This window comes from Borreliella spielmanii (assembly GCF_014201705.1).
Lineage (GTDB): Bacteria > Spirochaetota > Spirochaetia > Borreliales > Borreliaceae > Borreliella > Borreliella spielmanii.
Genome location: NZ_JACHFA010000002.1, coordinates 222,674 through 280,344, shown reverse-complemented (window position 1 = coordinate 280,344; position 57,671 = coordinate 222,674). Strand labels below are relative to the sequence as shown.

Here is a 57,671-nt window from a genome sequence, read left to right as displayed (position 1 = left end):
AAAGTTGTTCAAGATTATTAAGTCCTTTAGCAGTAAAAGAAATTCTTTTAGCTTTTTCATCAATAGTATAATCACCATCAAGATCGTCTATTTCTAAAGGATAATCACCTGTTTTAGAATCCTTGGAACACTCTTTTAAAAAAGATACAAGAGAATTAACCTCAAGATAAGCATTTGTATTGCCCTCAGTAGGCCCTGAAATAATCAAAGGGGTTCTTGCCTCGTCGATTAATATAGAATCGATCTCATCAATAATACAATAATTAAACTTTCTTAGAGATTTTTCATTCAAGTCATAACGCATATTATCTCTTAAGTAATCAAATCCAAGTTCATTATTTGTAACATAAGTAATATCTTTGGCATATTGAACTTTTCTTAGCTCATAATCCATATTGGATAGAACAACCCCCACACTAACACCCAAAAGATCAAAAACCGGCTTCATCCAGTTGGAATCACGTTCCGCAAGATAGTCATTAACAGTAACAATAATAACACCATCTCCTGTTAAACTATTCAAATAAGCCGCTTGAACTGAGGAGAGAGTTTTTCCCTCTCCTGTTTTCATCTCTATTATTTTGCCTTTGTGAAGAGCAAGCCCAGCAATGATTTGCACATCATAAGGCCTTTCCTTAAGACGCCTTCTAGCAGCTTCTCTAGACAAAGTAAAAGCCCGCTCTAAAATACTCTCTAAAGAATTACCCGATTTTAATTCATCTTTAAGCTTTTCTGTCTCTTTTGAGAAATCTTCATCTGACAATAACAATGCCCAGCGCTCAAGCTTATTAATATTCCTTAAAGTTGGAAGATAGTCTTTTAAATCTCTTTTACTTTTTGAGCCAATGGTTCTCTCAAGTACTGTTTTTAACATGGTAGGTATTAATTCTCCTAAATAATTGACTTAAAGTCATTTTTCATTTTAAATGATAATATAAAAAATATGAAAAAAAACTATAAAGCTTTTATATTAAGCTTACTTTTTGCAATTATATCATGTAATACTAAAACTTTAAACGAACTAGGAGAAGAACAATTCAAAATACCATTCGGGACACTTCCTGGTGCAATAATGCCTCTGAACAACAAATTTACAAATTCAAATTTTGATATAAAAACGTATAACGGACTAGTATACATTGCAGAAATAAAAGCAAATAAATTAATGATTTTTAACTCATACGGAAAACTAATACAAACTTATCAAAATGGAATATTTAAAACAAATCCTGATTTAAAAATAAAAAAAATAGATTTCGAAGGAATTCAAGCAATATATCCGTTAAAAGATTTCATTATTGTAGCAGACAAGCTAAATAATAAAAAATCAAAATTCGACCAAAAAGAAAATATTGCCTACTTTATGAGAATACTAATACTAAACAAAAACTCTTCTGTAGAAATTTTGGGTCAAGAAGGTTTAAACGGAACACCATTCCCACAAATTTACGATGTCAACGTTGATGAGAACGGCAACATTGCAATAATATCAATATATAGCGAAGGCTACATAATATATTCATATAATAAAGAATTTTCTCCACTTTATAAAATTTATGTCAATAAAAATCTACTAAAAACAATAGACAATCAAAAGAAAAACTACAATATTTCAATAGATAAGGTTTTTTTTGAAGTTAATAAAAAAACTCTTTATGTAAAAATCACTTACTATGAAAACATTGGCGATAACGAAAATATAAACGATCTTGGAATTAAAATTAAGGATCAATATGTCTATAAAATGAGTTTAAAAAAAACTAAAGAATTCGAAGTAATAAGTAAAATCGCCCTTCCTAAAAACTTACTAGATGATAAACAAGAAAGCTTTATTAATATTATAAAAATACAAAAAGACAAAATCATAGCATCTACTAACATGAAAAATTTATCCAACAATTTAATATGGAAATTAGACAACAAAGGTGTAATTAAAAACCAAATAGCTTTAATTGAACCTCCAAATTTAATATTTCTCTCTGAGAGTTTATCTAAAGACGGAATACTTAGCATACTTTATGGCGGAAAAACTGGTGTTAGTGTTTACTGGTGGAATTTAAATACCTTATTAAAGTAATAATTAAAAGGTTAAATTTGTAAACATAATGAAAAAAAATAATTATAACCAACAAGTAGAAATTAAATACCAAAAAAAATTGAAAAAACATATCATTGTTGGAATAATCTTTGTTATAATTCTTTTATTTTTTAAAATTTTACTAATTCCTAGAATTCAAAATCTCGAAAATAATAAAAACAATATTAAAATGATAATAAGCTATAAACAAAACAAAAACAGATTATCCTTAAAAATAAACATAAAAACAAAAAAATTCTCTAACCTAGGGAAAGCCAAGCTAGATATTTATTTGGACAATAGATTAATTGAAAGCAATATGCTTTATATAAGCAATAAAAACTTTACAACATATGCTAACATAATATATAAAAATGAAAGCTTATTAAGTATAATACTAAAGAGCAATGATAATAATAATAGTGTTTTTTATAGCAAAAGAATAAAACCTAGAGGATAAAATATGATGCAAATATACTTTATGTCTGTTTCGCTTAACATCTTAGGGGGAATAATACTTGCATTCCCAATATTAATAGAAAAAATAAAATTTTTTAAAATTTTTGAAGATTTTGTAAATTTAATAAACGATAACAAAAAGGTAAAAAGCATTTTTGGATTACTATTTTTAATAACTAGTACCCTTGAAATAATCAAACCCTATAAATTGCCAATAATCGGAAATTTGATTCCAGCTATAAGTTTATTTTTAATTGGATTCATCTTGTTTTTAAAACAAAAATTACCAACAGAGGTTCAAAATAATAAAAAATATGGAAAATTTCAATCAATACTTGAGAATAATCAACAGTTAATTGGCATTATAGCAATAATTATAGGAATAATTCATTTCTTAGCAGCAGAAATACCTTTATTGTAAGATTAAAACTAAAGACGCAATTTTCAAAAAATAAAATTACTAAAAAGTAACTTGACTTTGACATAAGTATTCTATATTATTAGGGCCTAGTGTGGTTTTAATTACCGCTCAATAAAAGCCATAAAATGGTATAAAGGAAGAAGATATAATGATATTTAGAAGATATAAGCATTTAAAATTAATGACAATACCTGTGTTAATGTTAAGTTGCGCTTTTTTTAAAAAACCACAATCTGTACAACAAGACGGCGTTATTGGAAAGCCAATAAGAGATGAATTGCCTTTAAGTGATGAAAAATTGCCTTTAAACGATGGAAAATTACATTTAATATCAGGCAAAATTTTGAATAAAAAACTGCCAGTCATAAATGAAAATCACGACGTAACTTGGATAAAGACAAAGGTAATGGCAATCTTAGATAAAGATGGACAAGTAATACCAGAATTTAAAAACAAATTTGGATATTCTTATATATTATCCCCTATAAAAATGGACGATCAATATAGTAATTACACATCACTATTAATACTTTTTGAAACAACTAAAAATGGAGATAAAGAATATGAAATTGAAGATATTAAATTAATAACAGCTGGTTCAAACCTAGATCTTAAACATCCTCTTCTAGTTGCCGAAAAATCGGGAGAAAAGGGATATGTTACTTCATACCCATTTGGAATCTTAATGGACGAAGAACTTAAAAAAGCTTTTAAATTAACATATCAAAATGGTCGTTGGAATTATATGCTTGCAAATTTAACCGTTAAAAACAAACTTACTCAAAAAACTACAATTTATAAAATTTCTCTTAATTCAAAATTAATTATTGACTTTTTAAAAGAAGTATTAAAAGAAAATCCCATCTTAAAAGAAACAAATGGAGATCTATTTGAAGATATATAATAAATATAAACAAAAGGAAATATTTTATGAGCCTTAAAAAATTTATTTTAACTGTGATAATTCTCTTTCTAGCTAAAAATATTTTTTCTAAAAACGAAATTAATATCTTTGAAAATAGCAATTATATTGTAAAAGAAAATATAAAAACAAGAGTTAAAAAACTAAAACAAAGTTTTTTGCTTGCATCTGTTGATATTGCCGTTAGTCAGCCTTACATGGAATTAGTAGATTGGAATGGAGACTTAATAAAAGAGCTTGTTGGGATTAGCTATTCATTTATAAATGCATTTTCAAAAATTGGATCTTCTGCTATTATTTCGTTTGACCTATCAAATGAAGCTTCTAAAAGATATAAAATCATAAAATTAGAATTTTTAAGTCCAGATAAAGGTAATTTCATTAATAATCTAAGCAGCCTCACCAGTGGAAATCAAAAATCAAAAAAAGAGCTCTCAAAAGACGCTTATTCATTTGGCACATTAAAAACTGACTCTCTCTCAAAAACAATTGCAGAATATTACAAAAATAACAACTGGTATTATATTTTGGCAGCAATAACAGTAGAAAATAATATAAATAAAGAAACTAAAAAATATGAAATTAGAATTAACCCTAAAATATATAATGATTTTCAAAAAAAATTAAGATTATATTATAAAAGCAATCAAGTAAAAAAATTCCCAATACCAATTATAGAATAAATCACAAATTAATTAAAAAAGATTCTTACTTTCCTAAAAGAGCTAGATGTATAATAATAAAACAATGAGTAGCAATAAAACAATAACAATAAATTTAAATAATTTGGAACATAACTTAAATTTAATTAAAAATAAAATTGGTGAAAAAGAAATAGTGGCTACCTTAAAAGGCGACGCATATGGTCACGGACTCATAAATATCTTTAAATTTTTTAAAGCAAAAAAAATAAATTACTTTGGACTTTCTAATATTGAAGATGCCAAAACACTTAAAAAGATTGATAAAAGTACAAAAATATTAATGTATATTAAAGTAGATAAAAAAGAAATTAAAAATTTAATTAAACTTGAGTTATTACCATTTGTTGCTGATTTTGAATATTTATTTTTAATAGAAAAAGAATGTGCATTGCAAAAAAAGAAAATAAAAGTTCACTTAAAAATTGATGTTGGCATGAATAGATATGGAATAAAAATAGACAGCGCCCTTGAAATAGCCACATACATTCAAAACTCAAAATTTCTAGAACTAGAGGGGGTCTGCTCACATCTCCCAACAACAGAAAACTTTAAAATAACACAAAAACAAATAGAGCAATTCTTATTTTTTTTAGAAACACTTAAACAAAAAAATATAAATCCAAAATTTATTCATATTTCTAATTCAGGACACATTATCAACTACAAATTAAATCCACAATTTAATATGGTAAGACCAGGTCTTATTCTTTACGGTTATTATCCCTCACTAAAAAACAAAAAAACTACTCTAAATTTTAAACCTGTATTAAACTTATTTTCAAAAGTAGTATTTATCAAAAATGTAAAAAAGGGTGAAAAAATTTCATATTCAGGTACATTTCAAGCCAAAGAGGATATGCAAATAGGAATTATTCCAATCGGATATTTTGATGGAATACCTCAAAATATAAACAATAATTTTTATTTTTTAATAAATAATAAAAAATGTAAAATAAGGGGAAAGGTTTGCATGAATCTAACAATAGTAGAAATTCCTAAAGACTTAAAAGTTGAAACGGGTTTAAAAGTAGAAATTGTATCAGAAAAATTAAGTATAGATGAAATGAGTAAATTTTCTAAAAGAAGTCCTTACGAATTACTATGCAATATAGGAAAATATGAAAACAGAAAATACTTAGATTAAGTTACCCAAAGAATCAAATTTTTGGAAATCTATTAAATTGCCTCTAGCATCATAAATCCACTTATAAATTGAAAATCCCCCAACATCATCTCTTAATCTCAAATCCGGACCGTGATTTGACTGCTTTGCTATTTTTCCAAATTTATTGTATTCATATTTATAAACACTAACTCCATGAATATCGTCTTGTAATTGTCCCAAGCTGCCAAAATTTTTTTGAGAAATAAGCCTATTTTGCTTATCATATTCATATAAATATTCAAAAACAAAATTACAATCAGCAACCAAAACTCCATCCGTAGAATAATTTTTCTTTGAAACCATATTGCCATTAGAGTCGTAACTAAATTTATACTTTGAAACCCCCTCAAAATTATCTATTGGATTAACAAAATCTCCACCAAAATGTTCTTGAGTAATCAAAAATCCTTCTTTGTCGTAAGAATACCTGTAAATCATAACACCTTTAGCATCAGCTATTAAATTAAAATTTTTATCAAAAAAAATATTTTCTATCAGATAAAATCTGTCATCATATTTATAACTATAAATAGCAATGCCTTTAAAATTATCCATTATTTCATACTTTTCCTCATAAACAGTTGGAATATCTCTATTATAGTTTTTATTGATTTTATTACTATAGTTTATTATCCTTTTTTCATTGTTTTGGATATAAAAAATAGTCTTCTTCATGGCATAGCCATTTTGACTGATTGTTAAATTATTATTATTGTCATAATTATATTCTTTATAATAACAATCTTTCTCTTTGAAATAATATTCATAACGATAAATTGCAACATTATTTTCATCAGGGGTTAAGTTGTTATTAATATCATAGTTTAAAATCTCAATAATTTTCCCATCAACATCATAATGATATATTTTAATAGCTACAGAAAATGGATTTGAAACAGTGCGAGCTGATTTATCAAGATATTCTTCTTTAATAAGATTATGATTAGCATCATACGTTAATCTAAACCCACAAGTACCATTTTTTGATCTTACAATATAACCATTCTCATCATAATATAAAACTGTCTTAACAAATTTGGCCTGATCATAACTGATCTTTGTAAAATATACATTATTTAAATCTTTGATTTGAATCCCCGATTCATTAAATCTGTAAACACTAAACTCTCTCTCATTATCGTATAAAAAATGATAGTAAGAAACATCGTATCTGTCTCTAACCATTTCATTAGACCTATTATAATTAAAAATATTTTTAATCCTACCATCGCTCATATACTCTATATGCTCAATGTAAACACCATTATTATTTTTAAAAGCAAGTCCCCTATTTAGAAATATACGCCTTTCACTGTGTTTAGATCTTTCTATTTTAATTTGAGTTGCATTAAAAAAAGAAGGCATTAAAATGCTAAGCTTACCAATATAGTCAACTAAAATAAGATTATTATTGCGATCATAAGTAAATTTATATCCATACTCTTCCTCAGACTCTTCTTTTGTAATCTCATATTTACCTACTATGTTATAATTAACAGAATAATTTGCAAATCTATAATAAACTTCTTTTGAAAAAAGGGAAGAAGTAATAAAAAATATTATAAATAACATGAATAAATTCCTTGATAAATCAACCTTATTTTGATAAATTTTATTATACAATAAATCTATCAATAGGAGCTTAAAATGGCAAAAATTTCTAAAAACGCTCAAAGAGTGGGATCAAAAGAACTAATAAGTCGATGGGGGGGAAAAATTATAATGAAATCAAAATTCGAAAATGGGAAAATAAAACATTATGCAGAATGCCAAACTTCAAAAAATACAGCAAGAAAGCCGCGGGATTTATTCTAACAAATAAATCCACTTAACTTACAAACTCTATTTTTTTTGTATTCTATCTCCAAATTTGACCCATGCTTCGTCTTGCTCTTGTTTCGTATAATTTTTATTTACTGCTTGCTTAGAAGTAGTTGCAGATTTTTTGGGAAAAGAATTTCTAACCTGTGCTTTTATTTCCTCTCTTTGTCTTCTAATTTTTTCCAATTGTCTTTTAACTCTTTCGTTTGAATCAAAAAGCCCACTTCCACTTTTATTCAAACCGGCTCTAAAATCTAATCTAGATAAAGCCTCTTTATAGCTTTGGTGCTTGCCTGTCAAAAACAAAACAATTCTTTTAAACAAACTTAAATCTTTATAAGCAGCATTCAAAAGCAAATACATATCAAGTTTATATATTTTATATAAAGGCAGTAGTTCATTACTATTTTTAAAATATTTAGCTGCTTCAACTTTAATCAAATCTTTAAGATGGGCTTGAACACTTTGTGTTTTATAAATTCTTCTGTAATGAGAAACAATAAGGTCAAGAAATTTAACTTTATTGTTTAAGCAATATTCATTCATAATATATCTAGACACTAATCTACTTATAACTTCCTCTAAGCCTTCTTCTGTAAAAATAGAAGAAGGATCATCTCCAAAATTAAGAATTTTAAATATACTAGTCCTCAATTCACTATTGAGAAATTGTAAAACCTTTTCATATTCTTCTAGAAAAAACTCATATGCAAAAGGTTTGTACAGATAAAAATTTTCTTTTACTTTAAATATTTTTGGCAAAATATCGTGAATTTTAGATTCAAAAAAATACATATTAGCAACTAATAAAAAATTTTCAGGATCGTTCAGGCCTTCAGAATAAACTTTTAAAATACCAGAAAACTCTCCTGTATCAATTGCACCTTTTTTAAACTCTAAAGTCTTTTCAATTGCTTTTAAAGATTCATCAATTTTAATAGCTTCTGTAGCCTTGAGCTCTTCTAAGTTTTTTTCATTTTTAATAAAAAGATTAAGAAAATCCAAAAAAACAAAATAATTTTTTGAAAAGGTGATTCCTTTCTTACCAAGAACTTCATCCTTAATTTCAATCATACCAGAGAGAATCTTGGAAATAGCACCAATAATATTCTTACCCTCTTCTAAAGCCCTCTCATAATCACCAAGCTTTAATCCTTTTACTCTAACGAAAACATCTTTTACAATATTATTAGAAGCAATATTGAAAAATATTTTTTTAACAAACTCAATAAAATATAAAGCCCTGCTTGATGGAATTATCAATGATTTCCAAACCAATATTTCTTTCAGTTGTGATTTTGTTTCAAAAAATTTGTAGTTAATGTCTGAATCTGTAATAGTTACAAATTCATTCTGGAAAACCAATAAACTAGATTCTATATTCTTAACAGTAAGTAAAGAACTAAAAAGCTCTATTCCTATATAAGTTTTCAAAAATAAATCGTCAATAGAATAATAATAAAAATCATAACTAGCCTCATCGGTCAAAATTATCCTATCTGGCAAAAATTCTCCATCTATTGCTATTTTATTAGTAACTATTCCTCTTTTAACTTCATAAAGTTTACGAAATAAAAAATCAAGCTCTCCTTTTAAACCTCGTATTTTTACAGAATACTCTTCTATAAAAGAAGAATATTCTATAGCATCCTTTTTATAAGACAAAATCATTTTCAAAATTGATTTTTGGACATCAGAAGATATTCCTAGTTGAGAAATCAAAATATCTACTTCTTTGCTACTCATATAAAAAATTTCTGGTAATTTCTTCATATCGTTCCTTATATTACATTAAAATAATAAAGCTTATTACATAAAAATATATTAACAAGCCAAAATTAAGATCACATAATCAATAAAAGTTAAATAGCATTAAATTATACAAAATATATAAAAGCAAAAAAATTAAAGAAATGCCTCTACTAAAAACTCCTTTAAATTTAACCACTAAGAATAAAACTAAAGTTATAAACACCATTATACTAAAATCTAAAATATAAATATCTTGTAACAAGATAGGTCTGAAAAAACTACTACTAGCTAAAATAAACCCAATATTAAAAATATTGCTACCAATAATATTCCCAAATGCGATATCTGATTCTTTTTTAATTATTGCAAAAAGAGATACAACAAGCTCAGGAACACTTGTCCCAAAAGCTACAACTATAATTCCAATCAACTTTTCACTGACATTAAAAACATTATTAGCAATATAAAGAGCCCCATCCACCAATAATTTCGATCCTAAATAAAGGAAATACATACTAATAAAAAAACTTAACGTATTCAAAAATATAAAATTTAAACTCTGATTTAAATTGCTTACACCATCTTGAAAAGAATTTTCCAAGCTAAAATTCGCTTTTTCTTCTTTATAAAAAAAGAACAGATAGGACAAAAACAAAACAAAAATGCTAAATGAGCTTATACGATTATAAGGTGCTGTAAAAAAAGAGTAAGATCTAAAATCAAATGAAAGCAGCAAAAGAAGAAACATTAATAAAAACAGAAATATAAAAGAAAGCTTAAGTCTTTTAAAATCTGCCTTAATTCTTAAAAAAAATCCCGCTAAAGGCAACGCAAGTAACATGTTAATAATATTGCTACCAATAACATTAGAAACAACAATTTCGTTTTTACCCTTAAAAGCCGCCACTAGGCTTGTAAAAAGCTCTGGAGCACTTGTTGAAAAAGATACTATTGTAACCCCTATTAAAAGTGTTGGGACTTTTAAATAAGTAGCAATGCTAACTGAACTTTTTAAAAGCAAATCACCACCAAAATACAATAAAAAAATACCAAATCCTACATAAAAAAATTGAATTAAATGTTCCAAATAAATCTCCTTTACAAGAAACAATAATTAAAAAGAATCTAAATATTCTTTTAAACTGCCTTTAACCATATAATAAACATTAGATGCGTTCCAAAGACTAAAACCACTACCAAATGACTCTTTGACCCCTTTAAGCTGAAATTTTAAATACTTCAAATAAATCTCATCATCCACAAACCTTTCCTTTCCTAACAAAAAAGCTTGAACATAAGGCCTAATTACAACCCTATCTAAAGAAAACATAAGTGCTCTATCACTCCCTTCTTTATAAATTTTATAAGCTCTTTTTGTATAATAAAAATTGCTTGGCAAAAAATCATTAGTGTAGTGTGAGGGGTAAAACATAGGAGATATGACGTCAACATAATCTGATAACATTGTAATATTTTGCCCAATGCTATTAGTAGGAAACCAACCATTGTACCCATAAATATCAACAGAAATAGGAATATAAAGCTGTTCTCTTGCCATAATCAAAAAAGATTCAAGAGCATCAACGGGTTGCATCTCATACTTATTCATTCTTGAGGTTGCAAGAGATACAGGACCGTCTGATGGAAATCTAATATAATCAAACTGTATTTCATCAACTCCAAAAGATTGTATTTCTTTTGCAACAGATATATTATACTCCCACGTAGCAGGAGAAAAAATATCTACCCAATGTTCTACTTGCAAATATTTAACAAGACCACTAGAATCAACTTTCTTAATAAAATGAGCCCAAGGCTTATTTGTCCTTTTGTTCCAAAGAGCATACTTAAAATTATTATAATAATACAATTTTGCATCTTTAAATACAACACATCTAGCAATAACATAAATTCCAAATTCTCTGGCTTTTTTAAGAATATAAGAAACATCAATCAAGTTTTTAACAGATTTTAACTTATTGGGCAAATCAAGCTTAGTAGAATAAGTTAAATTACCACTATCATCTTTAAAATCAATTACAACAGCATTCATACCCGAATCTTTAATAAATTTAAATCTTTCATCAACTTCTCTATTACTACGCAATGTATGTGCTGTTAAATAAATAGAACCTTTATTTTTAGCAAGCTGCATCCTTTGTGATTTTTCAATAAAATCTTGATCTTGCAAAGCTAATTTTCCAATAAATACCCATTGCCCTTTAAAATAAGAATAAAAATGATTGTCATATGTCCTCACCAAAATTTTTTCCACATTCTTGCTAGATAAATCTAAAATACGTATTATTTGCTTTTTAAAAGGAAAAGAAATTTTTCTAATAAATCCACTTTCCTGACTGATTAAAAAAATATCTCCATAAACTCCAGAAGAAAAATATATATTATTTGTATCTTCTTTTGAAAATTCAATAGCACTAATAATGTCGTAATACCCTGCACCTAAATAAATCTGAGGAATTAAACGATTTAAATTTTTAAAACTAACAGCTCCATTAACACTAAGATAAATGCCGTGAATCGCAGTTCCAATAGCAATACGCTTATACTCTCCTTGAGAAAAAGCACTCGATGTGATATACGCACTACTGTTAAATTTATTAATTCCCACTAATTTTCTAAAATTTTTTGAATAATCATAAGAAACGTAAAGATTATCGCTTGTAGTCAAAAATGAACTTGAAGAATAAATATCTTCATAAATAGAGGTAATTCGACTAGGAACAAGCTTACTAAAAGGATAAATCCACCTGGAATCTATCCCATTAACTTGAACTTTAGTTATTTTCCCATTAACATTTTTACTTAAAAATCCTTTATAAACAAAAAACAAACTATATTTTTTAAAAAATTCTTCATCAGTTAATGAATATATACTGAAAATTTTAAAAACAAAAAAGAAGAAAATAACTATCCAATAGATAAAAATTTTCATACACATTAATACATGATACTTGCAAATCAAAAAATATTAAATAACAATGATTTTATTTAATCAATTGGATCTCATTTAAATTTAAAAAAATTAGAGCATTATAACAAATTTCTTCTTAAAAATATTAAGCCCTGCCGTAAAGCCTTGTAATAAAACTTATATTTTTACTCAAAGTAGTATCTAAATCACTTTCTAATAACCTAAAAATCCAATTACCTAAAGTACTTTTTGGAATATTTGCACTAAATTCATCTCCTAAATTAATATAATCTTGCATTGGTATTATTACATTGTCAGAAACACTGCTCATAGCGCTTCTTATCATATCCCAAACAACAAAATTTTCATTTGTATTTAAATAATCAAAAATATACTTTTTATGCAAATCATCTAAAGAGTTAATAAATTCTAATATTGTATCATTATCATTAATTCCTGTGTAAACTATACAATTTTTAATATAATTATGAGGAAGATTCTGATTGCCAGAATCAAAATCAAAAGCAAGCTTCATTATTCTCATTCCCGGAAAATTAAAAAAATCTCTTAACCTTGAAACATCTTCAAGATCATTTTTAAAATCTTCAACCCAAATTTTTAAATCTTTAATCTCATTTAAAATAAAATTAAAAAAATCTCGCCCTGGTGACTTTACCCACAACCCATTAAAAGCATAAGTCTCACCAGCACTAACTTCCCAAGTAGAAACAAAACCTCTAAAATGATCAATTTTAATTACATCTACATATTTTTTTAAAACCCCAATCCTTTTTACCCACCATTCATAATTAACTTTCTTTAAAACATTCCAGCTATAAGCTGGACTATCCCAAGCTTGCTCTTGCTCTAAAAAATAATCTGGAGAAATTCCTGCAACCTTATCTTTACTTGCATCAAATCTCAACTTAAAATATTTTTGATGCGCCCAAACATCAGCAGAATCATACGCCATAAAAAGAGGTACGTTCATAATTAGCTCAATTCCTTTACCATTTGCATAGCGCTTTAAAGCTTGAAACTGTGAAAAAAAGAAATACTGCAACACCTCTTGAATCTTAATCTCTTTCGAGAGAATATTTCTCAATTTAAATAAATCTTTTTCATTTCTTTTAAGAATTCCTCTATCAAAAAGAACGTTAAAAGCACCTTTTGACTCTTTAAAAAAATATTCTTTAAATGCAACAAAACTTGCAAAATCTAAAAGCCAATAAGAAGACTTTTTCTTAAATTTTTCAAAGCTTCTAACCTCATCAACCGAAGCTCTATTAATAAAATTCAAAGCAGCTTCTTTAAGAAATTTATCTTTTAAACTTATTTTTTTTAAATCAGAATACCTAGTTTCATTTTCCTTTAAAGAATTTAAATCCGAATCTATAAATTTATCAAGAACTTCTAGATCAATATAATAAACATTACCAGCAAAAGCCGAAAAAATTGAATAAGGGGGAGATCTTGTAAAATCAATAGGGGAATAAGCAAACATTTGCCAATAACTTTGAGAAGAGGCAAATAAAAAATCTATAAATTTATAAGCCCCTTTACCCAAATCTCCAATACCGTATTTAGATGGTAAAGAACTTATGTTAAGCAAAATACCACTTTTTCTTTTTAAATTTAAATTAATTCTCATTTTTTCATATTTCATATAAAACCTCTATTAATTAACAATTTAAATAATTACCCACTGTGTTATAAATTATAATAAATATCAGACCAGAACAAAATATTAAATAGCATTTTCAAGAAAAATTTAAAATTAAATACTTTTATGATAAAATCTATTAATGAGTGCCAAAGCAACCATACTATTGTTGCTATTTTTTTTAACTAAAAACTTAGCTTTGTCTTCTGAAATCCTTGAATTTAAATACATTAAAGGCGCAAAGTTTAGATTAGAGGGTACAGATAATCAAAAAATATATTTCAACGGCCATTATAATTCAAGTTCTACAACCAATATTCAAATTTCAAGTGAAATAAAAGATACAAAAGAAAAATTTGCAAACATTAAAGCTTTTTTTAGAATCCTAAAAAGAGAAAATATTAATGAACCTTACCTGCTAAATGAAGAGCTTGAAGAAACCTTCAGTGTAAATAAACAAGGAGAATATATAATAGGAGCAAATCAAAAACGACCCTCTGTTAGGGGTATTCCAAGATTTCCAAAAACACCTATTAAAATAAATGAAAAATGGACATATCCTGCAGAAGAATATATAGAAGCATCAAAAATAGAAAAAAGCATAAAAGACTTTATTGTAAAATTTAATGTCAACTACGAGTATAAAGGCAAAGAAGAGTACAACGGCAAACATTACCATATAATTCTTTCTAATTATGAATCACAATATAATATTAAAAACATCTCTTTCTATCAAAAAGTAGATCAAAAAATTTATTTTGACAATGAAATTGGTAATACATATAAATATAATGATGAATATACGTTTGAAATAAAGCAGCACAACACTCAACATTTTAAAATAATTGGAAACTCTCTTGGCAGAGTAATTTCAATTGAGCTTCCAAATGATAATTTAATTGAAACTGAAGTTGAAAATTACATTCAAGAAAAAAAAATAAAAGCTATTAGTGTTGAAAAAAATAATAAAGGCATCAATCTAAGCTTAGATATTGAATTTTATCCCAACTCATTCCAAATAGTACAAAAAGAATATAAAAAACTTGACCTTATAGCTAAACTTCTTGAAAAATTTAAAAAAAATAACATCCTAATAGAAGGACATACTGAACAATTTGGATTAGAAGAAGAGATGTACGAGCTCTCTGAAAAAAGAGCCCGTGCAATTGGAAATTATTTGATTAAAATGAAAGTAAAAAACAAAGACCAAATACTATTTAAAGGATGGGGATCTCAAAAACCAAAATATCCCAAATCGTCCCCATTAAAGGCTAAAAATAGACGAGTAGAAATTACAATATTAAATAACTAACTTAAGATGTATCATCTTTTGCTCTTTTTTTCTTTTTTTGTCTGACAGCTAATACATAAAAAGGCATAAGGAATTGCTAAAAGTCTCTCTCTAGCAATCTCTTTTTCACAAGCCAAGCACTTACCATAAGAATTTTGAGAAATTCTATAAAGAGCCTGATTTATTAAATTTAACTTTCTCTTTTCAACAAAACCTAAAGCTTCAAGATTATTTCCATCCATATTATCAAAAGCAATATCAACAACGTCTTTTGGATACATATCGTTATTAATTATTTCCTTTTTGCTATTCTCTACAGACTTAATAGAATCCAATATCTCTTTTTTTTCGGCTGAAAGAAATTTTTTTATCTCTTCAATAAATTCATGCTCAAAACTAGCTTTTTGCATGATACCTCCCTATAAATTACATTTTTAAAAAACTTCGTGTAATTATATACACAATTTCTTATAATGTAAATAAACAATAATGCTTTTATTCTTAAAAAGAATAATTGAAATGATATCTTTAATCATGTAAAATTTATCCTATTAGAGAAAAATTCGGAGGTTGTCTTGAATATTAAAGAAGAAGCTATTGAAACTGAAGGAGTTGTAAAAGAATCCCTTCCTAATACCATGTTTAGAGTAGAACTTAAAAATAAACACATTGTGCTTGCCCATTTATCTGGAAAAATGCGAAAACATTTCATAAAAATAGTTCCTGGTGATAAAGTAAAAGTTGAACTTTCTCCTTATGATCTTACAAAAGGTAGAATAGTATACAGGGAAAAATAAAATTAAAACCTTTTTAAAAAATTTTCAAGCATTGTAAACATTTACTCTTAGATCAAATTATCTCTTAGAGATACAACAAAATTCTTGTGAACCCAACCTTGAAGTCCGTAACTTGTTTCAATAAGAACAAAATCATCTTTGCTATCAAGAATATAAACACTTGCATTTCCTTTTAAAAATCTCCAACTTCTTGAAAAGTTGTCAGGAACTTTATAAAGGGAGACTAAATCACCCTTAATTATTCCCACCTCGGATTGTTGCTCAGAATAAAAATAATATGTTTCAAATATAGTAAAACAAACCGCAGAAAAAAGTAAAAATATAATTATTTTTTTTAAATTTTTTGCCAAAAATCTATAAGCAATAGATACAACTAAAAAATTTATTAAAAATAAGCTAATAATAAAAAAAATATTAGAAAAAATAAAACTATTGTTGCGAATACTATCTGTAACTCCATTTTTAGCTTCAATCAAATCAATAACCTTATATGGGGTTTCATTATTTGGAGAAGCCAAAAATGCCTTATAAGCTGAATAAATAGCATCAAAATCTCTATCCATTTTATTTAACACAAGAGCTCTATTTAACCAAAGCCCTGAATAATTTGGATATTTCTTAAGAATATTATCAATCTTGATAAGTGCTGCATCATAATTTTTAGCATTATAATTTTCAATCAAATCATTTATATTCTTTTCTGACAATAAACTATCATTTACAGCATTTAAACTAATGCCAACAGCCAATATTAAAATAACAAGCCCAAAACTTGATGCTGCAAAAAATTTTTTATAGTTAATTAAAATAGCTAAAGATAACAAAAATCCTGGAATCAAAAGTAGATAACAATATGGAATAAAAAATAAAAAAGTTTTATTTTTGTAATTCAAAATATCAGCATAAGATAAAAGTTTAAAATCAGAATCTACATTATTTTGTATTTTGTTTATATTATTAAACTCTCCTGAATATTCGTACTTCAATTTTTTTCCTTTAAGAGTATAAACTGTCCCATTATCGGGATTCAAATAATTAAAATCACCAATATTTAAAAATACACTACCTTTAGTGCCCGGCTTAACTGTATAAATTTGAGAAATACTGCCCTTGTAACCACTTTTAGAAGGTTTAAAACTATAAGTTTTCTTTTTATTGAGAATTTTAGAGTTATAAGTTTCAATCTCTGGGAAGTAAAAATGTGGAAAATTTCCTTGACCTGTAATTTTTATTAAAATAGTAAATATATCTTGATCAATTGTCAAATAAGTTGGAGTCTCATAATCAATTCTAAAAGCCCCTACCGCTAGAGATTTAACTTCTTTGGGAATCGGTTTGACTTTTAGCAAAAGCTCGGGCGTTTCCCTAACAAGGCCAGAATCAATATTAAAAGAAAAACTGGGAATCAAAACATTTTTTGAACCCTTAAGCGGAGTTAAAACAAAGTTATAAAAAGGCACATCTAAAATCTCTTTATCATGAAAAGTTCTATATTTAATGTCCCCAAATATAGGCATCTTTTCAATCATTGCATCCTTAATAGCAGGTAAAAATCCAGACATTTCATTAGAATTGCTGTCTGAAAGCCAATTTGAACGCAAAATAAGACCAATGCTTTGATATTCATAAACCTCTGTTTTATCAAGATCCCAATATAAATCAACTGGTAGACCAAAAGAATTCATCTCATCAGATCTTAGCACACTAACTTCAACCTCTGAGGATAAATAAAAATCACCTTTATAAATTACTTTTAATGGGGGAATTTTAATAAATCCTAGACTCTCAAAAAGATATTCAACTTTAATTTCAATAAAAGAAAAATTATTATCGGTTGTCCTAGATATTGACAAAATATTAGAATTGGATTGAACCTCTTTATTTATCTCAACTTTTAGCAAACTTACATCAATATCTTGCAAAGGATTATTAAGCCTTACAATCTGAATAAATTTATCGCCCCTTAAAACCTTAATATTTTTAACAAAATCAATACCCGTAAGCGAATAAAGTCTTGCGATTGAAAAAAAATAAATAAAAAATATTACCAATCTTCTTTTGGAATAACTAGGCTCTCGTCTATTTTTCTCAACCATACAACCCTCTCAAGATTTTCAATATACCTTAAAAAATTTTCATTGCTTTCAACAAAATTTTTACTTTTTTCTACGCTTAAAGAATTCAAACTATCGCGCACTGTTCGTTTTTTTATTATTGCAAGTTCAAGATTATATTTAGCATTATAACTGTTAGGATTAATTTTTAAAGCCTCCTTAAAAGCCATCTCGGCCTTATGATAGAGGCCTTGATTATAGTATATTATCCCTTCATTATAATTTACACTAAAATTTAAAAAAATATCATTGGTTTTCTTTGCATAAGAGAATATTCTAAGAGAACTTTCGTACTCGCCTAAAGAATAGTATACAATACCAAGATTGTAATATCCCCAAGCAGAATATTTTTTATCCTCTACAAGATTGTAATAATTTGAAATTGCATTTTGATAATTTCCTCTAACATATTCATAATTGCCAATAGCCATTAAAGACATGGACTTAACATTTGAACAAGACAAAAAACCTAAACACAAAAAGCAAGCATATAAAACTGCTAAAAAGTTTCGTCCCACTTTATCATCCTGACAAATAAATACATAAAAATAAACAACAATGAAATAACCAAAAAAATTTTATACCTTGATACATCAACAAGTACAATATCATTTGACGTTTTTCTTATTATACCATTTCTTATATCATTGACAACAAAGTTAATCCCTTTTAAATACAAGTTATAATATGATCCTTTAAGAGAAGCGGCAAGAAGAAGTAAATTTTCTTCATTTATCACGGTTTTAACAAGATTGCCATTTTTATCTTTAATACTTGAGTTTTGATTAAATAAAACGGGATTATTCCCTCCAATCCCAACTACAAAACTTTCCAACTTTAAATTATTGACAAATTTAGAAAACCTATAATAATTATTTTCTCCCCAATCATCACCATCTGTTAAAATAACTAAAAAATTATAATAAGAGTCATCCTGTACACTAGAGATTACACTAAAAACAGCATCTCCTAAAAAGCTCCCAGGAGAGCTTATTAAATCAGGCTCTATATAATTTAACATTTTGTTTAAACTGTTTTTATCCTTAGAAAAAGGTAAAACTAACAAAGACTTGCCTTTAAAAATGGTAAGAGAATATTCTGCATTCTCAAAATTGCTTAAGATTAAACTAATCATATTTTTAGCACTCTCAAGCCTATTGATAATTTTACCTTCATCTACACTTAACATACTACGAGAAATATCAAAAATAAAAGAAATTCTTAATTTACTTCTCTCATCCTCAACAGCTCTTTGTCCCCAAGAAATATCCAAGATGGATAAAATTAAAAAAATCAAGCTAAAAATAAAAAACATTATCATGAGAACTTTTTTAATGTAGTAATTTTGAATATAAGATTTGTCTCCATACATAAAGCTTAGTGTTTTAAAAAACGGAATATTTCGTCTAAAATCAAGCATACACACAAAAACAATCCAAATTAAAATTAAAAAAAAGTATAAAGCACTGTAATTATTTATACTCATAATATCTCTTTTAAGAAAATTTTTGAAAAAATAAAATAAATAAGCAATAAACAAAACGCTAAAATTAAAAATTCTTTATAAATATCTTTATTGTCTACAGCTATTTTAATTTTTCTCTCCAAATTTTCCTTTTTTGAAAAATCTTGAATTGCAAATTGAAAAGAAAAATCATCATTAACCGAATAAAAAAGTCCCCCTGTTTTATTTGAAATCTCAACAAGCATACTAGGATCATAAACCTCTCTTAGACTTCCTTGATAAAATTTACCAGATCTTAATTTAAACTCAACACCAAATTCCTCAGAACTTCCAATACCAATAGAATAAATCTTAACATTTAAACCCTGAGCAAGATTAATCACTTGATCTTTATAAATCTCATCTGAATTAACAACCCCATCTGTTAAAACTACTATTGATCTTTTAAGAGCTTCAGAATGCTTTAAATGAGATAACGCAATAGAAATACCCAACCCTAAAGCAGATCCATTTCCAAGATCCATAATATAAATATCATCTAACTTTTTATTAAAAAAATCCCTATCTGTTGTTATAGGCACTACTATTGAGGCATCTTTTGCAAAAGCTACCAAACCAATATTATCATTCTCACGTTGAGAAATAAAGCGTTTAATCAATTCTTTTGAAAACTCAAGTCTATTCTTAGAAGAAAACTCAACAGCTCCCATACTAGGGGATATGTCAAGAACAATAACAATGTCAGCACCAGCACTAAGATGTATCATCTTTTTTTTTGAAACCGAAGGCCCTGCTAAAGCAAACACCATAACCATTGCAGCTAAATATAAAAAAGAATAAGTAAAAAAATACAACAAATTTAATATATAGTCTTTAAGTTTTAAAGAGTTAAAATTGCCATAAAGCGATATCGGAAACTTTATCTTACCTCCCCTATTTTTAAAAAAATGATTAAAATAAATTATTAAAGGGAAAATTACCAATAAAAACAAATACAAAGGCTCATTAAATGTTAACATTAGAGCCTCTATTAAATTCTTCAAAATTCGATGCTGCGGTTCTTAAATCTTCTAAAACAAACGCCAAGCTATCAAATACTAAATCGACACCACTAAATTTACTAAAATCAGAAAGCCTTAACGTATTAATAAAAGTTGAACGAATCTCATAAGGAACTTTAAGATCTTGCAAAATTACAGAAATTTCTGTTGTAGTAATCGCATTAAAATTAAAACCTGTTTTTTTAGATAAATAAACTCTTAAAGAAGAATTTATTAAATTATAAAATGTACTTTGATCTACACCTTCTTTGACATATTTAGATAAAATAACAAACTGTCTCTGCAATACTTTATAAGGCTTTCTAAGTCCATGCTTAACTATTAAGTAAATTAAAAGCCTATTTAAAAGCTTTAAAAGCTTAATAATCAAATAAGGAATCAAAAATAAAACAAGAATAAATAAAAACAAATAGGTGCTTGTTCCAGGAATAAATAAAACACCTTCTATATTTTTAATTTTAAAATCAGAATTATTAGATACTAGTTTATCTGTATTAATTTTTATATTCTCTAAAACAACCTTGTTTTTCTTACCATTACTAACTACATCCCCAATATAAATAGAAGGAAGAGAGCTACTTCCAATGTAAAAAGAAACAAAATTAACTATTATTTCATTTGTTGCATCATTAAAGCTAATCGAATTTACTTCAACAAATTCATCTTTAATCTCTTTAAAATCTACGGGGAAAAACTTTTCGCCATCATCTAAAATTAATGCAACTTTAAAATCAACAGAATCACCTACATAATAACGAGTTGGCATAAATATTTCATTCTTTATTTCATAAGAATGTAAAAATAGGGTTAAAAAAAGAAAAAGATTTGAAATAATTCCCTTCAAAATCCATTATCCCTTTTTAAGAAGAATTTTAAGTTTTTTAAAAACATCTTCTTTAGTATCAATCTCAATAAAACTAATATTTTTCTTAATACACTCTTTTTTCCATTTTATTTTATCAAGAGTCCAATAGTTTTTATAACCACTTAATGTCAACTTGCTAAACCCCGAAACTAAAAAATTTTCTCCAGTTTCAATATCTTCACAGATCAAAGTTCCAATTTTTGGAAAATTTTCATCAAAAAAATCCGAAATTCTTATAGCAACAACATTATGTCTCTTGCTTAAAACATTTAAAGATTTAAAATAAGCATTAGCCTTAAAATCAGAAATAATTATAACTAAAGATCTTTTTTTATAATATTCTGCCGTATTTTTAAAAATATAAGCTAAGCTGCTGCCTGGCTTAAGATTTCTATTGATAGTTTCACTTAATATTAATCCCAAATGCGAATGACCCTTGCTAGAGGGTATAAACTTGTCTGTTCCACTTGAAAAAAAAGTAACACCTATTTTATCATTATTAAAAAATGCCATATGTGCAAAAATAGAAACCAACAAATCCTGAACATCCTTTTTGTTTACTTTGTCTCCCAAGCTCATAGAAAGTGAATTATCGACAAGAAGATGAAGATTCATTCCCCTATCTTCTTTGAAAACCTTTGAAAAAATACTGTCAGCTTTTGAGCTAACATTCCAATCAATAAATCTAGCATCATCAGAATCCTCATATGGTCTAAATTCATGAAATTCAAGACCAAGTCCTTTAAAAATTGAACGATACCCACCAAAATTAAGCTCTGAAAGCATTTTCCTTGAAAAGAACTTTAAAGCTTTTATCTTAGCTTTAGTACTACTGCTTATCTCATTATCTTGCATCATTAAAAATTATTTCCTAAGGTAGCGCTACAGCAGAAAGAAGCATTTTAATAATATCATCAATACTTATTTCCTCTACTTCTGCCTCATAAGATGGCGTAATTCTATGTCTTAAGACACTATAAGCCACGGCTTTGACATCTTCTGGTAGAACAAATATTCGACCCTCATAAAGAGCATTAACACGAGCACACTTTAATAAACTAAGAGAAGCCCTAGGAGATGCTCCAAATTCAATATATTTGGCAAACGGATAAGTTTTCTTATCTCTCTCGCGAGATGCCGAGATTAAAGTAACAATATAGAGCATTATTTTGTCATCAACTTTTACCCTACCAACCGTTCTCTTAATATCAGCCAACGAATAAGCATTCATCACCTTTGCAACTTTAATATTTTCAAGACGCCCATCCACTGAAAATATTTTCAAAAGCCTTACTTCATCTTGCACTGATGGATAATGAACATTAACTTTTAATAAAAATCTATCAAGCTGAGATTCTGGTAAATTATAAGTACCCTCTTGCTCTATTGGATTTTGAGTAGCAAGAACAAAAAATGGATCTGGAAGCTTATGGGTTTCATCTCCAAGGGTTACTTGCCTTTCTCCCATAGCCTCAAGAAGAGCAGACTGAACTTTTGCAGGAGCTCTATTGATTTCGTCTGCTAAAATAACATTCGAAAAAACTGGGCCTTTTCTAACCTTAAAAGTACCTGTAGCACTTTTATAAACCATATTACCTGTAAGATCCGACGGCAAAAGATCTGGAGTAAACTGTATCCGCTTAAACTCAAGATCAAGAACATCCGATACGGTCTGAATTGCAAGAGTCTTAGCAAGACCTGGAACTCCTTCAAGCAAAACATGCCCTTCTGTTAAAAGTCCCATTAAAATAGCATCTATCATTTCTTTTTGACCAAGAACCCTGCTTGCAACCTCTCTTCTAAATTTATTTATCAAATGTAATGCATTCTCTACTTCTGAATCTATCTGAAAACTACTCTTCATAATACTCCTAGTCAAAATCACTCTAAAATATAAACTAAACCTAAACGATAATAATATTATCTATAAAGCAAAACCAAATTTCTCTCTACGCTTAATTTTGGATTTAAAGACTTTACTTCTATTTTACTAAACAAATCTTTAATTTGATTGACTTCAAGGTTAATTCTATCAAATTTGCCCTTATAAGCCATAATCAAACCCCTATTCTTTAAAAGATTCCTTAAAATTATCGCATATTCATTCATACTTCTAAAAGCTCGAATTGTAATAAATTCGTACACCTTCCTTTCTCTTTCAATCTCATATTCTAAAATTTTTACATTTTCTAAATCAAGTTCTAATTTTATCATTTTCAAAAAAGTAGACTTTTTTTTACTTCTCTCTAAAAGATAATATTTTCTAGAAGTATCAAAAATAGCTAAAATAATACCTGGAAATCCAGCACCACTTCCAACATCAAGAATTTCAGAAGGATTAATCTCTTTAATAGTGGGCAATCCTAAAAGAGAGTCTATAACGTGTAGATTAAGAATAGAATTGAAGTTGCTATTGTTATTTGAAATTAAATTAAATCTGGTATTTAAAAGTAAAATTCTCTTTATATATAAATTTATTTTCTGAAGATCTTTGCAAGTAAACTGGAAATTATATTCTGACAAAGCACATTCAATGTCACTTATCATAAAGAAAAATTTAAAACTACCTTATTTTTAGGATTTGAAAAATATATAAACAAAACAGTAATATCCGTATTTCTTATTCCAGGAATTCGACTTGCTTGAGCAAGAGTAGCTGGTTGAACCTTAGAAAATTTCTCTCTAGCTTCTCTTGAGAGACCTTCAATAATTTCATAATTAAAATCAAGTGGAAGCTTGATAAGTTCTAGATTATGAAGTTTTTTAATCAAATCTTTTTGTCTATTAATATAACCTTCATATTTAACATCTAATTCAACTTGCTCTAAAATTACTTTTGAATCACTTAAACTTGGATCAATCTTTATAAGATTATCCAAACTAATAGAGGGATCTTTTAAAATATGGTAAAAATCTTTACTAACATGTTTTTTTAATTGTTCATCAACAACATCTTTTAAACTAAGACGCCTTTGCTTTAAAAGCTCTTTTATCTCTTCAACCCTCTTCTCCTTAAAAAGATATTTTGAATATCTCTCCTCATCAACAAGCCCAAGATCATATCCAATCTTAATCAAACGCTTATCACTAGTATCGTGCCTTAAATTAAGTCTGTGTTCAGCTCTAGAAGTAAACATTCTGTAAGGCTCTTTAGTGCCTTTAGTAACAAGATCGTCAATAAGAACTCCAATATAAGAACTAGTTCTTGTTAAAATCATTGGCTTCTTATTTTGAAGTCTAAGAGCAGCATTAATTCCAGCCATTAACCCTTGAGCTGCTGCCTCTTCATATCCTGAAGAACCGTTAGTCTGCCCTGCTATAAAAAGCCCTTTAACTCTTTTGCTCTCAAGATTTGGATAAAGTTCAATCGGATTTATATAATCATACTCAACAGCATAACCAGGCCTTGTAATAACAGCATGCTCAAGACCTTCAATGCTATTAATCAATTTTTGCTGAATATCCTCAGGCAAAGAAGAACTAAGACCATTAAGATACATTTCTTCCGTATTAAACCCTTCAGGCTCAATAAAAATTTGATGTCTATCTTTATCTTTAAATTTTACTATCTTATCCTCAATAGAAGGACAATATCTTGGACCATTGCCTACAATCTCACCAGAATAAAGAGGGGAAAGGTGCATATTTTCACTAATTATTTCATGAGTTTTTTTATTTGTATAAGTCACATAACATGAAAGTTGAGATTTATCTAACTTGCCATTTGAAAAAGAAAAGGGAATGATGTCTGAATCTCCAAATTGAACCTCGGTCTTTGAAAAGTCCACACTTTTTTTATGAATTCTTGCTGGAGTTCCCGTTTTAAGCCTACCCATTTCAAATCCAAGACCAAGCAAAGTTTTATCAAGTCCATAAGCAGAAAATTCAGAAAGTCTACCCATATTAGCTCTATACTCACCAATAAATATTTTACCTCGAAGAAAAGTCCCTGTTGTAAGCACCACAACGCTTGATCTAAACTTATTACCCCTCTCTGTAACAACACCTTCAATTTCATTTCTCATAGAATTAAGAAGAAAATCAACAACCGTATCTTGAAAAAGATCAAGATTATCTTGACGCTCTAGAGTTTCTTTAGCCTTAGTTTGATACATTAATTTATCAGCCTGCGCACGTGGAGCTTGAACTGCAGGACCACGGCTTTTGTTTAAAACTCTAAACTGAATCATACTAAAGTCAATAATACGACCCATTTCACCGCCAAGAGCATCGATTTCTCTAACCATATTGCCCTTAGCAAGTCCACCAATAGCGGGATTGCAAGAAAGCTTGCCTATTGTATCTAAATTTTGAGTAATCATTAAAGTTTTAAAACTCAATCTCGAAAGAGCAAGCGCGGCTTCAATCCCCGCATGCCCCCCTCCAATAACAATTGCATCAAAATCCATATTTATTTCCCCAAACAAAAATTCTTAAACATATTGTTAAGAACATCTTCACTGCTAACTTCTCCTGTTATTTCACCCAAACAATTTATAATCTCATAAGCATCAAATGCCAACATATCATAACTTACTTGACGATCGATTTTACTCAATAAATCTAAAATCAAAGCATAAGCTTTCTCTAAAAGTTGTATCTGACGTCTTGACGATATTATTATATCATCAAGCCCAATCTCTACCTTCTCATAAGAGATTAAAGTTTTTATTTTGTCATAAAGAATATCTATTCCTTCTAAATCTTTAATGCTAATCATTATTAAATTTGAAGAATTTAAGACATTCGAACGAACAAATTCTTCAGTAGATTTATTTATCTTTAAATCTATCTTATTTAAAACAAACAATATTTTAGCATTAGATTTATTAGAATCAATAAATAATAAATCATCTCGTGTTAAATCTGAACTAACATCAATCACATAAATTACTAAAGATGCTTCCTTTATTAAAGAATTACTTTTCTCAATTCCTAATCTCTCAACAAAATTATCAGCATCTCTAAGACCTGCTGTATCAAAAACATTAAATAAAACACCATTAAGCTCAAAACTTGCTTCAATATAATCTCTTGTAGTACCAGGATATGAGGAAACAATTGATCTATCTTTTTTGAGAAACAAATTAAATAACGAAGACTTTCCAGCATTAACAGAACCTGCTAAAACCAAAGTAATACCATGATCGATTTTTTCATAAACTTTATAAGAATTAATTAATTTTTTAAGCTCAGCTTTGCTACTTAAAATCAAATCAAAAGGGATGCCAATTTCACGGTCGTCAACCTCATAATCAAGATAAACACTAACAGCTGAGAGAAAATTTAAAATATGCTTTTTTATTGTATCTATTTTAACAAATAAAGCTCCAGAAAGTTTATTAACTGCAAGAGAATAGGTTTTATTAGTCTTGGCAAAAATAATCTCGTTAATTGCTTCCGCCTTTGTAAGATCAATTTTTTTAGCAAGAAATGAACGAAAAGTAAATTCACCAGGCTCAGCCATCCTAAACCCACTTTTTAAAAACAAATCTATAATCTTTTTAATCCCAATCACAGAACCATGAGCTATAACCTCAATAGAATCTTGCCCTGTAAAGCTCTTTGGCGCTCGATACAAACACACAACAACTTCATCTACCTTGCAATTATTCTCATTATCTAATATATAACCATAATGAATCGTATTTCCAGCTGCTGAATTAAGAGCTGCCTGATTTGAAAAGATTTTAGAAAATTTAGAAATAGAAGAAGCGCCGCTGCTACGAATCACACATAAAGCGCTACTTAAAAAAGGAGTTGCAAGAGCTACAATGTCATCATCTCTCTCAAAAAGCTTACTCATACCTTAATTATTATAACATAATAAAAAACAAAGTTGATTTGTAAATATATTTATAATGGCTTATAATTAATTTTATAAAAATGAAAGCAAAACTTGAAATTGAACTAAGAGACGTTTTAAAAAAAGAACTTCTCCTAGTAAACGAGATATACAAATCATACTTAAAAATAAAAGAAAATATCGATAATAAAAATGAAATCGAGCTTAAAGAGATTGCAAACAAAACAAAAATATCACTCGAAAGTTTTAAAGAAATTGAAATCAAAAGAAACGAAATTTGGAAAAAATTTACCAAAAATGAAAACTTTAAGTCAACTTACGAAGCTGTAGAAAAGTTGGCTACAATTTACAAAAAAGAAATATACGAATATCTACACAAATTGAAAATTGGAATACTGAATATTAAAAATTTAAACTGTATAATACAAAACTATGTAAACACATCCCTTGACATGTTATCAATAATATTTCAAGACATCCAAGAAAGTGTAGAAAATGTAACTTACAAAAACCCTTACGGGCCAAAAATTGGACGCTCAAACGAAGCTTCCGTTTTAATAAATAAAAAACTTTAAAGGAGTTTAGAGTGGATTCAACATTCTCAGGAATAGAAATTGGCAAAAGAAGTTTATTTGCACATAAAGATGCTATGAATACAGTTGGACACAATTTATCCAATGCTACAAAACCTGGATATTCAAGACAAAGAGTAACAATGACAACAACAACTCCTCTTTATGCTCCACAACTAAACAGGGCTAAAAAGCAAGGACAATTGGGTCAGGGGATCATGGTTCAATCTATAGACAGAGTAAAAGATGAACTGCTTAACACAAGAATCATTGAAGAATCGCACCGGTTAGGATACTGGACTTCACAAGACAAGTTTATATCAATGCTAGAAGATGTTTATAACGAACCTGAAGATCAATCAATACGAAAAAGATTAAATGATTTTTGGGAAAGTTGGCAAGATCTAGCAAATCAACCACAAGGTTTAGCAGAAAGGAAGATAATTCTAGAAAGAGGCAAATCTTTTTGCGAAGGAATAAGAAGTAGATTCCATTCTCTTGAAAGAATTTATACAATGGCAAACGATGAAATAAAAATTACAACAGATGAGGCAAACAATTACATTAGAAACATTGCAAATCTTAATAAACAAATTTCAAAATCTCAAGCAATGAAAGACAATCCGAATGACTTAATGGATGCAAGAGATTTAATGGTTGAAAAATTAGGAAATTTAATAAATGTATCAATTGAAAACAAACAGGATCCCAATGAATTTTTAATTCACTCAGAAGGAAGACACCTTGTACAAGGTTCAATTGCTAATGAATTTAGACTAGAAGCTACAAACGGACCTACTAGAACCAGATGGGACATTTTATGGACCAATAATGACAAAGCTCATCTTAAAACAGGAAAGCTGGGATCTTTGATTAACATAAGAGATGAAGAGATTAAAAACGAAATCAATGAACTGAACAATTTAGCTGCAAACATTATAGAGCTTGTTAACGAAATACATGAAACAGGACATGGAATGGACAAAAAAAGTGGAAGAAGCTTTTTTTCTCAAGAACTAAAACTAACTGACGATCGCGGTAGATATGATACTAACGGAAATGGCCAATTTGATTCCGTTCATATTTTCAAAATTAATAGCACAAACGAAATATTCCTAGAAGAGAAATTGGGATTTTACGGAACTCTTAAATTTGAAACCATAAATAGCAGCGAGATTGTAGAAATACCTTACAATGCTCCAGATACAGTTCAAGATGTGATAAATAGAATAAACAATTCCGATGCACAAGTTACAGCAAGAATTAACTCAGAAGGTAAGCTTGAAATCAAAGCAGTTAAAGAACACGAAAATGAGAACATAACATTTAGAATCAAGCATATAGAAGATTCTGGATTATTTCTAACAAAATATACAGGAATATTAAATGCATCAGGGCCTGAAGGGGCTTATGATTATAGAAATATTGACACAACAGATAAATTAACAGCCAAATCCACTTATTCAATCTCGCCTTTAAAAAATCCTGCGGCGTGGATAAAAGTTGAGGACATAATAGACTCAGATCCTTCAAAAATAGCATCAGGAATTAAAAATCCAACAAATGAAATATCTATTGGGGATAACCAAGCAGCAATGAGAATCTCCTCTTTTGGAAATTCTCAAGTTATGATTGGCAAAAATTTAACACTAAATGATTACTTCGCAAATACAGCATCAAATATCGCAATAAAAGGACAAATATCAGAAATCACAAAAGAAAGCCAATCTCAAATATTAAAAGATTTAACAGATCTAAGAATGTCTATTTCTGGAGTAAATAAAGATGAAGAACTTGCAAACATGATCGAATTTCAACAAGCCTTTATTGCAGCAAGTAAATTTATCACTGTTTCTGCTGAATTAATAGACACAATAATAAATAAAATGGGAGTATAAGCATGATAAATAGAGTAAGCCATCCATTAACATATGAAAATTTAAAAACCTCTGCATCAGAGCAGGAGTCTAAAATTACAAAACTTTTAGAAAACTTATACAAAGGCGGCAAAAGGATTGTAAAACTAAGAAACGATCCAACAGGCGTCACTCATGCAATAAGACTAGATACCGACATATTTAAGCTGAATGTATATATAAAAAATATTGGCACTTCTAAAAGCAACCTAAGATATGCAGAAGGATATTTACAATCTCTTACAAATATTTTAACACGGGCTAAAGAAATTGCAATTCAAGGAGCAAGCGGAACTTACGAAGCAGATGACAAAAAAATGATATCAAAAGAAGTAAATGCTTTACTCGAAGATACTGTTGCAATAGCAAACGCTAAAGGGCCTGATGGATACAGTATATTCTCGGGGACCAAAATTGATAGCGAAGCATTTAAAGTAACTAGGGAGAATAAAATAAGCAAAATAAGCAAAGACGGTGAAGGCCCTCAAATAATCAAAGTAGAATACAACGGCAATCAAGCTGAAAAGAAAACAGAAGTATACAATGAAGTATATATGTCAAATAATTATCCCGGGAATAAAATATTTTTCGTGCAAAATCAAAATATTATCTCATCAACAAATACTAATGGGTTTGCCGTAAAAGAAAATACAAAAATTTATATTGACAATATTGAAATAGGATTAACAGCAGGAGATACTGCTCTTGACATTGTTGCAAAAATCAATGAGTCTTCAGCACCTGTTGAAGCAAGCATTGATCCTGTTTTAAACTCATTATCTATTAAAACTACAACTCCACACCAAATTTGGATAACAGAAGCAGAAGAATCAAATGTTTTACAAACACTTGGGATACTTACTAAAAACAACGATACCAAACTGCCACCTTACAACCTTGCTAGCAATACAGAAGTTAGAAGTAGATCTATTTTCGATGCGCTTATTGAGCTCAGAGATGCGCTTTACAATAATAAAGAAGAGCTTGTTGGAAGTAGAAGCCTAGCAGAAATTGATGGGAGCTTAAAAAGGTTGCTTATATCCGTTGCAGATCTTGGAGCAAAAGAAAATAGACTTGATAGAAGCTATGAAAGAATAAGTAAAGAGACTGCAGACATGAAAGAAGATATGGTTCAATATACAGATCTTGACGTAACAAAAGCAATAACTAATCTAAATATGGCAAGCTTGGCTTATCAAGTATCTTTAGGAATCTCTGCTAAAATAATGCAGACAACTTTATTGGATTTTATAAAATAGGATGACAAATGAAAACAGTATAGGCATAGAATTTGATTTCCCCGAAGGAATACTTGGATTTGAAAATATTAAAAAATTTATAATAAAAGACTCTAAATATAAGCCTTTTTCTATTATGCAATCCATCAATAAAGACGTAAGTTTTTTAGTAACGTCTCCTTTTAATTTTTTAAGCGAATACTTGCCAAGTATACAGAAAAAAGATTGGTCAGACATTAAAGCAAAAGCAGAAGATGAAAAAGTTATACTATGCATAATTAATATGCATGTCAATGATTATAAAGACATTACAGCCAACCTAAAAGCACCAATCATAATAAATAAAAAAAAATTGCTTGGAAAACAAGCTATATGCACAAGTGAAAAATACTCGCTACACCATAAAGTTTTCAAGGAATAAAAATGCTAGTGTTGTCAAGAAAAGTAAATGAAAGTATCAAAATAAACTCTAATATTGAAGTTTTAATATTAGAGATAAAAAAGGATACTGTTAAAATAGCAATTAAAGCTCCTGAAAACATTAAAATATTTAGATCTGAAATTTATGAATTTATTATAGAAGAAAATAAAAAATCAATACTAAAAGACAAACACAATATAGGCAAAATTAAAAGTCTATTCAACCATTATTTCAAAAATGAAAATTAATCTCAGCATCACTTTGTCTTATGTAAAGGGGGCCTGATAAAATATCATCGCTTTTACGATTTTTTAAGTATTTAGTTATCCCAAGTTCTGTTAAAATTCTTCCAAACGAGCTCAAATTTTCAATGATTTTAAATTTATGATTGAATTCCTTACAAATATCCTCAAGATTGTACCCAACAAGCACTGAATTTGGATTAATCTGCCCTAGATATTCAAACAAATCTTCCTTAGAAAAACACAAAATCTTACCCACCAATTCGCGATTTTTATAATGCCCAAGAAAATATTTACCAGCAGTAAAAGTTAATACAATTACGCTAGAACTATCTTTAACTAAATTTGCAAAAACATCCAATGTAGAAATATTGACAAAAGGAATAGAAAGGCCTAAAGCAAGACCTTTTACAAAACTTAAACTAACTCTAAGACCAGTGAAAGAACCAGGTCCACAGGAATTTACAATTAATTTAATTTGATTAAGATCAATGCCATTTTTAGTTATAAAATCATTGAAAATTTTTGGAATACTAAAATTAAAATTTGATTTAAATTCAACTAATGAAAAATTTTTATTATTAATTCTACAATCAACTACTAATGCTTTATATGAATATTCAAATGCAAGTGCATTAACCATTAAATTCTATAACCCTACCTGAACCGACTATTTTAAAAGTTAAAGAAAATAATCTGTCTTTAGGAAGAGCACTCAAAGCAATTTGTGGCCATTCAATAGCAATAATTGAATCAAGATCCGCAAGCATTTCCAATCCCCCAATAAGCTCAAATTCTTCCAAAGAAAACACCCGATATAAATCAACATGATAAAACTTAAAACCTACAAAATCATAAACATTAACAATGTTATAAGTTGGACTTGTAAAATAAGAAATTCCAAGGTTAAAAGCAAGCCCCTTTAAAAAACTGGTTTTTCCAGACCCCATATCACCACTTAAAACAAATATTTTACCCATTGGCAAAGGATAAAAAAAAGATTTGGAAAAATTTATCATTTTTTTTTCTGATTTAAATTCTAAAATCAAGGAAGCTTCCCTTTAAATTCCAAATCAATTATGCGCCTTTTAATTGCAACCATTAACTTTAAAACAGGATAATTCAAAAGATCTATAAAATCAATGGTGATATGCTTTTCTCCTAATGGTGTAACCTCAATTACAAACCTTACTTTTTTAACCTCTAAGATATCGTTATACTTATAAACAACATCAGCAAAATATACATTTCTGTAATAAATAAAGCTCTCTTTCTTTTCAATATTATTAAGAGAAATAAGCTGCACAATAATAATCCTTAAAACAAACTAAACTCCCAAAAAGCCAACATAAGAATGTTTTTATTTAGCGCTATTTTTCAAGGCGGAATTTTTATTCTTAACCTCTGAATTGCTTTTGGCTATCATTGACTAAAATCCTCAAATTCCTAAATTTAATGAGATGTCGCAAAAAAATAACTCTAATCCTTAAAATTAAACCTCCCAGGAGTTTTAATTTTTTATTTTCTTATTTCTAAAACAATTTTTTCAAAAGCTTTAACATCTTCAATAGCCAAATTAGACAAAATTTTTCTATTAATTTTTATATTAGACTTCAATAAACCCTCAATAAATCTTGAATAGGTAACCCCAGTACCACTTAAAGCAGCTGAAATTCTTGAAATCCATAAGCGTCTAAAATCTCTTTTTCTGGTCTTTCTATCTCTTGTAGCATACATCATACCCTTTCTCAAGGTATCCTTAGCTTTTTTATAGTTACTCTTTTTTGTACCCCAAAACCCTTTTGTCTTTTTTAAAATTCGCTTACGTCTTGCAACATGAACTGTACCGTTTTTAGCCCTAGCCATATCTATCTCCTAAAATTATTTTAACCATAAGGTAATAAAGTTTTAATTCTTTTAACTTCAAAACAAGAAAGACTGCCTAATTTTCTTAAATTTCTCTTACGCTTAGAAGATTTTTTTGTCAAAATATGCCTTAAATTCTGTTTTTTATACTTAACCTTACCATTTACAGTAAAAGAATACCTTTTTTTTGCACTTTTGCGTGTTTTCATCTTATTTGCCATTTCATCCCCTTTGATTTAATATTTATTTTTTAAACTTAGGCGCTACAATCAAAAACATTGTCTTACCTTCCATTTTAGCCGCAGACTCCAAAACATAATTTACATCCCCTACTTTTTCAAGAATACTATCTAAAATACCATATCCTAAATATGTATGAGCAAGCTCACGACCTCTAAATCTTATTGTAACTTTAACCTTATTACCATCTTTGAGAAAACTCAAAATATTTTTTGATTTAAAATCAAGGTCATGAGTATCTATCTTAGGCTGCATTCTGACTTCCTTAAGCTTAATTACTTTTTGATTCTTTTTTTGCTCTTTTTGACGCTTTTCTTGATGGAATTTATATTTACCATAATCAATAATTTTACAAACCGGAGGAGAAACATTGGGAGAAACCTCAACCAAATCAAGCCCAGCTTCTTTTGCTTTTTTAATAGCATCTTCAATCAATAAAACCTCTTGCGTTCCATTTTCAAAAATAACTCTTACTTCACGGGCCCTAATTCTGTAATTAATTTTCAATTCCTTGTCATTTGATCTGGACCTATCCCTATCTCTATTGGCATTTCTATTTATCATTTAAAAATACATACTCCTAAATCAATTAGTAATTAATATTAATAATAATAATACTTAATTTTAATATACATTCACTAAAAAGTAAATTCTAAGAAGAATGTTTGAAAAAAGTAGTAACATTAATAACATTGATAAAAAAATAAATATACAAAAACCACTCCAAATCACACAAGTTTTTAACCAATCGATTGATTAAAAAAACGTTTAAAAGTAGAATTATACTTATAATGAGTTTGTTTTTATTAACGAGTCTACCACTAATGTTGAAAATTTATATAAATACTCAGTTAAGACAAAGTAAAACAAAAAATATCCAAGCCCATGCTTTAGCAATATTTTTTGCAATAACAATTTTTTGTTTTCTTTATTTAACTCAAGAATTTATTTTATATAGATCATTTGAATTAAATTACACATCAAAAATAAATCTAGGAATTTCAATATTTATCAAAGAACATTTATACTACTATATATTCCCACTATTAATATTTATATTTTTTTTTACTCTAAATGAAAATTCTTCGTTTAGAGTAAATTTAACAATTCTTATATATTTCGCATTTGGACTAATATTTTCTAAAAACCTAGAAATAGTAATCCTAAATAGTAAAATTTTTGGAGTCTATGAATATATTGAATTACCAATACTTAATGCAATAGAATTAATATTTTCAGCCATAATCTTTGAAAATAAAATTAAACAATGCGAAAAATACTCAATAAAAGAATATAAAATCATTCTTACTCCTATTCTATTTTTAGAATTGTTTATTGCAACTTTGAAAACATTAATTCTAACTAATATGAGCATCTATGCCTTAATAATATTTGCACTAGCTTTAATATTTATAACAATTAACAATACGTATGCTAGAAAATAAAATGCCTAGCCTAAAAACACTTATTGTAATAGCTATCTTAGTAGTTTTAACACAAGGATGTGAAAAAGATTCCATTATTGAAAAACAATTTAATTATGCAATAATTTTCTCGGATGAGACCGAATATTTTTTTGAAATTCAAAAAACTCCATTTATAAAAAATAAAATACTATTTATAAATGAAAAAAGCCTAGAAATTATAAAAGATAAGCTTAAAACGATAAAAAAAATACTATTAACCCATAAATCAAATAATGAAATACTAAATAACGAAATTTTAAAAGAGAAAATTTTTCATCTATCAAAAATAAAATTTTCCCTAAAAAAATCTATTGATTTCCTGCTTAATGGAAAATTAATAGACCTTCAAAAAACATTGCTATTTAGAGACAAATCTCTAAATAGCGAAGATCTTGAATACTTGGAAAAAAAAGGTAAAGAAAAAAATGTTAATATTACCCTAATAAACGAAAAAAACATATCCTATGTGAAAACATTTATTACTCCCCAAACACAAACAGTAATATTGTTCTCTTTAAGAGATAATAATATTATTTTAAAAAAGATATCAAATTCACCTTTTTTCAAAAATATAAAATTTGTATTAATTGGCAATACAAGAAAAGACTTAAAAATTATTAAGCTAAAATATATAATTACGCTTAAAGCATCTGATTTAATAAAAATAGTAAAAGACGTTGAAAAAAATTTTCAATATGAATTCAACATTTATGAACAATAAAAATAATTAAACTTACAACTAATAATAAAATATGTACACAATAGTTACAAATAAACAATTTATTGCAACAATAAAAGATCTTTAAAGCTATTGTATACGGCAATAGCAACATCATTAACGGAGCAATTTTTGATCCTTGCAATCTCAAGACATACATATCCTAAAAACAAAGGTGAGTTTATTTTACCTCTTAACGGAACTGGAGCCAAAAAGGGGCTGTCCGTTTCTATTAAAAGATCGTTGACATTTAATTTACCAACAACAATTCTTAAAGGTTCCGCATTTTTAAAAGTTATATTACCTGAAAAAGAAACTTTAAATCCCAAATCAATAAATTTTTTAGCATGCTCATAAGTTCCTGAATAACAATGTAATATGCCTCTATTTAAAAAATTTAAAGACTTTACAATATTATAAGCATCATCATAGGCATCTCTTATATGTAAAATAACTGGCTTTTTATATCTACCAGCCAAATATAATTGCTCTTCAAAAACCTTAATTTGCAATCTCTTGTTATCTGCCTTAAAATAATCAAGACCCATCTCACCAACAGCAACAACATTTTCACTAACTAAAATTTTTTCAAGCTGTTTAATATCATCTTTAAAACGATCACCTAAATTTAAAGGATGAATACCTGATGTTAAAAACACATTAGAATAGGAGCTTAAAAGATTTTTTCTACTACTAAAATCATCTGGGTGCAAACCAACGTCAAGAAAATAAGAAAAGCCGTTTTTAAAACATTCATTAATAATATAACTGACATCCAAAGATCTTTTCTTTAATTCATAAAAATGAACATGGGTATCTATTAATTTATCAAAAAAAATAGATTTTTCAGTTTCAAGTACACAGTTCATCATTCCATTTTTTTCCTAAGAGCTGTAAGGTAATCAATAACAATAATATTTTTCATACCAAGATGTAAAAAACTTGATAAAATATCAACAGCATTTCCAATCTGTCCTAATGCTTCATAACATTCAGCAGCGCTAACATATAATGCTGAATTTTTAGGATTGTTTTTTATTAAACTTTTAATCGCTATTAATGCTTCTTCGTATTTACCTTGCTCCTTTTGAATAAGAGCAAGTCCAAGTATGGCAAACATATCAAAATCAACATCAAGAGCCTTTTTATAATAAATTTGAGCATTTTCATAATCATTCAAATAGCGATAAGCATCTCCTACTCTTGTAAGAACCAAATTATTTTTTGGATCTTTTTCGATAATATCAAGCCAATATTTCAAAGCCTCTTTATAGTCCTTATTCCCCCTATAACAATCAGCAAGCCCAAAAACAGCATAAAAATTGCTAGGTGAAATCTCTAAAGCTTTTTTAAAAAAATAAATTCCCCTGGTAAATTCCCTTAGCTTACGATAACAATTGCCAATTGAAGTTAATACCCTAACGTCAACCTTAGATTGATTTAATTCATACATTTTAAGCCAATACTTTAAAGCCTCTTTATATTCTTTAAAATCGTAATACAAATGACCAATCCCCACAAGGGCATAATCATTCTCAGGCATTAATTCCATTACCTTAAGATACGTTTGCTTAGATTTTTGAAAATTTTTTAATTTTCTATAAGATGACGCAACTCTTGTTAAAACCGTTATATTCTCAGGATCAAATTTTAAATACTCTTCCCATATGTCTGTAGCTTTTTTATAATCATCCAAACTTCTGTAACAATCTCCAAGTCCAAAAAGAGCATAATTATTGTTTGGGTGCTTTACAAGGCATCTTTGATAATAAACTATTGCTTTATCGTAATTATTCTTCTTCCTTTCAATATCCCCTAGCCCAACAAGAGCATAATTGTTCTCATTATCCTTTTCAAGGATATCAGAAAACAAGCTTTCTGCTTCAGAAAGTCTTTCTTCTTTGATCAACTGATATCCTCTTTTTGATTTTTCAGTAACATCAAGAAGTTGATCATCAGAAATATTTGAGAGATCCTCTAAAGCATCCAAAATTTTTTCATTAAACATAAATACCCCTTTTAAATCGGTTTATCAAAGATATAACTTTAATTACCTTAAATACAACTACAAATAATATGCAAAGACCAATTTATATATAAATACAATAAAACCTAATCTAACTTTAATATCCAACTTAATAACATTCATTATATAAAAAAACATAAAAAAATATAATTGATTTTTTATTCAAGCTTATTCTATTTATTCTATAAAAGCAGTTTTTAAAAAATATTAAAACAAAATATAAAAACAGGCAGCCTAATGCGAAACTTACTAAAAAGTTAAACAAAAAAATCTAAAATTAATATAAACTATTACTATCTTTCAGGAGAAATCATAATGTTTTTAGAAAAATTAAATTCAGCAACAAGTAAGATTAAGTCGATAGAAGAAAAATTACAAGACATAAATCTAATTAAAAATCAAAAAAAATATTCAAAAATAATAAAAGAATATACACATTTAGAAAAAATAAATACTAAAAAAATTGAATACGAAAAAATACTAAATCAAATTAAGGATAACAAAATAATCTTGGAAAAAGAAGATCAACAAGAAATGAAAGAGCTAATAAAACAAGAACTAATTGATCTAGACAAAAAAAAAGAAGATCTTGAACATGAAATAAAAATACTACTTTTACCTCAAGATGAAAATGATAGTAAAAATATAATAATTGAAATTAGAGCTGGAACAGGCGGAGAAGAAGCAGCTCTTTTTGCAAATAATCTTTATGGTATGTACATAAAATATTCAGAGAAAAAAAAATGGAAAACAGAAATCATAAACTTCAATGAAACAGAACTTGGGGGATTTAAAGAAATAATCTTTGAAATCAAAGGAAAAGATGTATTTAAAAAATTAAAATACGAAAGTGGTGTTCACAGAGTGCAAAGAATCCCTATAACAGAGTCTAATGGACGACTTCAAACCTCTGCTGCTACTGTAGCGGTACTACCTAATATTGAAGAAACTGAAATTGATATTAATGAAAAAGATTTAAGAATTGATGTTTACAGATCATCTGGAGCTGGTGGACAACACGTTAATACAACCGATTCTGCAGTTAGAATAACACACCTACCAACAGGCATTGTTGTACAATGCCAAAACGAAAGAAGTCAACATAAAAACAAAGATCAAGCAATGAAAATATTAAGAGCAAGACTTTATGAGTTTGAAGATTCCAAAAAACAAGAACAAAGATCAAATAATAGAAAACAACAAGTCGGCTCAGGAGACAGATCTGAAAGAATTAGAACCTATAATTTTCCTCAAAATAGAATAACGGATCACAGAGCAAACATAACTCTTTATAAATTAGAAGAATTTATGCAAGGAGAACTTGATCCACTTCTTGATCCCTTGACAATAGAACTTCAAGAACAAACATTAAAAAGCAATAATATATAGTAATGAATGTAAACGAGGTTATAAATTATGCTAAAAGTAAAAATTTAGATACAATAGAAGCGCTTCTAATACTTGAATTAGTTTTAAAAACTAAAAAAGAGTTAATAATTGCAAATATAAAAAAAAGCTTAACAAAAAAAGAAAAAAACCTTTTTTTTGATCACATAGATAACATAGAAAAAGGAACTCCTATTCACTACATACTACGAAAAAAAGAATTTATGGGTATTGAATTTACTCTAAACAAGCATGTCTTAATCCCAAGATTTGATACAGAATGTTTGGTAGAAGAAGCCCTAATTCAAATCCAACAAAATGGCTTTAAAAAAATATTAGACTTATGCTGCGGAAGCGGATGTATAGGGCTTTCCATTGCATATTATATGAAAAAAAAAATAATGCTCTCAGATATTTCAATAAAAGCTTTACAAATAGTCACAAAAAATACAAAAAAGCTCAAACTTGAAAGATTTGTAGAAATAATCCAATCTAATTTGCTAAAATGTATAAAAGGGAAGCTTGATATAATTATTACAAATCCTCCTTATTTAAACAAAGAAGAATTAGAAATCAAAAATAAAATAAAAAAAGAACCTTCAAGAGCTCTTTTAGGATTTGGAAAAGATGGGCTTAATATTTCTAGAAAAATACTAAGCCAAGCAAAAGAAAAACTTAACCCAAATGGACTCATAATAATAGAATCGGCTCCTTGGCAAATAAAAAGTTTAAAAGATTTTGCAATCAAAAAAGGGTTTTCACATTTAAAAACAATTTATGATCTTGAAAAAAGAGCAAGGGCGTTGGTATTAGGACAAAAACATGATACAAGCATATGAGATTGCACACTTAATAAAAATAAATGATCTTGAAAAAGCTAGAAGTATTTTTAAAAAAACTATTGAAAATACTTACAAAGATGAATTTGAACGAAAAAACATATTCAAAGCTCTAGAAATAGCCGAACAACTCCATTATGGCCAATACAGAGAAAGTGGAGAACCTTACATTATTCATCCAATAATGGTTTCATTATTTCTTGCTAAATTTCAACTGGATTTTAAAGCAACTATTGCCGGACTACTTCATGATGTACTTGAAGATACAAATATTGAAAAAGAAGAAATAGTAAGAGAATTTGACGAGGAAATTTTAAGCTTAATAGATGGTGTAACTAAAATTCACGATTTACACAATAAAACAAGAAGCATAAAAGAAGCTAATACTATTTCAAAAATGTTTTTTGCAATGACACATGACATTAGAATAATAATAATAAAACTGGCAGACAAACTTCACAATATGACAACTCTCTCCTATTTGCCCAAAAATAGACAAGATAGAATTGCAAAAGATTGCCTTTCAACTTATGTTCCAATAGCAGAACGCCTTGGAATCTCATCTCTTAAAACATATCTTGAAGATCTTTCATTTAAGCATCTTTATCCTAAAGATTATAAAGAGATAAAAAATTTTTTATCCGAAACAAAAATAGAAAGAGAAAAAAAATTATACAAAGGCAAATTATCAATAGAAAAAGAACTTCAAAAAAGCGGAATCGAAGCAGAAATTACAGTAAGATCAAAGCACTTTTATTCAATATTTAGAAAAATGCAAACAAGAACAAACAAGCTGACTCAAATTTTTGATACTCTGGGAATAAGAATAATTTGCAAAAAACAAAAAGAATGTTATGAAATATTAGAAATTGTTCACAGAGTGTGGAAACCAATTCCAGGAAGACTTAAAGACTATATTGCAAGCCCAAAAGAAAATAAATATCAATCACTACACACTACCGTAAGAATACCTGAGGATAACCAGCTTATTGAAATACAAATTCGAACAGAAGAAATGGACAGAATTGCTAATTACGGGGTTGCAGCTCACTGGATATACAAAGAACAAATTGCACTCAAAGCTGATGATCTTTCATTTATAAACCGAATAAAAAAATGGCAACAAGAATCCGCTAACAAAAGTCAATATTCAATGAATGATATACACAAAGAGCTATTAAATACATTCATATATGTTTACACTCCAGAAGGAGAAGTAGTAGAACTTCCTTTCGGATCAAATTCAATTGATTTTGCATACATAATACACACAGATATTGGAGATCAGGCTCTTTATGCAAAAATAAATGGAAAAATAAGCTCAATCACAAAACCACTTAAAAACGAACAAATCGTTGAAATATTCACATCAAAAGACTCAAAACCAGATGTAATATGGCTAAACAGTGTAAGAACAAAAAAAGCCCGATCAAAAATTAGATCATGGCTTAACAAAAATGACAACACAATTTTTGTAGACAATAATATTATTGCGTATCTTGTTGGAGCAAACAAAGAACAAAGAAAGCTTTTTAGCTTATTTAAAGCTTATACCAAAACTAAAATAAAAAGAATTGCGGTGGATTCTGAATGCAATCCCACAACAGGTGAAGATATTATTGGAATAATACATAAAGATGAGATAATAGTGCACAATGAAAATTGTCAAAAGCTTAAATACTATAAAAAAAATCAGTTGATTGAAGTTGAGTGGGAGGCAACACCAACTAGAAAAGTGCATCACATTATTTTGCTTTTAAAAGAATTTAAAGGGATATTTAGTTATCTTGAAAATATTTTTACAATAAATGATGTAAGACTTATTAGCGAAAAAATAGAAGACTGCGGAAATGGCCATGGAATAACAAATATAATAGTCTCATCAAATGCTAAAAATATTGCAAAAATTATTTATGCTTTAAAAGAAAACCCAAATATCTTACAAATAATGCAAGTAGAAGAAGATATTAAAAATTATGATAATTAAGATATTGTTATTATTATTAATTAACTTAAAAAACATCCCTATTGCGCCAAATAAAATAGAAAAAAATGTATCCAATTTAAGCAATAAAATTGCAAACATAGAAACTGAAAAAAATATAAAAGCACATATTGAAAAAATTCATAAACCAAAAAAACTCCAAGAAAAAATAATAAACACTTTTAATTATATAAAAAAATATTTTAATACAAATGAAATCAAATATATGGAATATTCTTTGCAAGAAATTGGATTTATTGGATATTCTCAAAAAATAATACACTCCAAAATTAAAGGGAAAAGCACAAATATTTACAATATAATCATTCCAATTAAAATACAAAATAATTTAAAAAATAATTTAGCAATTGGGATTGCCATTGAGCTTTTGAGTAAACTTAAAAATACTAACCCTGAAAACAATATAAATTTTTTTTTTGTTGAAGACGATTCTTTAGAACAAAATACAATAATTAGCAGTAGAATTTTACTTAGCAATAAGTATTTAGGGAAAAATACAAATACAATATACTTAATGCTAAACGAAAATAGAATAAAAAATAAAATTTACTTAGAAAATGAATCTTTCATAACAAATTCAAAAACAAATTTGGGATTTTTAAAAGCTATTATAAAAACCTTTGAAAAGAATAAAGTTGATTTTAATACATCAAAAATAACTGAAAAAAAGTTAAACAACTTATACAATCTATATTGGGATGAATCTATACCGCTTTTAATAATAAATAACAATTTAAATCCTATATTAACTCAAAATAAAAATACTATTTTTGAAATTTACAAATCAATCGAAGAAGCATTAACTAATAAATACAAAAGTAAAAATACTGATGAAATACACTATATTGTAATTGACACTCCTTTTAAAAAAATAATAATCAATGAAATTGCTTTAATAGCATTAATTTACGTTTGTTATAACTTAATTATAATTGTATTTATTAGAAAATTCAAAGAAGCTGGATTGGTCATGAAGAAAGTAAAAAATAATTACTACAAATTAGTAAGATTGTTTTTTACTTTATTTTTAAGCACTTACCTATCCTTATTAATTACAAATAAAATATTTGGAAGCTATGAAAACACAACGGCTTACAGCATAACAAATCCCAAATATCTAATAACTTTTTTTACAACTTTACTAGTATATAATCTTTTGTCTCTTTTTACATATAATTTCACAATATATTTAAATTACAGACAACTTAAATACCTAGCAATATCAACATCTATTATTGAACTAATAATATTAATGTTTATTAAAATAGAATTTATTTTAATAATTATCATAAAAAGCATTATGCTATTAATAAAACCAAATAAAAATACTATTATTCAAAAAATAATAGTAATAATTATTTGGTTAATTAATTTTATATTAATAACATTAATACAAAATACTACATCAATCACAAATACGCTTACACTAAGCTATCTAATCTCAATTTGTCTTTTTTCTACTATATTTATTAATATCTCAAAACATTTAAAATCTAAACTTCCAAAAATTAAACAAAATTTAAAAAAAGCTGAAAATCTTAATCTTATAACTTTTTTTTTAATAACCACAATCATAATATCTAGCAATATTAATAAAGAAGGTCATATAATACAAATAGAACAAACGGTTAGTTTTCCAGAAAAAATAAATAAAATAAAAATTGAATACCCAAAAGGCAATAAAAATCCTATTCAAATAATTTCAAATGACTTTAACCTAACTTTACAAGCAAACGAAAAAATATTAAAAACTAGCATTAAAGCCAATGATGAGCTAATGAATATTGATTTTAAAAAAATAGATATAGCAGAAAGAGCTGTTTATAGCATCGATTTGGTTACTCAAAAAATTGCAAATCAAATCGAGCTACATTTTAAAAACGCATCTAAGCTAATAATTTATCAAAGCAATACTCCTTATAAAATATTGGCTAATAAAATTATATTTTCACTTAAAAAAATTAACTCTAAAAAAACAACAATTGCATTTACTCTTAAATCTCAAGACGACATAGTATATGAAGCATTTGCAAATCTTCATATTAAAAAAAATCAAGTTAAAATTTATAATAAAACCACCAATACAGAAGAAAAAAATATAAAAATAAATTATTCTTATAAGGTAAAATATTCAGGAACATTGCCTAAAGCAGAAAAATATAAAAACCTTGAATACTTTAAGCTAAAAAATGACAAAGAGATTGAAAATCTAAAAACTTTAAAATTAAATTAATCTTCAAAATTAATCCTTTTTTTTCTATTAATGTAACTTTGAAAAGCATAATCAATTAAATTATCTACCAAGTCCTTAAACTGAAGACCATCATGACTGCACATTTTAGCAAACATAGATATATCGGTAAATCCTGGAATAGTATTTATTTCATTAAGATAGATTACTCCTGATTTTTTTTCAACAAAAAAATCAACTCTTGCCATGCCTCTGAGTTCTAAATTTTTATAAACAAGAAAGGCATATTCCTTAATGCTTAACAACTGATTTGTCTCAAGATGTGCGGGGATGTTAAAGATAATAGAATTTCCAGGAATAACAGAATATTTAGCATCATAATCATAAAATATAAAATCCTGAACAACAACTTCCCCAGGAGAAAATATTTTCATCTTTTCATTGCCAATAATAGAACATTCGATCTCTCTAGCTTCAATAAATTTCTCTATTACAATGGTAAGGTCATATTTTAAAGCTTCCTCAATAAAAGATTCAATCTGATTTTCACTGTAAGCCACATTTATTCCAATCGAAGACCCTAATACTGCAGGCTTAACAATAACAGGATAGCCTAAACTCTCCTTTACATTTTTTTTTACTTCCTCTTTATCTAAAAAGTAATCATGTTGCCTAAACCCAATAAAAGGCACTATAGGAATATTAAAACTTTTAAGCAAAAGTTTGCAAAAATATTTATTACTAGAAATAGCGCTTCCCATAATGCCTGCACCAACACAAGGAATGTCCATAACTTTTAAAACTCCCTGAATAGCACCATCTTCACCGGTTCTTCCATGAACAACGGGAAAAACAACATCAATATCAAGATTTTTGTTATTTGAAAAAATTCCAAGACCTGGTAATAAACTAACAATAGGCAAAACATCTGTATTAATAGGATTTGGGGGATCAGAAACAGAATCTAATAAATACCAAATACCTGAACACTTGTCAATATAAACAGGATAAATATTATATTTATTTAAATCTAAAAGGGCTAAATAAATACTATAAGCAGATTTACAAGAAATTTCATGTTCAAAAGAAACACCACCAAATATTAACATAAGATTTTTTTTCACATCACTTCTCCTTTTCTAAACTTAAAATAGCATTTTTAACTACCTCTTGTTCATTCCAAAACATTTCTCTATTTTTGTAAATTATTGAACTTTCATGACCTTTACCTAAAGCTACAACCAAATCTCCTGCCCTTGCAAGGCTTATTGCTTTTTCAATAGCCTGCCTTCTATCGGGAATAAAGAATAAATCCCGATTTACAACTTTATTCACAATCCCTTTTGCAATATCTTTAATTATACACATACTATTTTCGCCTCTTGGATCTTCATCACAAAGTAATATTAAATCAGAATAAATATCTGAAATTTGTCCTTGTAAAAATCTTTTTGCAACATCTCTTTCTCCTGCAGATCCAAAAACAGAAATCAATCTATTTATAGCAAATCTTTTAAAAATAGGAAAAAGTTTAGAAAAAGCACCTGGGGTATGAGCATAATCAATTATTACAGAAAAATTTTGCCCCAAATTAATGCTATCCATACGCCCATCAAGACTTTTAATACAAACAAGCTCATCAACAATATCTTGAATGTCGATATTCAGAAGTTTAGAAACCAAAATAAGAGCAGCCATTACATTCTCAACATTAAAGCTTCCTAGCAGATTAACATTAGCAAAATATTTAATCCCTTTGTAATAAAATTCAAACCTGGTAGAATCTGTTTTCTCATCAATAAAACTGACAAAAAAATCTGCTTGACTATTTTTTAAGCTATAAGTAAAAGATTTTTTAATAGCATTCTTAAAGTCAGAAGAATAAACGTCATCAAGATTAATAACACCAAAACCAGCATCATCGCTAACAGATTGAAAAAGGCCTAACTTTACATTCACATAATTTCGAATTGTACCATGAAATTCAAGATGATCATGTCCAATATTAGTAAAAACAGCCGCAAAATAATTAACATCAATAAGTCTTGCTGTTTCAAAATCAAGCCCATGAGAAGTAGATTCAAGAACTGCATATTGAACCCCATTTTTAACCATATTACTTAAAAATGCATGTATTTCTGTTGACTCGGGGGTTGATTGTCTGTAAGGATTTTTAATTAAGCTCCCGCTACCATCATCAAAAAATACCGTCGATACAAAGCCCACTTTAATGCCCCTTTTTTTTAATAGCAGATATATATAATAGCAAACAGAACTTTTACCGTCAGTACCAGTGACTCCAATAACTTTTAATTTTTTTGAAGGCTCATCATAAAAAATATTTGAAAAATTAGACATAAATTTTCTTATACTAAAGTCATCTACCTTAATATAAGTAACATTAGGGCTGTAAAAATCCAAATCTTGTGAACACACAATAACATTACTACCCTTTTGAATTGCCATTTCAATAAAATCATGCCCATCAAAACGAATTCCTGGAAGAGCAAAAAACACAAACCTGGGTAAAACTAATTTAGAACTGTAAGTAACTCCTGATATTTCTAAATTAAGAGAACCTTTTACATATTTTATTAAATCTTGATCCAATTTTAATAAAACGTCATTAAGTTTTTTATTCATACATTAAAATTTTACATAAAACTAATAAAAATAGCTAAGAAATTCAAAAATTATGCTTCAATAGAAAATATATTTACAATTTTCTATTTTTTTAATAAACTAAGCAATGTTACAAGGCGCTGTACCCAAGTGGCTAAGGGAGAAGTCTGCAAAACTTTGATTCGCCGGTTCGATTCCGGTCAGCGCCTTCTAAGGTCAAATCAAAAATATTTTTATTGTTTAAGAGTATAACTTAAAGCATTTTTATTAAAGATAAATTAAAATAATACATATATGTTAGAATTAATCGTGATACTACTATTTATAATATTATCTGCTATTTTCTCGGCATCTGAAACCGCTTATACTTCTTTAAGCATGATTCAGATACAAGATATAAGAAAAAGGGGAAAATCAGGAATATCGGTATACAACTTGGTTCAATCTCCTTCAAAATTAATCACCACTATTCTTATCGGCAATAATATATCAAATATTATAGCAAGTACACTTACAACGAAATTTGTGCTTGAAAAATATGGAAACAGCGCGCTTGCAATATCAACAGGTTTAATAACAATAATCGTTTTAATTTTTGCAGAAATACTTCCTAAACAAATTGCAATTCTAAATAATGAAATTATTGCATTATCTACTTCATTTTTTTTAAAACCATTAATTTTTATATTTACCCCGTTAATATATATAATAAACAAAATAATAAAAGAAATATTAAAACTCTTTAAAATTAAAACAAGTCATCAAATGACTAAAGAGAGCATAAAAAATATGCTCTCTTTAGCAGGAAATTTAGGAATTTTAAAAAACGACTCTAGAATATTTATGCAAAAAATGTTAGACATAGATCAAGTAAGGGCTTCTGAGATCATGACTCACAGAACAGAAGTTTTTTCACTCTCAAGCTCATCAAAAGTAAAAGATATAATTAAATTGATCAAAGAGGAAGGATACTCTAGAATTCCTATATACAAAGGGCAAAGCAGAGAACAAATAATTGGAATTTTAATAGCTAAAGACCTAATAGAAGTCAATAAAAAAGATATGAATAAAAACGTTTCTCAATTTATTAAACCGGCTGTATTTGTACAACAAAACAAAAGAATAAAAGACATACTAAATATTATGAGGGAAAAGCAAAAAATAATGGCAATCGTAATTGACGAGTATGGTGGTTTTTCAGGAATACTTACAATAGAAGACATAGTAGAAAAAATTTTTGGAGCAATATCTGATGAATACGACATTAACGAAGAAAAGCCTCTGATTACACAAATCAACGACAATACTTACTCAATACTTGGAGAAACTACTTTTGATGATATCGAAGAGATAGTTGGAATATCTATCAAACATAAAGAATATACAAATACAATTGGAGGATACTTAATAGATCTACTTGATAAAATACCAAAAAAAGACGAAACCGTAAAAACAACTGATGGGGAATATTTTATTAAGGAAATTCAAAATAATAAAATCGAAACAATAACTTTTATCAAATCCAAGAAGTAGTGATAAAATTCGCTTACAAAGTAAAAATAATTAAAAACATTGGGAGAAGCAAATGTTTAAAATAAAACAAATTTTTAATAAAATTTACGAATATTTAATAATTATTATTACTTTAATACTTATATTAATAATAATTATTGCAAATATATTCATAGTCGGGCCATCAGAAGAAGCAATTGTACTTCGTCTTGGCAAGCTTAACAGAACTCTTGATTCAGGAATACATGTTAAGATTCCATTAATTGAAGAAAAATTTATAGTACCCGTAAAAATAGTCCAAGAAATTAAATTTGGATTTATAATATCTCCAAACGATATTAGAGAAAGCGACAGTGCGCGCGATGAAAGCATGATTATTACTGGAGATTTAAACATCATAAACATTGAATGGTTAGTACAATACAAAATAAGAGATCCTTATTCATTTAAATTTAAAGTAGAAGACCCCGAGACAACAATTAAAGATATTGCAAAGTCGTCAATGAATAGATTAATTGGAGACAATACCATTTTTGAAATAATAAATGACAACAGAGTAGGAGTAACAGAAGGTGTAAAATCTTCCATGAATGAAATAATAAATAATTACAATCTCGGTATTGATGTGGTGCAAGTACAAATTAGAAATGCCCTACCCCCAAAAGGGAAAGTTTACGAGGCCTTTGAAGATGTAAACATTGCTATTCAAGACAAAAATAAATACATAAACGAAGGAAAAAAAGAATTTAATCAAATAGTTCCCAAAATTAAAGGTGAAGCATTAAAAGTTATTGAAGAAGCCAGGGGATACAAAGAAAGCAGAATAAACAATGCATTAGCAGACACAGAAATTTTTAATGCCATACTAAACGCTTACTTAAAAAATCCCGAAATTACAAAAGAAAGGCTTTACAATGAAACCATGAAAGAAATACTTGAAAATAAAGATAATATTGAATTAATTGATAAAAACTTAAAAAATTTTCTACCATTTAAAGAGGTAAAATAAATGAAATTCATAATAAACCTTTTATTCTCTACTATAAAAATTATAACCTTTACAATAATAGTTTGCTTAACTATTTTGTCCATTTTTCAACCAATTTATATTTTAAAAGAAAATGAAATTTCAATAACCACTCGACTTGGAAAAATCCAAAGAACTGAAAGTTTAGCTGGTCTTAAATATAAGATTCCATTAATTGAAAATGTACAAATATTTCCCAAAATCATTCTTAGATGGGATGGAGAACCCCAAAGAATCCCAACGGGGGGAGAAGAAAAGCAATTAATATGGATTGATACAACAGCTAGATGGAAAATTGCAGACATAAATAAATTCTATACAACAATAAAAACAATGAATAGAGCTTACGTTAGAATTGACGCAGCAATTGAGCCAGCTGTTAGAGGAGTTATTGCAAAATATCCTTTGCTCGAAATTATAAGAAGCTCAAACGATCCAATTCAACGTTTGTCTAATGGAATACTCACCCCACAAGAAACAAAAATCAATGGTATTTATAAAATAACAAAAGGGCGAAAGATAATCGAAAAAGAAATAATTCATATAGCAAACAACAATACTAAAGATATTGGGATTGAAATTGTAGACGTACTAATAAGAAAAGTTACTTATGATCCAAGCCTTATTGAATCCGTAAACAACAGAATGATTTCAGAAAGACAACAAATCGCAGAAGAACAAAGAAGTATAGGGTTAGCTGAAAAAACAGAAATTCTTGGAAGCATAGAAAAAGAAAAATTAAGCCTATTAAGCGAAGCAAAAGCCACTGCTGCAAAAATAAAAGCTGAAGGGGATCTAGAAGCCGCAAGAATTTATTCAAATACATATGGTAAAAATATTGAATTTTACAAATTTTGGCAGGCATTAGAAAGCTATAAAGCGGTATTAAAAGATAAAAGAAAAATTTTCTCAACAGATATGGATTTCTTTAAATATCTTCACAAAATAAATTGAAAATTTATTCTATAAATTCAAAATTGCTTATTTTAAAGTCTAAGGCAACTATAAAGCATTTTCTTAGCGCTGCATTTAAAATGCTAAAATTTAAAAAGAGTTGACAAACATATACACTTATGGAAAAATTAAGGTACTAGAATAAAAGCTGCTGTAGCTCAGTTGGTAGAGCATAGGACTGAAAATCCTTGTGTCAGGAGTTCGATTCTCCTCGGCAGCATGTTAGTTAAATTACAATTGTCGCTGTAGCTCAGTTGGTAGAGCATAGGACTGAAAATCCTTGTGTCAAGAGTTCGATTCTCCTCGGCGATATTTATTTAAAGATTAAAAGGATCTCAAAGTGATACTTAAAGAAATAAAGCAAATAAAGGATCTAAATGAACAAGACGTAATTTTTGCAAGAATAGGAAATTTATCAAAACTTGGAACAAGAGTAAATGAAAAAATTATCAAAATACTTGCTAAAGGTAATACTCCGTACATTCCTGTACTTAAAAAAGAAGAAAATGTCTCATATGAGGACCTGATAAAAAAAATAAATGAAGAAATTTTAAATGATGATCTTAATTATTTAAGAGAAAAGTTAATAGATAATCTAAAAGATGTATATAAACCCTTTAGAGAAGACGACCTAATATTTTTTACCAAAGGGAAAAAACCGATCATGAAAATAAATACATTAATGGAGGTCGAGCCCAATCAAATTTATTGGAAAGAAATATTAGAAGGGAGCTTTAAAATACTTCCAAGACATAAAATAATATCTTTGCAAAAAATTTTATTAGAAATATATCATTATTTTGATGTTCAAAAGCTTAGAACAAAAGAAAACCTTAAAGATAAAAAAACTTTAAAAAAATTATATTTATATTCTGCTAGAAGAGATTATGAATTTTTTAAAGGTAAAATTAAAACAGAAGGCGATTCAATACTGCTACATTCAGTCGACACAACAATTTATTTTCTAATTACAATTGCGAATTTAAATAAAGTAAGATCTTTGCAAAATGCCCCGCGCTCAACTATGAAATTTGTTCTTGATAAAACTGAATATACCGAATTTACAGAATTTTTTTACCCAGAAGACATGATACTACAAGCCGCACTTGGATCATTGTTACACTCAATAGGATTAATGCATACAACAATATTAGAAAATATAGGAAACAAAATAAGCCTTAAAGACAAAAATTTAAAAGAACATCACAAATTAAAAATAGAACACTTGGAAAAAAGTATTAACATTGCTAAGAATTTATTTAGAATAAGAGAGGATATTTCAGCTATTACAAAAATGATAATCAATGGGCAAAAAGAATACCTTGATGCTACTGGGTATCCACAACTGAAAATCAACAAATTTATTCATGAGCTTGTTAGGATTTTTTGCATAATAGATACCTACGATGAATTAGTAAATCCAATAATAATAAAAGAAAGCGCTAACCCTTTAGAGGCTGTCAAATTCCTAACAGAAAATAGTGGAGAATACTTCTGGAGCAGGAAAGAACCAAGTGAGCAAACAAAAAATAAAAAATTTGACATTAAGATGCTAGAAAATTTTTTAACAATACTTGCACCTTTTGATTACGGACAAATAGTAAGTGTAAACAAAAAAAATAATAATGAAAATCTTTTTCAAGCTGCTGTTATTGAATACAAAATGAGCATTATGCCAAATCTATCCATAATAAACAAAAAAAACCAGACTTATAAAATAGAAGAAATAATAATGGATCTTGAAAACAGAGAAATTTTAATAAAAGATGCTAATGGCAATTACAAAAAAAATCCATTAAAAATTGCGGATGACTTTGCGATACAAAACAACATTCCAGAATTAAATAAAAATGAAATTCAACTCGTCCTCTTTAACCATGAAAAAAATTAAATCCTATAATATTCTTAAAAAAATAAGTTTTGATCCCCCATACCTTTTTAAATTATAAACTGAAAATTTTGATGTATTTATATCCAAATTTTCACTAAAAGGACAATGCATAATAATGCTAACTTTATCATTTAAAATTTTACCTTTTAAAATAATCTCGAGTAGATTAATCTTATTTTTATAATTAAAAGGAGGATCAAGATAAATAAAATCATAAAAAAGATCTTTTTTGACCAAAAAATCCTCTGCTCTTTGAAAAAAAAACTTATAAAATTCCTCAACAAAGCTAAAATTTTTCACTAATGTACTTTTAGTTTTTCTATTACATTCAACAAGATGGGCAAGACTTGCTCCCCTACTAAGAGCCTCAACAGACATTATGCCGGTTCCTGCAAAAACATCTAAAAATTTTGAGTTAATAATATCCTTGAAAATAATAGAAAAAAAGGCTTCTCTAACAATAGACATCACAGGACGAATAACACCGGTCTTGGGAAATAAAATTTTTTTACCTTTATATTTACCCGAACTTACATACATAAGTAAAGATTTTAAAACAATTTTAAAAAACATTTAATATATAAAATTAAATTTTTGATATAATCTTATTTCAAGAGAGAAAAGTATGAAAGGCATTATTCTGGCAGCTGGGTATGGAACAAGATTTTTACCAATAACAAAAACAATTCCAAAAGAAATGTTGCCAATTTTAAACAAACCAGCCATAGATTATATTATCCAAGAATTTATCGATTCAGGAATAAAAGACATTTTATTAATAAGCTCAAGGCGAAAAAAAGCTCTTGAAGATTATTTCGACAGAGAAATTGAACTTGAAAATATTTTCTTAAAAGAAAATAAAGAAAATGAATTAGAAAAGATTAAAAACAAAAAAATTAACATAAGCTTCATAAGACAAAAAGAAATGCTGGGCACAGGAAATGCGCTACTTTATGCAAAACCCTGGATAAACAGAGAACCTGTAATTGTGGCTTACCCTGACGATCTTCACATTGGAAACCCACCATTAAGCTTACAATTGATCAAACTTCATGAAAAAACTGGAAAAAACATAATATCTATTATTGAAAATCCAGAAAATATAAACAGATATGGGGTAATAGATCTCTACAAAGACAAAATCCATGTAAAAAACATTATTGAAAAACCAAAAATCGGAAGTGAACCTAGCAATAAAGCATCTATTGGAAGATTTTTATACAACTATGAGTTTTTTGAACATTTAGAAGAAGGATTTAAACTGCATAAAAAAGGTGAGTATTATCACATTTATGCTTTGAAAAAACTAATGGATCAAAAAAAAGTATTATATAAGAATATTAAGGGAAAAAGAATTGACATAGGAACTATTGAAGGCTATTTAGAGGCAATAATAAATTTTGCAAAAAAAGATAAAAATTTAATGAAAGTTATAAAAAAAAGAATAAATGAAAACGATTAAAAAAGATCCAGAATTTTATAATTCCCTTGCTACATTAAAAAAATACATAATCAAATATATAGAAGAAAAAGTTTTAAAATATAGCATTTCTTCCCAACTTTACAAATTAAAAAAACCTGAAATAATTGAACTTATAAAAATTAGCAATGATTATGCAAAGGAAAAAAATGTATTAAATACTTCGCTTGAAGAATACTACTACAAAAAAACTCAAAATGAAATAATTAAAAAATGGATATTAGAAATAGTAAAAAGTAAAAACTTAACTCAAATAAGCAAAGAATCCAACTTTAACACTAAAAAACTAGGAATAACATATAAACTAAAATCTAATAATTTTTTAAAACTAATTGAAATACAAAATAATCCTTATTATTCTCAAGAAAAAAAAGACATTTACAAGCAAATTATATTAAATTTTTCTAGCAATATTAACATTGACAACTTGGAACAAACAATAGATATTCTAGTAGCTGTAAGAAATAAAAATAAAATTGAAATATTAAATATCATAAATAAAAATTTAAAAAATCAATCAGAAAATCAAAAAGTTTTTAAATCAAGCTTAATTAATAAAGAAAGCAGACTAATAAAACTAAAAAAAATGCTAATACTTACATATTGGCCAGTTGGATGTTTAAGTAAAAACATTTTTATAAAAATTTTAATAAAATATTACAAATACTTAGAAGAAGAAATTCTAGCGCTAAAATACAATGAAATTTTAAACTACTTACGTGCAATAAAAACTTTAAGTCTTAACGAAATTTTTTATAAAGGTTCGAGTAAAAATATTAACTTTAATTATTTTTTCAGTGATTTTACACAATACATTCCAAAGGATTTCCAAGACACATTAAAGTGTTATTTATATGTAATTGAGAAAACAATAATAAAAAAATATTTAACTTGGTTTTTCAGGGACAAAATATCGAATAATTGGAAATCTTTCATAAATGCACTTGAATACATTGAAAAACACAAATTAATCAATATAAAAGAAAAAATTAAAGAAATTATAAACGCAAAATTTCAAACAGAAGATTTTTTTACATCTTTTGACAAAATAAATTTCAACCCTTACGAAAGCTCAAGCTTATTTAAAGACAAGTACATTAAAAATGCATTCATGCAAAGTATTATAAACTACGTCGAAAAAAATTCTCAGAATATAGAAACTTATGGATGGATTTCATTCTATATTTATGCTGATAATAAGGATAAAAAAATTTATTGCCAACACATGAAAGAATTTTTTAAAACTAAAACTTTTGAAATACAAAATCAAATATTTGTATATTTTTTATCCTTTTACCCTAATATTGAAAATAAGCATTTCAAGTTTATATCAGATATACTGCTTTACCTTGACGAGAATAAAATTACAATACCTAAAAAAATAATAAAAATGCAAAAAATAAATCCCAACCAACTAGATTATCAAAAATCATATCTTTTAATAAAATCACTAAAAACAAGATCAAGAATTTTAAAAATTATTCTCAAAAATATAAGATTTAATCTTATTGAAAAACTAGAAAATGAAAATGAGAAAAAATTATTGCCTGCATTATACTATTTAATATATTGTGAGAATTTGATAGAATTAAAAAACAATAAAAAGATAAAATCTAATGAAAAAAGTGGTTTATTAGAATTTATTTCTTTTTTCAAAGCAAAATTGAAGCAAAAAATAAATTTTAAAAAAGAACTTATGAAAGCTAAAGACATTTAATCTAAATTAAACAGAATGGGAAAAAATGAAAATTTATTTATTATTAAATAAAAATTTTACAATTTTTGTTTTATTTTTAATTTTAATATTTAATTCAAAATTAGCATATTCTCAAAGGCTAATTAGAATTGGTAAAGAAGAAATGAAAAACAAAAATTACATTCAAGCAATAGAAACACTAAGCGATGCTATTAAAAAATATCCAAAAGTACAACTTGGCTATTACTTTTTATCAATAGCATACAGAGAAAATAACCAACTAACAGAAGCTGAAGGGGCCTTGCTCGATGGAATTGCAATAGGAGGCGAAATAGATTATATACTATATTATGAATTAGGAAACATAATGTTTAACAGAGGAGAAGGTTACTATCCTCTAGCAATAAAATATTATTCCAACTCTATTAAAAGCAAACCCAATTATGACAGCGCTCTACTAAACAGAGCTAATGCCTATGTTCAACAGGGCAAAATAACATCTAAAGAAAAAGAATACCAAAAAGCTTGGGATTCATATACTATGGCTATCCATGACTACTCACAATTTATTACCCTTAGATCAAAAACAGAAAAAAAAGACAGTATTTTGCTTATAATAAGCTATTTAAGAAATGAAAAAATTAATCTTGAAAAACTTGACAAAAGTTTAAAGGGAAGAACCGAACATATTGTATACGCAAAAGAAGATAAAAACCAAATACTTAAAGATGGTTTTAACGACAATCTAGAAACAAATTCTTTAATTGAGCTGGAAAAACTTAATTGGCAAGAGGAGTTATACATAGATGAATAAAAAACGTACGAATTTTTCGGTATTGTTGCTTTTAATTTTATTAATTATCTTATCATTTGGGGGCTTTGGTTACTATATATATCAAAGAAAATTAAATGATAAAAACAGAGAAATAATGCTAAACGAAGTTAAAAACAGTGTAATAGACCGAAACTATAAAAAAGCATATTCTGTTGCAAAACTTCTGCAAGATAAATACCCGCAAAATGAAGATATTGCAATGCTTACAAATACACTAGCAGAAATTGCCAACAGTAGTCCTTTTGAATCAAACGAATTACAAAGAGATTCTGCAAATCAAATCTTAGACAAGATTAAAGGTCAAGACAGTATAAAAACAAATGTAAACGAAAATTTTGATATTGCATTTAATAATAGATACATTAAAGACACCGCAATAACAGAAAACTACTCTGACAGAAACGATGATGTTGGCATTGAAGATGAAGACATATCTGAATTTAAAAAAAGCAAAATTCCAGAAAAAATAAACCAAAATACAATACCCCAAAAAAAAGAAAATCAAATAATACAGGCTCCAAATCCCAAATTAAACATTAATGATCAAAAAAATTTATTTTCTTTGGAAAAACTAAAAAAAAATTTAAGTGAAAAATCAAACAATGAACATGTTTTAAACAACCCTCAAAAAATAGAAAATGACAAGCAAAACACAAATTTTCCCAAAGAAAAAAATTCAGAGCACATTTTAAAAAACCCAGAAAAGAGTAAATATTTAAACAATGATAATGGGGAATCTTTAAAAAAGATGCCTTCAAATTCTAAAAAAGAGCGTGATCTTTCTCCACCCAGCCAGACAATAATAGGAAAAATTCATAGACCATATAGTTACTTAATAAAAAAAGAGCTCTATGAAATATTAGATGATATTAATACCGGTAGAGTCTCACTTGGAAAAAACAGATTAAAAGAATTAATTAAAAAGGGCTTAAGCAATAAATTCCAAAAAGTAAATGAATTGATTGAAAGCTTAAAAACTAAAGAAGCCTCCAACTTACTATTAACCTTAATAAAAAAAGATATTGAACCAAATTTAATTAATATACCAAAAGATCCTTACAAAAAAGACATTTTTCAATTAGACAAAGAAGATAAGAAAACACAGGAATTAGAAGACCTTAAATCTAAGGTGCATTCAATAAAACCTAGTGATCTTGAAAACCCAAAAACACGCCAACAAGCTATTAAAGATCTAAACGAATTCTTGACAACT

Annotated in this window: 55 protein-coding genes, 3 tRNA genes and 1 pseudogene (1 of these 59 cut by a window edge); 31 read left to right on the top strand and 28 right to left on the bottom strand. The window is 27.4% G+C overall.

All coding sequences use genetic code 11. The annotated features are described in order from the left end of the window. Positions 1–874: the start of a preprotein translocase subunit SecA gene (gene secA / locus HNR35_RS03505; protein ID WP_183223950.1), read on the bottom strand. The gene continues 1,826 nt to the left of window position 1, outside the view; only the first 874 of its 2,700 coding nucleotides appear in the window; its start codon is at positions 872–874; the stop codon falls past the left edge of the window. Positions 875–943: 69 nt separating this feature from the next. Here secA and HNR35_RS03500 point away from each other — a divergent pair, with 69 nt between their 5' ends. The 6 genes from HNR35_RS03500 to alr all read left to right on the top strand — a co-directional run bounded on the left by HNR35_RS03500 (position 944) and on the right by alr (position 5,727). Continuing rightward, the gene (locus HNR35_RS03500; protein WP_183223948.1) at positions 944–2,077 is read left to right on the top strand and encodes an LIC_12708 family protein; all 1,134 of its coding nucleotides are present in this window, start codon (positions 944–946) and stop codon (positions 2,075–2,077) included. A gap of 28 nt (positions 2,078–2,105) precedes the next feature. Next, entirely contained in the window at positions 2,106–2,537 is a 432-nt protein-coding gene (locus tag HNR35_RS03495; protein WP_006433487.1) for a hypothetical protein, read from the top strand. Positions 2,538–2,540: 3 nt separating this feature from the next. Then, entirely contained in the window at positions 2,541–2,957 is a 417-nt protein-coding gene (locus HNR35_RS03490; protein WP_006433430.1) for a hypothetical protein, read from the top strand. 148 nt (positions 2,958–3,105) lie between these two features. Then, positions 3,106–3,861: a S2/P23 family protein gene (locus tag HNR35_RS03485; protein ID WP_183223946.1), complete on the top strand. Its 756-nt coding sequence runs from the start codon at positions 3,106–3,108 to the stop codon at positions 3,859–3,861. Positions 3,862–3,887: 26 nt separating this feature from the next. Next, the gene (locus HNR35_RS03480; protein ID WP_183223944.1) at positions 3,888–4,562 is read left to right on the top strand and encodes a S2/P23 family protein; all 675 of its coding nucleotides are present in this window, start codon (positions 3,888–3,890) and stop codon (positions 4,560–4,562) included. Positions 4,563–4,608: 46 nt separating this feature from the next. After that, on the top strand, positions 4,609–5,727 hold the full coding sequence (gene alr, locus HNR35_RS03475) for an alanine racemase (RefSeq protein ID WP_183223942.1): 1,119 nt from the start codon (positions 4,609–4,611) through the stop codon (positions 5,725–5,727). Here the strand turns inward: alr and HNR35_RS03470 are convergent. Continuing rightward, positions 5,719–7,320, bottom strand: a complete 1,602-nt coding sequence (locus HNR35_RS03470; protein ID WP_183223940.1) for a hypothetical protein — start codon at positions 7,318–7,320, stop codon at positions 5,719–5,721. The genes alr and HNR35_RS03470 overlap by 9 nt on opposite strands. A 75-nt stretch (positions 7,321–7,395) precedes the next feature. Between HNR35_RS03470 and HNR35_RS03465 the strand changes: the two genes are divergently transcribed. Next, entirely contained in the window at positions 7,396–7,563 is a 168-nt protein-coding gene (locus HNR35_RS03465) for a hypothetical protein (RefSeq protein ID WP_002657037.1), read from the top strand. Between the two features lie 27 nt (positions 7,564–7,590). Here the strand turns inward: HNR35_RS03465 and HNR35_RS03460 are convergent, their stop codons facing one another. The 4 genes from HNR35_RS03460 to malQ form a co-directional block, all read right to left on the bottom strand. Next, entirely contained in the window at positions 7,591–9,342 is a 1,752-nt protein-coding gene (locus tag HNR35_RS03460) for a hypothetical protein (RefSeq protein ID WP_183223938.1), read from the bottom strand. A 79-nt stretch (positions 9,343–9,421) separates the two neighbouring features. After that, positions 9,422–10,408 carry a calcium/sodium antiporter gene (locus HNR35_RS03455; RefSeq protein WP_183223936.1) on the bottom strand — a complete coding sequence of 329 codons (987 nt, stop codon included), beginning with the start codon at positions 10,406–10,408 and terminating at the stop codon, positions 9,422–9,424. A 27-nt stretch (positions 10,409–10,435) separates the two neighbouring features. Further along, positions 10,436–12,280: a putative glycoside hydrolase gene (locus HNR35_RS03450; protein WP_183223934.1), complete on the bottom strand. Its 1,845-nt coding sequence runs from the start codon at positions 12,278–12,280 to the stop codon at positions 10,436–10,438. 118 nt (positions 12,281–12,398) lie between these two features. Beyond that, positions 12,399–13,919, bottom strand: a complete 1,521-nt coding sequence (malQ, locus tag HNR35_RS03445; protein ID WP_183223932.1) for a 4-alpha-glucanotransferase — start codon at positions 13,917–13,919, stop codon at positions 12,399–12,401. Between the two features lie 139 nt (positions 13,920–14,058). Here malQ and HNR35_RS03440 point away from each other — a divergent pair, with 139 nt between their 5' ends. Further along, on the top strand, positions 14,059–15,228 hold the full coding sequence (locus HNR35_RS03440) for an OmpA family protein (protein ID WP_183223930.1): 1,170 nt from the start codon (positions 14,059–14,061) through the stop codon (positions 15,226–15,228). An 11-nt stretch (positions 15,229–15,239) separates the two neighbouring features. Here HNR35_RS03440 and HNR35_RS03435 read toward each other — a convergent pair whose 3' ends face one another. After that, on the bottom strand, positions 15,240–15,617 hold the full coding sequence (locus HNR35_RS03435; protein ID WP_006433426.1) for a TraR/DksA family transcriptional regulator: 378 nt from the start codon (positions 15,615–15,617) through the stop codon (positions 15,240–15,242). Between the two features lie 165 nt (positions 15,618–15,782). Here HNR35_RS03435 and infA point away from each other — a divergent pair, with 165 nt between their 5' ends. After that, entirely contained in the window at positions 15,783–16,004 is a 222-nt protein-coding gene (gene infA / locus HNR35_RS03430; protein ID WP_006433515.1) for a translation initiation factor IF-1, read from the top strand. 47 nt (positions 16,005–16,051) lie between these two features. Here the strand turns inward: infA and HNR35_RS03425 are convergent, their stop codons facing one another. The 10 genes from HNR35_RS03425 to mnmE are packed head-to-tail and all read right to left on the bottom strand — an operon-like array spanning position 16,052 to position 27,315. Continuing rightward, positions 16,052–18,055: an SH3 domain-containing protein gene (locus HNR35_RS03425; RefSeq protein ID WP_183224152.1), complete on the bottom strand. Its 2,004-nt coding sequence runs from the start codon at positions 18,053–18,055 to the stop codon at positions 16,052–16,054. Beyond that, a complete protein-coding gene (locus HNR35_RS03420; protein WP_183223928.1) occupies positions 18,049–18,636 on the bottom strand; it encodes a tetratricopeptide repeat protein in 588 nt (195 codons plus the stop codon). The genes HNR35_RS03425 and HNR35_RS03420 overlap by 7 nt, the downstream gene beginning before the upstream one ends. Next, positions 18,618–19,604 (bottom strand): vWA domain-containing protein, encoded by a 987-nt coding sequence (locus tag HNR35_RS03415; RefSeq protein ID WP_183223926.1) that lies wholly within the window; start codon positions 19,602–19,604, stop codon positions 18,618–18,620. The genes HNR35_RS03420 and HNR35_RS03415 overlap by 19 nt, the downstream gene beginning before the upstream one ends. Beyond that, positions 19,601–20,602: a vWA domain-containing protein gene (locus HNR35_RS03410; protein WP_006433632.1), complete on the bottom strand. Its 1,002-nt coding sequence runs from the start codon at positions 20,600–20,602 to the stop codon at positions 19,601–19,603. The genes HNR35_RS03415 and HNR35_RS03410 overlap by 4 nt, the downstream gene beginning before the upstream one ends. After that, the gene (locus HNR35_RS03405) at positions 20,589–21,488 is read right to left on the bottom strand and encodes a hypothetical protein (RefSeq protein ID WP_006433590.1); all 900 of its coding nucleotides are present in this window, start codon (positions 21,486–21,488) and stop codon (positions 20,589–20,591) included. Before HNR35_RS03405 ends, HNR35_RS03410 begins: the two co-directional genes overlap by 14 nt. Before the next feature lie 6 nt (positions 21,489–21,494). Continuing rightward, the gene (locus tag HNR35_RS03400) at positions 21,495–22,367 is read right to left on the bottom strand and encodes a DUF58 domain-containing protein (RefSeq protein ID WP_006433610.1); all 873 of its coding nucleotides are present in this window, start codon (positions 22,365–22,367) and stop codon (positions 21,495–21,497) included. A gap of 13 nt (positions 22,368–22,380) precedes the next feature. Then, positions 22,381–23,373 (bottom strand): AAA family ATPase, encoded by a 993-nt coding sequence (locus HNR35_RS03395; RefSeq protein ID WP_006433565.1) that lies wholly within the window; start codon positions 23,371–23,373, stop codon positions 22,381–22,383. A gap of 56 nt (positions 23,374–23,429) precedes the next feature. Then, on the bottom strand, positions 23,430–24,056 hold the full coding sequence (gene rsmG / locus HNR35_RS03390) for a 16S rRNA (guanine(527)-N(7))-methyltransferase RsmG (RefSeq protein WP_183223924.1): 627 nt from the start codon (positions 24,054–24,056) through the stop codon (positions 23,430–23,432). After that, entirely contained in the window at positions 24,053–25,918 is a 1,866-nt protein-coding gene (gene mnmG / locus HNR35_RS03385; protein ID WP_183223922.1) for a tRNA uridine-5-carboxymethylaminomethyl(34) synthesis enzyme MnmG, read from the bottom strand. The genes rsmG and mnmG overlap by 4 nt, the downstream gene beginning before the upstream one ends. A 2-nt stretch (positions 25,919–25,920) precedes the next feature. Next, the gene (gene mnmE, locus HNR35_RS03380; RefSeq protein WP_183223920.1) at positions 25,921–27,315 is read right to left on the bottom strand and encodes a tRNA uridine-5-carboxymethylaminomethyl(34) synthesis GTPase MnmE; all 1,395 of its coding nucleotides are present in this window, start codon (positions 27,313–27,315) and stop codon (positions 25,921–25,923) included. An 80-nt stretch (positions 27,316–27,395) separates the two neighbouring features. Here mnmE and HNR35_RS03375 point away from each other — a divergent pair, with 80 nt between their 5' ends. From HNR35_RS03375 to csrA, 5 genes are read left to right on the top strand one after another with little or no spacing between them, the layout of a single operon-like run. After that, positions 27,396–27,890 (top strand): flagellar protein FlbF, encoded by a 495-nt coding sequence (locus HNR35_RS03375; RefSeq protein ID WP_183223919.1) that lies wholly within the window; start codon positions 27,396–27,398, stop codon positions 27,888–27,890. Between the two features lie 11 nt (positions 27,891–27,901). Then, positions 27,902–29,785, top strand: a complete 1,884-nt coding sequence (flgK, locus tag HNR35_RS03370; protein WP_183223917.1) for a flagellar hook-associated protein FlgK — start codon at positions 27,902–27,904, stop codon at positions 29,783–29,785. A 2-nt stretch (positions 29,786–29,787) separates the two neighbouring features. Continuing rightward, a complete protein-coding gene (locus HNR35_RS03365) occupies positions 29,788–31,062 on the top strand; it encodes a flagellar hook-associated protein 3 (RefSeq protein WP_006433560.1) in 1,275 nt (424 codons plus the stop codon). A gap of 1 nt (position 31,063) precedes the next feature. Beyond that, positions 31,064–31,462, top strand: a complete 399-nt coding sequence (gene fliW, locus HNR35_RS03360; RefSeq protein ID WP_183223915.1) for a flagellar assembly protein FliW — start codon at positions 31,064–31,066, stop codon at positions 31,460–31,462. A gap of 2 nt (positions 31,463–31,464) precedes the next feature. Continuing rightward, complete coding sequence (csrA, locus tag HNR35_RS03355; protein WP_004790391.1) at positions 31,465–31,710, top strand: carbon storage regulator CsrA; 246 nt, start codon at positions 31,465–31,467, stop codon at positions 31,708–31,710. Here the strand turns inward: csrA and tsaB are convergent. From tsaB to infC, 6 genes are all read right to left on the bottom strand, one after another. Beyond that, positions 31,694–32,347, bottom strand: a complete 654-nt coding sequence (tsaB, locus tag HNR35_RS03350) for a tRNA (adenosine(37)-N6)-threonylcarbamoyltransferase complex dimerization subunit type 1 TsaB (RefSeq protein WP_183223913.1) — start codon at positions 32,345–32,347, stop codon at positions 31,694–31,696. The two genes, csrA and tsaB, sit on opposite strands and share 17 nt — an antisense overlap. Then, positions 32,340–32,753, bottom strand: a complete 414-nt coding sequence (gene tsaE, locus HNR35_RS03345) for a tRNA (adenosine(37)-N6)-threonylcarbamoyltransferase complex ATPase subunit type 1 TsaE (protein WP_183223911.1) — start codon at positions 32,751–32,753, stop codon at positions 32,340–32,342. Before tsaE ends, tsaB begins: the two co-directional genes overlap by 8 nt. Further along, positions 32,750–33,010, bottom strand: a complete 261-nt coding sequence (locus tag HNR35_RS03340; RefSeq protein WP_006433631.1) for a hypothetical protein — start codon at positions 33,008–33,010, stop codon at positions 32,750–32,752. The genes tsaE and HNR35_RS03340 overlap by 4 nt, the downstream gene beginning before the upstream one ends. Positions 33,011–33,222: 212 nt before the next feature. Next, a complete protein-coding gene (gene rplT, locus HNR35_RS03335) occupies positions 33,223–33,570 on the bottom strand; it encodes a 50S ribosomal protein L20 (RefSeq protein ID WP_183223909.1) in 348 nt (115 codons plus the stop codon). Positions 33,571–33,590: 20 nt separating this feature from the next. Beyond that, entirely contained in the window at positions 33,591–33,791 is a 201-nt protein-coding gene (rpmI, locus tag HNR35_RS03330; RefSeq protein ID WP_006433573.1) for a 50S ribosomal protein L35, read from the bottom strand. Between the two features lie 22 nt (positions 33,792–33,813). Beyond that, positions 33,814–34,374 (bottom strand): translation initiation factor IF-3, encoded by a 561-nt coding sequence (infC, locus tag HNR35_RS03325; RefSeq protein WP_006433434.1) that lies wholly within the window; start codon positions 34,372–34,374, stop codon positions 33,814–33,816. A 227-nt stretch (positions 34,375–34,601) separates the two neighbouring features. Here infC and HNR35_RS03320 point away from each other — a divergent pair, with 227 nt between their 5' ends. Together HNR35_RS03320 and HNR35_RS03315 are read left to right on the top strand one after the other, a co-directional pair. Further along, complete coding sequence (locus HNR35_RS03320; RefSeq protein WP_006433523.1) at positions 34,602–35,255, top strand: hypothetical protein; 654 nt, start codon at positions 34,602–34,604, stop codon at positions 35,253–35,255. Continuing rightward, entirely contained in the window at positions 35,242–35,997 is a 756-nt protein-coding gene (locus HNR35_RS03315) for a hypothetical protein (protein WP_419465734.1), read from the top strand. The genes HNR35_RS03320 and HNR35_RS03315 overlap by 14 nt, the downstream gene beginning before the upstream one ends. 59 nt (positions 35,998–36,056) lie before the next feature. Here HNR35_RS03315 and HNR35_RS03310 read toward each other — a convergent pair whose 3' ends face one another. Beyond that, positions 36,057–36,866 carry a TatD family hydrolase gene (locus HNR35_RS03310; RefSeq protein ID WP_183223907.1) on the bottom strand — a complete coding sequence of 270 codons (810 nt, stop codon included), beginning with the start codon at positions 36,864–36,866 and terminating at the stop codon, positions 36,057–36,059. After that, on the bottom strand, positions 36,863–38,002 hold the full coding sequence (locus tag HNR35_RS03305) for a tetratricopeptide repeat protein (RefSeq protein WP_006433577.1): 1,140 nt from the start codon (positions 38,000–38,002) through the stop codon (positions 36,863–36,865). Before HNR35_RS03305 ends, HNR35_RS03310 begins: the two co-directional genes overlap by 4 nt. A 333-nt stretch (positions 38,003–38,335) precedes the next feature. Between HNR35_RS03305 and prfA the strand changes: the two genes are divergently transcribed. Genes prfA through HNR35_RS03285 form a run of 4 tightly spaced genes read left to right on the top strand, consistent with a single transcriptional unit; the run spans position 38,336 to position 44,483 of the window. Then, a complete protein-coding gene (gene prfA, locus HNR35_RS03300; RefSeq protein WP_183223905.1) occupies positions 38,336–39,409 on the top strand; it encodes a peptide chain release factor 1 in 1,074 nt (357 codons plus the stop codon). A gap of 2 nt (positions 39,410–39,411) precedes the next feature. After that, the gene (gene prmC, locus HNR35_RS03295; RefSeq protein WP_183223903.1) at positions 39,412–40,245 is read left to right on the top strand and encodes a peptide chain release factor N(5)-glutamine methyltransferase; all 834 of its coding nucleotides are present in this window, start codon (positions 39,412–39,414) and stop codon (positions 40,243–40,245) included. After that, positions 40,229–42,232: a guanosine-3',5'-bis(diphosphate) 3'-pyrophosphohydrolase gene (spoT, locus tag HNR35_RS03290; RefSeq protein WP_183223901.1), complete on the top strand. Its 2,004-nt coding sequence runs from the start codon at positions 40,229–40,231 to the stop codon at positions 42,230–42,232. Before prmC ends, spoT begins: the two co-directional genes overlap by 17 nt. Further along, positions 42,222–44,483, top strand: a complete 2,262-nt coding sequence (locus tag HNR35_RS03285; RefSeq protein WP_040353467.1) for a hypothetical protein — start codon at positions 42,222–42,224, stop codon at positions 44,481–44,483. The genes spoT and HNR35_RS03285 overlap by 11 nt, the downstream gene beginning before the upstream one ends. On the opposite strand, the gene HNR35_RS03280 is transcribed toward HNR35_RS03285, so the two are convergent. Then, positions 44,480–45,565, bottom strand: a complete 1,086-nt coding sequence (locus tag HNR35_RS03280; RefSeq protein ID WP_006433458.1) for a D-alanine--D-alanine ligase — start codon at positions 45,563–45,565, stop codon at positions 44,480–44,482. The genes HNR35_RS03285 and HNR35_RS03280 overlap by 4 nt on opposite strands. Position 45,566: 1 nt before the next feature. Continuing rightward, positions 45,567–47,084 (bottom strand): UDP-N-acetylmuramoyl-L-alanyl-D-glutamate--2,6-diaminopimelate ligase, encoded by a 1,518-nt coding sequence (locus HNR35_RS03275; RefSeq protein ID WP_183223899.1) that lies wholly within the window; start codon positions 47,082–47,084, stop codon positions 45,567–45,569. Between the two features lie 115 nt (positions 47,085–47,199). Between HNR35_RS03275 and HNR35_RS03270 the strand changes: the two genes are divergently transcribed. The 7 genes from HNR35_RS03270 (at position 47,200) to HNR35_RS03240 (ending at position 52,447) form a co-directional block, all read left to right on the top strand. Continuing rightward, positions 47,200–47,272 (top strand) — tRNA-Cys (locus tag HNR35_RS03270). Positions 47,273–47,357: 85 nt separating this feature from the next. Next, a complete protein-coding gene (locus HNR35_RS03265) occupies positions 47,358–48,596 on the top strand; it encodes a hemolysin family protein (protein WP_183223897.1) in 1,239 nt (412 codons plus the stop codon). A 52-nt stretch (positions 48,597–48,648) separates the two neighbouring features. Beyond that, a complete protein-coding gene (gene hflK / locus HNR35_RS03260) occupies positions 48,649–49,584 on the top strand; it encodes an FtsH protease activity modulator HflK (protein WP_006433613.1) in 936 nt (311 codons plus the stop codon). After that, positions 49,585–50,556: a protease modulator HflC gene (gene hflC / locus HNR35_RS03255; protein WP_006433501.1), complete on the top strand. Its 972-nt coding sequence runs from the start codon at positions 49,585–49,587 to the stop codon at positions 50,554–50,556. Positions 50,557–50,703: 147 nt separating this feature from the next. Next, positions 50,704–50,776: transfer RNA gene (locus tag HNR35_RS03250), tRNA-Phe, on the top strand. A 19-nt stretch (positions 50,777–50,795) separates the two neighbouring features. Then, a tRNA-Phe gene (locus HNR35_RS03245) sits at positions 50,796–50,868 on the top strand. A gap of 28 nt (positions 50,869–50,896) precedes the next feature. After that, positions 50,897–52,447 (top strand): HD domain-containing phosphohydrolase, encoded by a 1,551-nt coding sequence (locus HNR35_RS03240; protein WP_183223895.1) that lies wholly within the window; start codon positions 50,897–50,899, stop codon positions 52,445–52,447. Positions 52,448–52,450: 3 nt separating this feature from the next. Here HNR35_RS03240 and rsmD read toward each other — a convergent pair whose 3' ends face one another. Continuing rightward, positions 52,451–53,020, bottom strand: coding sequence for a 16S rRNA (guanine(966)-N(2))-methyltransferase RsmD (rsmD, locus tag HNR35_RS03235; protein WP_006433598.1), 570 nt, complete (start codon positions 53,018–53,020; stop codon positions 52,451–52,453). 52 nt (positions 53,021–53,072) lie between these two features. Between rsmD and HNR35_RS03230 the strand changes: the two genes are divergently transcribed. The 4 genes and pseudogenes from HNR35_RS03230 to HNR35_RS03215 all read left to right on the top strand — a co-directional run. Next, on the top strand, positions 53,073–53,909 hold the full coding sequence (locus tag HNR35_RS03230) for a UTP--glucose-1-phosphate uridylyltransferase (RefSeq protein WP_006433464.1): 837 nt from the start codon (positions 53,073–53,075) through the stop codon (positions 53,907–53,909). Then, positions 53,896–55,644: a BB_0208 family protein gene (locus HNR35_RS03225; RefSeq protein WP_183223894.1), complete on the top strand. Its 1,749-nt coding sequence runs from the start codon at positions 53,896–53,898 to the stop codon at positions 55,642–55,644. The genes HNR35_RS03230 and HNR35_RS03225 overlap by 14 nt, the downstream gene beginning before the upstream one ends. A gap of 25 nt (positions 55,645–55,669) precedes the next feature. Then, positions 55,670–56,437: a tetratricopeptide repeat protein gene (locus HNR35_RS03220; RefSeq protein ID WP_183223891.1), complete on the top strand. Its 768-nt coding sequence runs from the start codon at positions 55,670–55,672 to the stop codon at positions 56,435–56,437. Further along, positions 56,430–57,671 (top strand): annotated as a pseudogene (locus HNR35_RS03215) (hypothetical protein); the annotation flags it as partial. The gene HNR35_RS03220 and the pseudogene HNR35_RS03215, both read left to right, overlap by 8 nt.

Bases quoted from the DNA above. Each gene is read 5' to 3' on its own strand.
- HNR35_RS03320 (WP_006433523.1), top strand. From the start codon at position 34,602: ATGAGTTTGTTTTTATTAACGAGTCTACCACTAATGTTGAAAATTTAT.
- HNR35_RS03315 (WP_419465734.1), top strand. From the start codon at position 35,242: ATGCTAGAAAATAAAATGCCTAGCCTAAAAACACTTATTGTAATAGCT.
- malQ (WP_183223932.1), bottom strand. From the start codon at position 13,919: ATGAAATATGAAAAAATGAGAATTAATTTAAATTTAAAAAGAAAAAGT.
- HNR35_RS03415 (WP_183223926.1), bottom strand. From the start codon at position 19,604: ATGAGTATAAATAATTACAGTGCTTTATACTTTTTTTTAATTTTAATT.
- HNR35_RS03225 (WP_183223894.1), top strand. From the start codon at position 53,896: ATGAAAACGATTAAAAAAGATCCAGAATTTTATAATTCCCTTGCTACA.
- HNR35_RS03490 (WP_006433430.1), top strand. From the start codon at position 2,541: ATGATGCAAATATACTTTATGTCTGTTTCGCTTAACATCTTAGGGGGA.
- HNR35_RS03220 (WP_183223891.1), top strand. From the start codon at position 55,670: ATGAAAATTTATTTATTATTAAATAAAAATTTTACAATTTTTGTTTTA.
- rpmI (WP_006433573.1), bottom strand. From the start codon at position 33,791: ATGGCAAATAAGATGAAAACACGCAAAAGTGCAAAAAAAAGGTATTCT.
- HNR35_RS03395 (WP_006433565.1), bottom strand. From the start codon at position 23,373: ATGAAGAGTAGTTTTCAGATAGATTCAGAAGTAGAGAATGCATTACAT.
- HNR35_RS03375 (WP_183223919.1), top strand. From the start codon at position 27,396: ATGAAAGCAAAACTTGAAATTGAACTAAGAGACGTTTTAAAAAAAGAA.
- HNR35_RS03465 (WP_002657037.1), top strand. From the start codon at position 7,396: ATGGCAAAAATTTCTAAAAACGCTCAAAGAGTGGGATCAAAAGAACTA.
- HNR35_RS03410 (WP_006433632.1), bottom strand. From the start codon at position 20,602: ATGTTAACATTTAATGAGCCTTTGTATTTGTTTTTATTGGTAATTTTC.
- HNR35_RS03460 (WP_183223938.1), bottom strand. From the start codon at position 9,342: ATGAAGAAATTACCAGAAATTTTTTATATGAGTAGCAAAGAAGTAGAT.
- prfA (WP_183223905.1), top strand. From the start codon at position 38,336: ATGTTTTTAGAAAAATTAAATTCAGCAACAAGTAAGATTAAGTCGATA.
- tsaB (WP_183223913.1), bottom strand. From the start codon at position 32,347: ATGGTTAATGCACTTGCATTTGAATATTCATATAAAGCATTAGTAGTT.
- HNR35_RS03435 (WP_006433426.1), bottom strand. From the start codon at position 15,617: ATGCAAAAAGCTAGTTTTGAGCATGAATTTATTGAAGAGATAAAAAAA.
- prmC (WP_183223903.1), top strand. From the start codon at position 39,412: ATGAATGTAAACGAGGTTATAAATTATGCTAAAAGTAAAAATTTAGAT.
- HNR35_RS03485 (WP_183223946.1), top strand. From the start codon at position 3,106: ATGATATTTAGAAGATATAAGCATTTAAAATTAATGACAATACCTGTG.
- HNR35_RS03495 (WP_006433487.1), top strand. From the start codon at position 2,106: ATGAAAAAAAATAATTATAACCAACAAGTAGAAATTAAATACCAAAAA.
- mnmG (WP_183223922.1), bottom strand. From the start codon at position 25,918: ATGGATTTTGATGCAATTGTTATTGGAGGGGGGCATGCGGGGATTGAA.
- HNR35_RS03310 (WP_183223907.1), bottom strand. From the start codon at position 36,866: ATGATGAACTGTGTACTTGAAACTGAAAAATCTATTTTTTTTGATAAA.
- HNR35_RS03470 (WP_183223940.1), bottom strand. From the start codon at position 7,320: ATGTTATTTATAATATTTTTTATTACTTCTTCCCTTTTTTCAAAAGAA.
- HNR35_RS03265 (WP_183223897.1), top strand. From the start codon at position 47,358: ATGTTAGAATTAATCGTGATACTACTATTTATAATATTATCTGCTATT.
- rsmD (WP_006433598.1), bottom strand. From the start codon at position 53,020: ATGTTTTTTAAAATTGTTTTAAAATCTTTACTTATGTATGTAAGTTCG.
- infC (WP_006433434.1), bottom strand. From the start codon at position 34,374: ATGATAAATAGAAATGCCAATAGAGATAGGGATAGGTCCAGATCAAAT.
- fliW (WP_183223915.1), top strand. From the start codon at position 31,064: ATGACAAATGAAAACAGTATAGGCATAGAATTTGATTTCCCCGAAGGA.
- hflC (WP_006433501.1), top strand. From the start codon at position 49,585: ATGAAATTCATAATAAACCTTTTATTCTCTACTATAAAAATTATAACC.
- HNR35_RS03500 (WP_183223948.1), top strand. From the start codon at position 944: ATGAAAAAAAACTATAAAGCTTTTATATTAAGCTTACTTTTTGCAATT.
- HNR35_RS03285 (WP_040353467.1), top strand. From the start codon at position 42,222: ATGATAATTAAGATATTGTTATTATTATTAATTAACTTAAAAAACATC.
- rplT (WP_183223909.1), bottom strand. From the start codon at position 33,570: ATGGCTAGGGCTAAAAACGGTACAGTTCATGTTGCAAGACGTAAGCGA.
- hflK (WP_006433613.1), top strand. From the start codon at position 48,649: ATGTTTAAAATAAAACAAATTTTTAATAAAATTTACGAATATTTAATA.
- HNR35_RS03480 (WP_183223944.1), top strand. From the start codon at position 3,888: ATGAGCCTTAAAAAATTTATTTTAACTGTGATAATTCTCTTTCTAGCT.
- HNR35_RS03305 (WP_006433577.1), bottom strand. From the start codon at position 38,002: ATGTTTAATGAAAAAATTTTGGATGCTTTAGAGGATCTCTCAAATATT.
- mnmE (WP_183223920.1), bottom strand. From the start codon at position 27,315: ATGAGTAAGCTTTTTGAGAGAGATGATGACATTGTAGCTCTTGCAACT.
- rsmG (WP_183223924.1), bottom strand. From the start codon at position 24,056: ATGATAAGTGACATTGAATGTGCTTTGTCAGAATATAATTTCCAGTTT.
- csrA (WP_004790391.1), top strand. From the start codon at position 31,465: ATGCTAGTGTTGTCAAGAAAAGTAAATGAAAGTATCAAAATAAACTCT.
- HNR35_RS03450 (WP_183223934.1), bottom strand. From the start codon at position 12,280: ATGTGTATGAAAATTTTTATCTATTGGATAGTTATTTTCTTCTTTTTT.
- spoT (WP_183223901.1), top strand. From the start codon at position 40,229: ATGATACAAGCATATGAGATTGCACACTTAATAAAAATAAATGATCTT.
- HNR35_RS03440 (WP_183223930.1), top strand. From the start codon at position 14,059: ATGAGTGCCAAAGCAACCATACTATTGTTGCTATTTTTTTTAACTAAA.
- HNR35_RS03400 (WP_006433610.1), bottom strand. From the start codon at position 22,367: ATGATGCAAGATAATGAGATAAGCAGTAGTACTAAAGCTAAGATAAAA.
- HNR35_RS03230 (WP_006433464.1), top strand. From the start codon at position 53,073: ATGAAAGGCATTATTCTGGCAGCTGGGTATGGAACAAGATTTTTACCA.
- alr (WP_183223942.1), top strand. From the start codon at position 4,609: ATGTATAATAATAAAACAATGAGTAGCAATAAAACAATAACAATAAAT.
- HNR35_RS03275 (WP_183223899.1), bottom strand. From the start codon at position 47,084: ATGAATAAAAAACTTAATGACGTTTTATTAAAATTGGATCAAGATTTA.
- HNR35_RS03365 (WP_006433560.1), top strand. From the start codon at position 29,788: ATGATAAATAGAGTAAGCCATCCATTAACATATGAAAATTTAAAAACC.